Here is a 57,671-nt window from a genome sequence, read left to right on the forward strand (position 1 = left end):
GGTGGAAATAGAGAATTAGAAAGATATTGATGAGCAAAGCAAAAACCTCAATCTGAAAATTTCTTTCAGATTTAAAAATCATACATAACCCTCTGATTGCATTGGTTATACTTCGTAGAAGAGAAGGTTTTCGCATTTTTATATTTCTGTAAAGATACATTTTCTCTTATTTTCAAGAGTTTTTCTTTTTATATTTGAGGTATAATTACTCACCACATGACAAAATATCTATTTATTTTCTTCTCAATTTTTGGTTTAAATTTATTTTTAGCACAAGATTATAAACAGAAGTTTACCCAAGAGGTGTGCGATTGTGTTAAAAAAATTGACGTTACCAATAAAACTGATAACGAAAGACATACACAGTTTGGATTGTGCGCTTTTAAACATTATCAACCCTATAAAAAAGAGCTTAAAAAAGATTTTAATATTGATTTGGTTTCCGATATGGGAAACACGACAAAAATGAAAGAATTTGGTATTCAAGTCGGCTTGTTGATGATGGCAGAATGTCCGGAAGCTTTTAATGCCATTATGAAAGATGAAATCGAAAAAGCACAAGAAGCGGAAGAGGTAGAATCGTCTGAAATGCTGATAAATGGTAAGATTACTAAAATTGAAAAAGAAAATTTTGTGGTTTTCCATTTGGTAGGCGACAACAAAGTTTTAAACAAATTTTACTGGATTTCTAATGTAGAATCTGATATCGATTTACCTAAAGAATACCAATCTTTATTGAATAAAAAAGTAAACATTAGCTACTACAATACGCAGATTTTTGATACCAAAATTGGTGATTATAAGAATCTAAACGTAATTTCTAGTATTAAAACAGAATAATGATGTTTGTTAATAACTCTGAGAATTAAATTTTTCAATCTGTTTTCTATTTGTTATATTTGTAAAAACTTATTTTTAAATCTATGAAATTTATTATTTCAAGTGGCGAACTGCAGAAAGCTTTACAGACGGTAAGTGGCGTGATTTCAAGCTCTCAGTCGAGACCGATTTTAGAAAATTATCTTTTTGAATTAAACGAAAACAACGTTACCATTACCGCTTCAGACGGTGAAACTACTTTGGTAACTTCACTTGAAGTAAAATCTGATGATGCAGGGAAATTTGCTGTTCCGGCAAAGATTTTCCAGGATTTCATCAAAACTTATGGTGAGCAACCTCTTACTTTCGTAGTGAAAGATAATGCAGAAGGTACAGGAAGTCTGCTTGAAATTTTAGATGAGAAAGATAATTTTGCGGTAGCTTTAGACCACGCAGACGATTATCCTGAACTTCCAGAATTTGATGCGGCTCAAACCGTAACAATGCCTGCTGGAGTTTTATCTGAAGCTTTAACCAACACGCTTTTTGCAACAAGTAACGATTCTCTTCGCCCTGTAATGACGGGAGTTTTGTTCCAATTTGGAGAAAACGAAACCAATTTTGTTTCTACAGACTCTCATAGATTGGTGGTGTACAAAAGAACAGATTTGATGAATGCCGAACCAATGGAATTCATCATGCCTAAAAAACCTCTAAATATCTTCAAAAATATCTTAGCGAGTTCGAACGGAGACGTTACGATTGAGTTCAACGAGAACATGGCGAAGTTTACTTTTGATAAAAATATTTGGATTTGTAGATTAATCGACGGAAAATATCCAAACTATACTGCGGTAATTCCTAAAGAAAACCCGAACCTTTTAACCATCAACAGAAACCTTTTGTTGAGCGCAATTAAGAGAGCTTCGATTATGTCTAACAAATCTACCAACCAAGTAAGATTTAAGCTTTCTGGAAATATTCTTCACCTTCACGCAGAAGATACAGAATATGCAAACAAAGCAGATATGCAAATTCCTTGTGATTATAACGGTGAAGATATTAACATCGGTTTTAGCTCTAAATTTTTAACAGAAATGTTAACGATTTTAGGTTCAGACGATATTACTATGAAAATGTCTCAACCTAATAGACCTGGAATTATTGAACCTCTAGATGGTCTGGAAGAAAACGAAAATATTCTTATGCTTTCGATGCCTGTAATCGGGTTGTAAGATGTAAAATAATAACAAAAAAAGGTTTTGAGCTTCAAAACCTTTTTTTTGTGTTTTAACAAGAGTTAAAAATTTCGATAGTTCTTAAAAAAACACGATATTTGCAACTTAAAAAATTACTTTGAAATGCTGTGTTTCAAAGTATAAAATTTCAAATTCATCATTAATGAAAATATCAAATAACTGGCTTAAAGATTTTATCAAAACAGACATTAAAACCGAAAGAATCGGTGAATTTCTTACCGATATTGGTCTTGAAGTTGAAGGGATAGAAAAATTTGAGAGTGTAAAGGGTAGCTTGGAAGGTATTGTTGTAGGTAAAGTTCTTACTTGCGAGAAGCATCCGAATGCAGATAAACTAAAAAAGACAACAGTAGATGTCGGAAACGGTAAAATTTTAAATATCGTTTGTGGCGCTCCTAATGTAGCGGAAGGACAAACCGTTCCTGTTGCTGTTGTAGGTACTAAAATCTATGCTAAAGATGGAAGTTTCTTTGAAATTAAAGAAGCTAAAATTCGTGGAGAAGTTTCTCAGGGAATGATTTGTGCCGAAGACGAACTTGGTCTTAGCGAAGATCATGGCGGAATTATGGTTTTAGACGAAACTCAATATGAGGTTGGGAAAAATTTTGCAGATTATTTTGAACTTTCTAATGATGAAGTTTTCGAAATTGGTTTAACACCGAATCGTACCGATGCGATGTCTCATTACGGTGTTGCAAGAGACCTTTTTGCATACCTTTCTACAAACAAACAAAAATCTGAATTTACCAAAATTACTTCAGAAAGTGTAAATAAAGAAGGTGCACACAGCTTTAGTTTAGAAGTAGAAGACGCAGAACTTACACCAAGATATATAGGTGCTGTAATTGAAAACGTAAAAGTAGCAGAATCTCCTTCTTGGTTGAAAGATAGATTGAAAGCTATTGGATTAAGCCCAATTAACAACGTTGTAGATATTACGAATTATATTCTTCATGGGTTTGGTCAGCCTTTACATGCTTTTGACGCTGATAAAATTGCGGATAAAAAAGTGAAAGTGGGTACGGTTGCCCAAGGAACAAAATTCACAACTTTAGACGGTGTTGAAAGAACACTCAATGGTTCTGAGATTATCATTAAAGACGGTAAAGACGCTCCAATGTGCATTGCCGGAGTTTTTGGTGGTACAAATTCTGGAGTTTCTTTAGAAACTACAACGATTTTCCTGGAAAGTGCTTATTTTAACCCAATTGCAGTGAGAAAAGCAGCAAAAGCTCATGGTTTAAATACAGATGCTTCTTTCAGATTTGAAAGAGGAGTTGATCCTAATATTACAAGAACTGCGCTTACCCATGCGATAAAATTAATCAGCGAATTGGCAGGAGGAAAGCTTGTTGGTGAGATTTTAGAGGAATATCCAAAGAAAATAGAAGATAACTATGTTATTATCAGATTTTCCAGAATTGAGCAGATTTTAGGAACAAAAATTCACAGAGAAAAAGTAAAAGAAATTTTGAAAGCTCTTGAAATTCAGGTTCTTAATGAAATTCAAAATGGTTTTGAAGTTTCGGTTCCTGCATACAGAGCAGATGTAACGAGAGAAATCGATATTATTGAAGAGATTTTAAGAATTTACGGATATAATAAAATTGATGCTCCACAAAAAATTTCGTTCACGCCAGTAAAATTAAGCGCAAAAGACCAAGACGAGCTAGAAAATTCTTGGGCTAGAACGCTTCAAGGTTTAGGTTTCAACGAAGTAATGAATAATTCTCTTACGTCTGTGAAAGATGAAACAGATGCTGTAAAATTATTAAATCCGTTGAGTAATGATTTAGCATTTATGAGAAAGTCTTTATTGGAAGGGCTTTTACAGAACGCTATTTATAACATCAACAGAAAAAATCAAGACATCAAGTTTTTCGAATTTGGGAAAATTTATCACAAAAGAGAAAAATACGAAGAAAGAAAACAGTTGGCAATTTTAGTTACAGGAAGAGATGTTGCAGAAAACTGGCTTCAGCCAAAATCGGCTACAAGTTTCTATAATTTAAAAGCTTATGTGAAAGTTTTGCTTGAAAAATTAGCGATTGATTATAAGGAAGTTCCTTCTTCTGATGCAAGATTTTCTGATGCTTTGGAATATGTTTCTCATGATAAAACTTTGGTGAGAATTGGTAAAGTTGCTCCTCAAATGTTGAAAGATTTTGATATCGAGCAAGAATGTTTCTATGCAGAAATTGAGTTGGAATTGGCTCAAACTTTAAGAGCAGAAAACGAATTGAAGTTTAAAGACATTCCTAAATTCAACAAAATCAGAAGAGATTTAGCTTTATTGATCGACAAAAACGTACAATATCAAGATTTGTATCAAACGGCGAAGAAAAACAAATCTCCTTTCTTGAAAAACATCAACTTATTTGATGTTTACGAAGGAAAAAACCTTCCAGAAGGAAAGAAGTCTTACGCGATGAGCTTCGAACTTTTGAACGAAGAAAAAACGTTGGAAGAAAAAGAAATTGCTTCTGTGATGGATTCTCTCATTAAATCTTTCCAAAAAGAATTTAATGCAGAATTAAGATCGTAAATAGTAGATTTTAAAATACATGTAAGACTGTTCGCAAGAGCAGTCTTTTTTTTATAAAGTTTCATCAACGATTTTGCTATATAAAACACTTTCGCACTCTCAAAAGCGATGTTTTACATGAGATTTTTGCGGTTGCTGTATACGTCACTTTTTAGCTTTATGAAGAAAAAAATATATTCAAGAAAGTTTTAATTATATTTACGTTTTACAAAACGATATGCAGAAAAAAATCAAACTTTGGGACGCCATTATGCTCGTTATGGGCTCCATGATTGGGAGCGGAATATTCATCGTAAGCTCCGATATTATGCGGAATCTCGGTTCCGGTTGGTGGTTGGTTATCGTTTGGATTATTACGGGAGTTATGACGGTTGCTGCGGCGATTAGTTATGGCGAGTTATCTGCAATTTTTCCGAAAGCGGGTGGACAATACGTTTATTTAAAGGAAATCTTCGGAAAGAAGATTGGATTTCTTTACGGATGGGGATTATTTTCAGTTATTCAAACAGGGACAATTGCGGCAGTGGCGGTTGCTTTCGGGAAGTTTACGGCGTACCTTATTCCAGCTTTAAATAACGCTGAACCTATTTTTCAGCAAGGAGAATTTAAAATTACCTACATTCAGATTTTGGCGATTTTGGTCATCATGTTGCTCACTTTTATCAATACAAAAGGTGTTGAAAGTGGGAAGTTTTTACAGAATTTATTTACAGGTTCTAAAGTTTTAGCTTTACTTGGATTAATATTTGCCGGAATATTTTTTGTAAACACAAGCTATTTTTCTGAGAACTTCAGTTCTGGTTTGGAAGCTTTTAGCAATCTTAAAAAAGATGCTTTAGGGAACTTTACCAAATCGGGTTGGGAATCTATTTCTGGCTTTGCTTTGATGGGCGGAATTGCCTCAGCAATGGTAGGCTCAGTTTTTAGCTCTGTTGCATGGGAAAATGTTACGTTTGTCGCAGGCGAAATTGAAAATCCTAAGAAAAATGTTGTTCGTTCCATGATTTTTGGAACTTCTGCGGTAATGGTTTTGTATCTCGCGGTTAATTTAGTCTATATTACAACTTTATCGAGGGACGAAATTGCTTTTGCGGCAGACGATAGAGTAGCGGTTTCTTCCACATTGGCGATTTTTGGAAATACAGGTACTTTGATTATCGCTTTGCTTGTAATGATTTCAACTTTTGGCTGTAATAACGGCTTAATCCTTTCTGGAGCGCGAGTTTTTCAAACCATGTCTAAAGATGGGATGTTCTTCAAATCTGCTGCTGAAAACAACAAAAACCAAGTTCCGGAAAATGCTTTATGGATGCAAGGAATTTGGGCAAGTGTGCTTTGCTTGAGCGGTCAGTACGGGAATCTTTTAGATATGATTTCGTTTGTGATTGTTTTATTTTACATGATTACCGTTTTTGGGGTTATTTATTTAAGGATTAAAAAACCAGAAATAGAAAGACCTTACAAAACGTGGTTTTATCCTGTTACGCCTTTAATTTATCTCTTGATTGGTACTGCTTTTTGCATTTTACTTTTAATTTTTAAAACACAATATACTTGGCCTGGTTTGCTTTTGGTGTTACTTGGTCTTCCGATTTACTATTTTATTGATTCTCGAAAAAAGAATGTTTAACCTTAAACTATTCTTCTTTGGAATACATTTTGGAACAGTGTAGAAGTATGATTTAGTCTCGTAAATTCGGGCAAACCATTTATTTTAACTAAATTTGAGGATAATAAAATTTAAAAAATGAAAAACTATATTTTAAGCCTTTTGGGTGCAGCGGTAATGATTTCATGTGGAGCGACAGGAGGTTCTTCGTCTAAAGTTGGAAAAGAGCAGGCTTCAATTGCCAATACAAAATGGGTTTTGGCTGATAAAGTAAAAGGAACTGTACCAACTTTGAATATTGAAGGTAATAAAATTAACGGAAGCAGCGGTTGCAACAAATATTTCGGAACAATTGCAATGGATTCTCATTCAAGAACATTTACACCTTCTGGAGTAGGTTCTACAAGAATGGCTTGTGAAAATATGACGGTTGAAACCAATTATTTAGGCGCTTTGCAGAAAGTAAATAAATATGTTGTTACCGATTCTACTTTAGAATTATACCAAGACGGATTATTGCTTTTGAAATTCAATAAAGCGCAATAATTCATTTAATAAAATATACAAAAACCTGATCGAACGATCAGGTTTTTTTGTTATTCTGTGGCAAAAGTTTCACGTTCTCCTTCTTCTTTTTTGCCTTCTTCAATCATTTCTTCGGCTTCGGCTTTTTCTTCGGCATTTGCGGTATCAATTCTTTCTTTTTGATTGGTATTATGGAAGTCTATTGAAAATTTACAATACACCGGAAGATGATCTGAGCCAAAATTTTCAAGCGTTTTGAAATTATCAATAAAAATTTCTTCACTGTGAAACATCAAATCAATAGGAAATCTAAACAGTTTATATTTCGCATGAAAAGTAGAAACAAAAGCATGACCCACTCGAGGGTCAATCAACTCACTTGTTTTTCTGAAAAGAATGGAAGATTTAGACCAAGCAACATTATTAAAATCGCCTACAACAATAACAGGTTTTTGTAATTCTTGTACTCTTTTTGCCGTACTCAGAAGGTCGCCGTCTCTTTCTTTAGAAGTTTCTTCTTCAGTAGGACTTGGAGGTGGGGGATGAACTCCAAAAAATACAAACTCAAAACCGTCATTTGTTTTCAAATGTGCCTCAATACTGGGAATATCATCTGCTACAAAAAAATGTGTGGTAGATTTTGTGATTTCTAATTTTGAATAAAAATGCATTCCGTACGTATTTTCGAGCGTTACTTTATGCTGAAAAGGATATTCTTTTTCTAAAACTTTCAAAGCATTTTCCCAACCCGAATTGCTTTCCATGGTGAGAAAAATATCTGGTTTACCTTTGTGTACTAATTCTATAAACCGCTGATGATTTTTATTAAACTGGTACACATTTGCCGAAATAAATTCTAAAGAATCTGAAGCTTTATTTGAAGGTTGATGTTTTTTGATAGGATAAAGCGGAGTGTATTTTACAAGAACAGCTCCATGAAAAATAAGACATAAAGCAAGTAACGCTTGTGAAATTTCCCAAGTTAAATTTTTCTCAAGAAAAAATCCGAAAAGGAAAACAAGAAAAGCGATAACGAAAACCTGTATTTTACCAAAATCAGGAACCCTGAAAACCCAATGAGAACTAGGAATTTTCGGTAATACTGAAAATAATACAATTAAAACCGTTAAAACAAAGTAAATTTCCCACATAGCATTTCAATCAATGATTATTAATTAGACAGGGAAAAGAATGCCAAAAGCTAGAAAAAGCCAAAAAAAACCGCCCAAAAATGAGCGGTTTTTATATTTTACCAGATTTTTATTCTTTCTTCTGGTGTTTTGTATAATTTATCTCCTTTTTTCAAGTCGAATGCTTTGTAGAATGCATCAACATTGATAAGCGGACCAAAACTTCTGAAATAACCAGGAGAATGCGGGTCTGTTTTCACTTGGTTAATCATATATTTTTCGCTTGATAAAGTTCTCCAAACCGTTGCCCAGCTCATGAAGAATCTTTGGTCTTGTGTATAACCGCTGATTGTTCCTGGGTTTCCTTTATCTTTTAAATACATTTGTAAAGCATCGTAAGCGATATTTACACCACCCAAATCGGCGATATTTTCACCATTGGTGAATGTTCCGTTTACGAAAGTTCCTTTTACAGGTTCGTATTTATCGTATTGAGCAGCCAAAGATTTTGTTGCTTTTTCGAAGTTGGCTTTGTCTTCCGGAGTCCACCAATCTACTAAGTTTCCGTCTGCATCAAACTGCGCTCCAGAATCGTCGAAACCGTGGCTCATTTCGTGCCCGATTACCGCACCAATTCCACCAAAGTTTACAGCAGCATCTGCGTGAGGATTAAAGAAAGGCGGCTGAAGAATTGCAGCAGGGAAAACGATTTCGTTGTTTACAGGGTTGTAATATGCGTTTACTGTTTGCGGCGTCATTCCCCATTCAGTTTTGTCTACTGGTTTACCGATTTTTGCCAATTCTCTGCTGTATTGCCACTCCCCGATATTTTGAAGGTTTTTGTATAATGTTCCACCTTTAGCTTCAGAAGTAATTACCAGTTTTGAGTAGTCTTTCCATTTGTCTGGATAAGCTACTTTTACCGTGAATTTATTAAGTTTTTGAAGTGCTTTTTCTTTGGTTGTAGAAGACATCCAAGATAAACCGTTGATGTGTACAACGAAGCTTTTCTTTAGATAATCAATCAATTCTACCATTTGAGCTTTTGCTTCCGCCGGGAAATATTTTTCAACATATAATTTTCCGAAAGCTTCACCAAGAGAACCGTTAATCAGCTCATAACCTCTTTTGTTTAAAGCTCTTTGCTCTTGTTGGCCTCTTAGATATTTTCCATAAAAAGCAAACTTCATATCTCCTAATTTTTCGCTTAGGTAAGATGCGTTTCCGCTAATCATGTGGAATTTCAAATAATCTTTAATTACAGAAAGATTTTTTTCGTTCACCAATTGGTCGAAGTTTTTGTAATATCCTAGTTCACCGATAATTACTCTGTCTGTATTTACCCCAACTTTTTTAAGATAAGCAGGAATGTCTACATTTTTTACCAAAGTTTTCAGTTCAGCCATTGTTTTTGGATTGTACTGAAGTGTATTATCACGGCTTTGTTCGTTGGTTAATAACGTTTTAGCGATGCTTTTTTCATACTCTACGATACCTTTTGCTGCAGCATCTGCATTAGTATATCCTAATTCTTTCAACATCGAAGCTACGTATTTCTGATATTCAGCAATAGCTTCTGTATTTTTCGCATCTACTTTTTGATAATAATCTCTTCCTAAACCTAAAGAAGCGTCACCAAGGTAAACCGCATTCATGTTAGAGTCTTTTAGGTCTGAATAAACGCCCCATCCGTAGAAATTATTTTCTCCTTCTTTCGTTACAGAAACTAAATAATTCTGAAGGTCGGTAAGGTTTTTAATTTTATCGATTTTGCTGATGTTTTCTTGAATTGGCTTGATTCCATCGGCATTTCTCTTCGTCATATTCATGTACGTTGCGTACAAATCCTGAATTTTTTTACCCTCGCTTCCTTCAGCAAATTTATCTTTTAGAAGAGAGTTCAAAATCGTCATTGAATTGTTGTCGGTATCATCTGCCAATTTGTTGAAACTTCCCCAAGTTGGTTTATCTGAAGGTATTTTAGCAGTTTTCATCCAACTTCCGTTTACAAAGTTGTAGAAATCGTCTTGCGGACGAACGCTTTTATCCATATAGTTAATTTCCAGACCTTTTTCAGTTGCTGCTTTTTGTGCTTGTACAGCAAAAGTTCCGGCCAAAAGAACTAAAGATAGTGTTAGTTTTTTCATTTTTTATATAATTTGTACAATATGTCTGTTATGATTTTTATTTGTTACGTAAATACGTAATTATTGTTAAATATTATTCTGAAATTAATACTGATACCAAATCTTGAATGACTTTCTGAGCTGCAAAGTGCATAAAATCTACACGCTCCAAATGGGGCATAAAAAGTTTTGAATTAAAAGACTTTTCTCCAATTCTGATAGAATAGTGCACCAAACCGATGTCTTTGCCGTCTTCGCCTTTTCCGGGACCAGCAACTCCAGTGGTAGAAAGCGAAATATCTGTTTTGAATAAAGCTTGACAACCTTTTGCCATTTCTTCGGCAACTTCTTCGCTTACCACCGTAAATTCTTCCACAGTTTCTTTTTTAACCTTTAAAATATCGATTTTTTTCTGAGTTTCGTAAGGAACAATTCCGCCCAAAAAGTATTGCGAACTTCCGGGTGTAGAAGTAATCATCTTTGCCAATTCGCCTCCTGTACAGCTTTCTGCAGTAGAAATCGTAAGATTTCGGTCGATTAAAATTTCCGCTAAAATTTTCTCAATTTTATCTTCAGAAGTTGCAATTACATTGTCTTTTATTAAAGGTAAAAGGTTCTGAATTTCTTCTTCAAGCTGTTGTTGAAGCAGGTTTTCATCATTTCCACTTGCGGTAATTCTTAGTTTTACTCTAGTTCCGACAGGAAGGTAAGAAAGAGATAGGTTTTCAGGTAAAGCCAATTCCCAGTTTTCAATTATGTCTGCTAAAATACTTTCTGGAATTCCTACCACAGAAACAATTCTGGTGGAAAGATAATTTAGGTTAAATTTTTCCTGTAAAAAAGGAACAATTTGGTCTTTTATCAAAGGTTTTACTTCGTAAGGAACGCCGGGAAGACTAAAGAGTATTTTACCATTTTCTTCCATCATCATACAAGGCGCTGTTCCAAAATGGTTTTGAAAAACTCTAGATTTCGTTGGTACAAAAGCCTGTTCGCGGTTTCTTTCGAGAATTTCTATTCTGCCTCGTTTTTCCATATAGGCTTTCAAATGTTCGAAAGTAGCTTCATCTAAAGCAATTTCATCATTAAAAAATTCAGCAATAGCTTTCTTTGTTTTGTCGTCTCTTGTAGGACCTAAACCTCCCGTTGTAATAAGTAAATCACCAAGTTCTAAGGCAGATTTAATGGTGGTTTTAATGGTTTCAATTTCATCTGAAATGGTAAAAATCTGTACGACTTTTATCCCGATATTTTTAAGCTCTGTTGCTATAAAATTAGAATTGGTATCGACGGTATTTCCTGATAAAATTTCGTCTCCAATAGTGATAAGAACTGCGTTTTGCATACTGTAATTTCCAAAAAAATAGGTTATACAAATGAAGTGAAAATAGGTTGGAACCGCAAACTCCATCGATTTTTTCTATTTTTGGAGCGTAAAAACTAGAATTTATAAATAATATGACTTTATACGACAACGCAGCATGGCATTTAGGTGAAGATTTTCCTAAAGATGTGCCCGAAACCAACGCTGCAACACATTTTGGAATGTTCCTGAACTGGTGTATTGAAAATAATTTGCATTCAGACGATTTAAAAAATCAGTTTTCTCATGAAATTGAAGCTCTTTTGAAACGCGACATTACCGGCGCTGAATTTATCCTCAATTTTTTAGATGGAAAATTCAATAGTGAAGAGCTCAACGACCTTGGAAATGCGTTTGCCGCCGATTATTTTGTAGACGAAACCAAGTTTACCAATTTACACGATTCATTTGCGAATGATTATGTGAATATTTTTGATGCTAAAGCTGAAGAATCCGACTTTCAATACGATACTTTTTATCACATTGAAGACAATTTTGAAAACTACGGTTTGATGAAACAAGCGATTGATTTCCGTTTTCAGGAATGGAAGGAGTTTTTGAAAGAGTAGGTTGAGGTTGAGGTTGAGGTTGAGGTTGAGGTTGAGGTTGAGGTTGAGGTCGCGCAAAAAAACATTTGCTAAAAGCTATAAGCCAATAGCGGTTAAGAAAAAATTTTCAAAAATTGCTCTTTAAAACTGCCTGAAATTTCAATTTCGGTTTCATCGGAAAGTGTTGCAGTTCCGCTTTTGTGGTAAGATTTTACAAAATTTGAATTGATAATATGAGAACGATGAACGCGCACAAAAGGCTGTTCCAATAAGTCATCAAAATGCTTTAAAAACCGACAAACCATTTTTTTTGAACCGTCTGTAAGATAAACCTGCGTAAAGTTTCCATCGGCTTGAAGCCTCATAATATCTTCCGTTTTTACCACATCAAAACCTTGTAAAGTGGGAAGAATTAACTGTTGTTTTTCAGGTTTTAGTTTTAAATTTTCGAGAAGAATTTTATTTCGGTTCAGTTCTTCTTTTTTTTCTAAACTTTCCGCGGCTTTATTCACCGCCAAAATCAATTCCTGAATATCAATAGGTTTTAAAATATAATAACTTGCAGATTTATTCAACGCTTGCAAAGAATATTGTGAAAATGCTGTAATAAAAATGGTTTCGTAAGAGAAATCTTTAGTTGCTTCCAAGACATCAAAAGCGTTCCCGAAAGGCATTTCAACATCCAAAAAAACCAATTGTGGTTGCTTTTCAGCAATCAAAGGAACGGCTTCTTTGATATTTTCTGCTTCGCCCAAAACTTCAACTTGCGGACAATATTTTGTGAGATAACTTCTGAGAACTTCTCTTGCAATATGCTCGTCGTCTACGATTACAGCTTTTATTTTCATTCTGGAAGATTTAAGATTTAATTTTAAAGATGAAAAAAATTAATGAATCAATTTGTAAATTATTTCAACAAAAACACCTTGAGAATCGGGCTTATCAGTGATTTTACATTCGATATTTTGCTTGTATAAATCATTCAGTAGAGCAATTCTTTCTAAAGTATTTTTCATACCACGACCTTTTCGGGTTTTCTGATGTTCAGTTTTTTGTTTTTTGCTTTCCTCGATGCCGATTCCGTTGTCTTCGATGGTAATTTTCAGATTTTCTGATGATTTTTCGAATTTTAATTGTAAAAAACCTTTCGTTGTTCGGTATCTCAAGCCATGCCAAACTGCATTTTCGAGAAAAGGCTGAACCAACATTCCCGGAACTTTCAGACTTTGAGTGTTTAAACTTTCATCCACTTCAATTTCGTAATCAAATTTATCTGCAAAACGAGTTTTTTCTAATGCTAAATAATTTTGAAGCAAATCTAATTCTTGCTGAAACGGTATAAAATCGTCCGTAGAATTTTCCATCACGCCACGCATGAGTTTCGAAAATTTAGTTAAATATTGATTGGCTTCCAGTTCATTATTGGTTGCAATGAAATGATTTACAGAGTTTAAACTATTGAAAATAAAATGCGGATTCATCTCACGACGAAGCGATTGTAGCGCAATTTTCTTATTTTTAATCTGAACTTTTTTTAAGGTTCTAAAAATGAAGAAAATCAAACCTATTAAAATAATTAAAGCTCCAATTAAACTGTAATTAAATAGGTTTTTCTTGCGAATAAGCTCGTCTTTCAGCTTTTTTTCCTCTTCCAGTTGCTGGATTTTCTGTTCGGTGTCTTCTAGAATTTTTTCATCGACCAAACTTTTGTCTTTTGAAACCAAATCGGGCAATTTTCCAAGAAAATCACGGTATAAAACGATAGATTCGTCAATGTTTTTAGAAACCTGATACAAACTGTCGAGTCTTTTTACACTTTTCTGGGCTTCCAAAGTATGACCTTTTTCGAGAGCAATTCCGTAAGATTTTTTTAATAAATTGATGGCTTCTTTCGGGTCGTCTTTTTTAATGTAAATATCCGCCAACTCTTGAATTTGTTCAACTTCTTTTTTAGAATTTTCCTTTATGAAATCTTCTTTCAGTACATTCTTTTTTAACTCGATGGCTTTGTCGAAGTTTTTATTTTCAACATATAAATCTGCCAATTTTTGGTTGATGGCTAAAGCCTGTTGTGGAGCTTCTTGTTTAGATATTTTATAAGCATTGTTCAGGTTTTCTTCGGCTTTTGGAAGGTTTTTTTCTTCAATATTTATTTCTGCCATTTGGCTGTAACCTGCGGCTAAATCTTCTTTGTTTTGCGTTTTTTCGCTGATGTCGAGATTACTTCTAATCACTTCCGCCTTTTCATTTATGGAAGGCGAAGAAACTCTCATTGCATCGTTTGAATTTACAGCTCTACTGTTTTTTGAATACCCAATTTTAGACGCATTTTGATAATTGGAAGCGGCTGCTTTTAGTTTTTTTTGGCTTTCTTGGGATTGCGCGAGTTTTCGGGTAACTTTTTCGAGATTTTTTTTGTCGTTTAATTTTTCATAAATCGTTTTCGATTTCAAAAAATATTCTTCGCTTTTGGCAAAATTTCTGTTTTTGTAATAGGTTTCGCCAATGTTGTAGTACGAGTTGGCTTCTGCAGATTCATCTTCTAAATCGACCGCCTTTTTTAGTTTTTTAGATTCCGAAACAACTTCTTCCGCAACTTTACTGCTTTGAGAATACAGAAAATTCCCAAAAAATAAAATGAATGCGACTGAAAAAAGAGGTTTGAAATTCATAAAACAAAGATATACATATAATTGATGTGCCAAAAAAGTTTCACCAAGTGAAAGCTGGGATTCACCAAGTCTTAAAAAAATGGGTTTTAATTCTGGATAATTTTACTGTAGAACTTTAAATAATAAACAATGCGACACTTTATTTTAACCTTACTATTTTCTTTTTCTTGCTTGAATGCGCAAGAAATTAAAAAGGAAATTGAGGTGAAACAAGCAACCGTTTTTCTAAGAGGTGCAAAAGTTTTTGGAAGCACAAACGTAAATCTGCAAAAAGGTAAAAACACAGTGAAAATCATTAATCTTCCTAATGATTTGGATGAAAATACATATAAAATTAATTTAGAAAAAAACACCACACTTTTATCTATTACTCCGCAAAGTAATTTTTTGAAAAATGATGAGTTTTCTGTAAATGAGAAAAAATTGAATGACGAAAGAAAAAAACTTCAAAGAGAGGTAAATCTTTTGGATATTCAAATCAATAATTTGAACGGAGAAAAAAATATTATTAATGATAACTTAAAGGTTTCTACCAACGACAAAGCAACTCCTCAAGACCAACTTATAAAACTTACAGAGTTTTATAGAAAACGAATGCTGGAAATTGATAATCAGGTTTATATTTTAGATGAGAAAAAAGCAGATTGTGTAGAAAGTATTGCGAAGATTGATAAGCAATTTACAGAAGAACAAACGCAGAAAAATACCAACAGAAAAGAGCTGATTCTTGAGATTTTTGCTGAAAATGAAACAAACCTGAATCTTGGAGTGAGCTATATTGTTTCAAATGCAGGTTGGGTTCCGTCGTATGATTTGCGTGCAGTTTCTACGAAAAAACCTCTTGAAATTGTTTATAAGGGAAAAGTTTATCAAAAAACAGGTCAAGATTGGAACAATGTAAAACTTTTTGTTTCTACATACAGACCTTCTTACAACCAAAACCGCCCGATTTTATCGCCACTTTATGTTGCAGAATATGCTGCATTTAATAATGATGAAGCAAAAATGGGGTACATGAAAAAAGATAAAGCAGAGCTTTCTAATTCTTATCAAATGCGTGAAGAAGTTGCTTCGGTAAGCCAAATTCCTGTGGCGACAGTTTCAGATAATCAAATGAATATTTTGTATGAACTGAATTATAATCAAACGATTTTGAGCCAAGAAAAGGAGCAATATGTAATTTTAGATAAGAAAAGTGTAGAATCTACCTATAAATATCATGTCGTTCCAAAATTGAACAACCAAGTTTTTCTGATGGCTTTTGTGAAAAACTGGCAAAATCTAAATCTGATTTCTGGCGAAGCAAATATTTATTTTGAGGATAATTACATTGGGAAAACCAATATTACAAGCAATTATGTAAAAGATGAATTTCTAATTTCTTTAGGAGTTGACGAAAGAATTGTGGTGAAGAGAATTAAAATTGAAGATAAAACATCAGATAAATCTTTAAGTTCTAATCGATTGATTACTGAATCTTACGATATAAATATAAGAAACAACGCGAAAGAAAATATTGAACTTGAAATTTTAGACCAATTGCCAATCAGTCAAAATCAAAAAATTACGGTAAAAACGCTCAATATTGGAGATGGTGATTTTGATGAAAAAACAGGAAGTATTCTTTGGAACAGAAAAATTTCTAGCGGTGCATCTGAAAAAATCAATTTCTCTTATGAATTGAAATATCCAAAAGACATGCAAATTCAGTATTACAGTCGATAGATGCGGAAATCGGAGATTCGGAATCCGAGATTCAAGATTCAAAATTTAAGATTTAAGATTGATTTCGAACATTGGAATATTTTACCATAAACGTAAGCCGCAAATCCCGTAACTCGTAACCTGAACCTCGTAACAAAATGGAACAATCATCAAAAAAATATATTATGAATACGTTAAAATTAATGACAGTGAGCCTTAGTGTTTTTGCATTTTTAAGCGCAGAAAAAGCTCCCGGAAATCGTTGCAGCAAAAGTAACAACGAAAGACAAGTGGTAGAAAGCAATGTTTCTCTGAAACCTAATGAAGTTTCAAAAGAAAATAAAATTCAGGTGGCTTTGCTTTTAGATACTTCGAATAGTATGGATGGTTTAATAGACCAGGCAAAATCCAGACTTTGGAATATTGTAAACACATTATCGACCTTAAAATACAACGGAAAAACACCTCAAATTGAAATTGCTCTCTACGAATACGGAAACGATGGTTTGAAAGACGAAAATTTTATTCGACAAGTGACTCCACTTACGCAAGATTTAGATTTGGTTTCAGAAAAACTGTTTGCTTTGCGTACCAATGGCGGAAATGAATATTGTGGCGCCGTTATTCGTGATGCGTCTACGAATTTGAATTGGGATGGCAACGAAAGCAGTATGAAACTCATTTACATTGCCGGAAACGAACCTTTCGACCAAGGAAGAATTAACTATAAACAAACGGTTGCCGATGCGAAAAAGAAAAATATTTATACCAACACTATTTTTTGTGGTGGAAGAGAAGAGGGAATTCAAACTTTTTGGCAAAACGGAGCGGTTTTAGGCGATGGAAAATATTTCAATATTGATAGCAATCAGAAAGTAATTTATATTGAAACACCTTTCGATAAAAGAATTTATGAATGCAATGGTTTGCTGAACGACACCTATATAGGCTACGGAAGTAAAGGCTATGAGAAAAAAGCAATGCAATTACAACAGGATGCGAATGCAGAATCGGTTTCGGTGTCGAATAAAGTAGAAAGAGCGGTTTCGAAATCCAAAAAATCTGCTTACAATAATGCGACATGGGATTTGGTAGACCGTGCAGAAAAAGACAAAAATTATATTTCGACCATTAAAGATGAAGAACTTCCTTCAGAATTGAAAGGAAAAAGCAAAGAAGAAATCCAGAAAATTGTGACTAAAAAAACGGAAGACAGAGCAAAAATTCAAAATGAAATTGAAGTTTTGTCTAAAAATCGTCAAAATTATATTGATGCTGAAATGAAGAAAAAAGGCAATTCAGAAAGCGATGATTTAGGAAAAGCGATTGAAAAATCTATTGCAGAAATTGCAAAAAAGAATGGATATTCTTTCTAATTTTCTTAATATTTCTCGAAATGACGGTTTGTTAAAAAATAGGGTGAAGTTTTGTTTATAACACATTATATTTTAATTTCAGGATCGGCGGCGAAGCCGCCGATCCTGAAATTTTGATAAGAATTAAAAATTTTAAAATATGGTAAGAAAACAATTAATCGTGCTTAACCCAAATAAGTTGATCGGTTTGAAAACCAAGCTTTTGAGCTTTTTCTAAAAAACGAAGCTTTATACTTTCTGGTATTTCTGGGGTTCTCGAGAGAATCCACATATATTTTACACTATTTCCCACCACCAATGCGTGTTGGTAATTCTCATCAATATCAATCACGTTATAACCTGCCCAAATCGGTTTAAAGAAAGAAACTTTTAGTCTTGCTTCATTCTTTGAGTTCACAAATTTTGCTTCACCAATAGATTCTTTCCATTCTTTTTTTACGTAATCAAAACCACGATTTTGTACGCGTATATTTCCTTTTTCATTTAAAGAATAGGTTGCAGTAACGTGATCCATATTTTTTTCAAATTTATAATCGAATCTTGCAATTTCGTACCATTTTCCCAAATATTTATCGGAATTAAAATTTTTTACAGCAACTGCATTTTCAGGAATTCCAACTGAACATGATTTTAGAATAAGTAGGCTTAAAATACCTGCTGCAACAGGAAGTACAATTTTTTGGTAAGCTTTCATTTCGTGTGTAATATATGGTAGAAAAATATGCAAAAATGATGCCTTTGAAAAACTGTTTTTCGATTCTTTTCGAAATCTAATCTACTTTTATATTAATTTTTATCGATTCTACAATTTTTCAAGAATTTTGGTTAGTTTTAAAATAAATTAATGACATGAAAAAAATTATCCTCTTGTTTTTTGGTTTACTTTTAATTAATTGTAAAAAAGAAGTTATTAATGAAACTCTGAATGATGAAAAGGCTTCTCAAAAACCTCAAGGAATTTTTTATGGTAAAACTTTTTTTGAATTTGATGAAGTTGACTATTATAAGAGCGATATCGATGAAGGTGAGTATGGCGATCAATATGATAGTGCCCAAAATTCCAAAATAGATAAATTGAAATTTGATATTGTTTTTGGCGATGTTCCTGAAAGTATTAATGATACAACATTTATCAAATCAATGAAAAAAATTGGATATGAAAAAAAGAAAATTGATTCGAAAGATCTTGCCGAATTTAATAAAATATTTGCGGAAAAAACTGCAATTGAAGGGGTTACCGCCGCATGTATTCCCGTTTTTCGAGATGTTTTAGTTTTTAAAAACAAAGGCAAAGTGAGCGGTGTTGCTAAAATTTGTTTTTCATGCCATCAGTATGAAATTGTTGGAAACTTAGGAAGTATTGAGAGTTTCGGGTCAGATAATGATTACGAAAGTTTGGGTGTACTTTTGGATAAATACAACTAAAAAAGACTGCTTTTCGGCAGTCTTTTTCCTATATTTTGAATGGAATTAAGCGATTACTCGTACCATTGCTTTTACTTTTACCAGTTTTTCCATTAATTCTTCTCTGGAATCTGCCAAAACATTAATGTGTCCCATTTTTCTTCCGGGTTTGGTTTCTGTTTTTCCGTAAAGATGAACGTAGGTTTTTGGAAGTTTTAAAACGTCTTCCATTCCTTCGTAAATTACTTTCCCTGAAAAACCTTCTGCTCCCACCAAATTCAGCATTCCGCTGAAAGTAAAGGTGTCTGTATCGGCTAATGGAAGATTTTTTACCACACGATACATTTGCTCAAACTGAGAATTGGCGTTTCCTTCTTGGCTTTGATGTCCTGAATTGTGAAGTCTTGGCGCAGTTTCGTTTACCCAAATTTTACCTTCTTTATCTAAAAATAATTCAATGGCAAAAAGTCCTGGAGAATGTACCGCATTTAAAAATTTCTCGGTAATCGAATTGATTTGATTTTGAATGTCTTCACTCAAAAATACCGGACAAATATTAAAGTCTAAAAGATTTAATTTCGGGTCTGCAACCATTTCTGTTACCGGGAAAGTTTGTGTATCTCCGTTTTCGTTTTTGGCAACAATTACAGAAAGTTCTTTGTCTATATCAACCAATTTTTCTAAAACTGAATCGGCAACCCAAAGATTTTTCATGTCTTCTTCGGTACGAATTACCTGTACACCTTTTCCGTCGTAACCTCCTGTATTCATTTTTTGAACGAAAGGTAAAGGCATCGTAATTTCATCAGAACTTCCGTCCATCACCTCAAAATAAGGACTCGGAATGTCATTCGCCTGATAAAACTGTTTCTGAAGAATTTTCTGCTGAATCGTTTTAATAATTTTAGCATTAGGAACCACTTTTATCCCTTGGTTTTCTAGCTCTTGAAGCGCATCTGCGTTTACGTGCTCAATTTCAATGGTTACCACGTCTTTGTCTTTTCCGAAGTTTAAAACGGTTTCGTAATCATTAAAATTGCCCTGTGTAAAATAAGAGATATTGTGGCAAGGCGCATCCGAAGCTGGGTCTAAAGTATAAAACTCGTCGTCGTACTTTAGCGCTTCCTGAATAAGCATTCTTCCTAATTGTCCGCCTCCTAAAATTCCGATTTTCATTTTTATTATTTTATTTCGTATTTATTTTTAATTAGATAATTTGTTTGTGCTTTGCACTTTATTTTTTTAAATTTTATCGATTTTTAAATATCCGACTTTTGTGAAATTGGTTTGTAATTCTGTATCAGATTTCGTCAATAGAATCGAAAATTTTTCTTTCATTGATGATGGTAAAATATCATTTACGTTGAAGATGTCATCAATATCAACACCGTGTTTATCATCAATGTGACTCACAGCTCCTTCAAACCCCATCGTTTTATAAAATTCGGTTTGCTTTGCTTTTTTTACCACTTCTGCCAAAGATTTTCCTACCATGAGATGTTGCTCGTGAAATTCTTCAAAATGCCCTGTTTTGTATCCTCCTAGATTAATAAAATACAATTGATTTTCTGAGCTTTTCTCTGTTTTGTCAGCAATTTTCACCTCAAAACCATCTACAAATTTTACTTCCTGGTAACAATCGATATGAATTTTTCCTTCTGCTTCTTTCCAGAACTCTTTCATTGCAGGAACTAGCTCTTGAAGGTTCTCCGCAATACCAAAAAACACATCGTGCTGTTCAATATTTCTGCCTTTTGGAGTGGCTCCCAAAATAATATAGAATAATTTTAGATTGGTTTTCATAGCTGCAAAAATACGTCAAATTTATCTTTAAATAAACGTTTGGCAGACAAGCGCAATAGTTTTATATTTGTAGCATGTCAGAAATTATTATTCTCTTCCTTGGTGCAATATCGGCGGGGCTTCTTGGTTCCTTAACCGGTTTAGGAGGAGGTGTTATCATTATTCCTTTATTAACACTGGGTTTTGGCGTTCCCATGCATTACGCAATTGGAGCTTCTCTTATTTCTGTAATTGGTACTTCTTCGGGAGCGGCAGTTGCATTTGTGAAAGAAGGTTTTACCAACATGAGAATCGGAATGTTCCTTGAAATTGCAACTACAGCAGGCGCAATTGTAGGTGCTTTGGTTTCCGGAATGTTGAATCCGAACACCATTGGGATTATTTTTGCCAGTATTCTTTTGCTTACAGTAATTTTAAATTTAAAAGGTAAACCAGACCATCAAGAACCAAGAATTAAAGGTTCTTTGGAAGATAAACTAAAACTGTACGGAACTTTCCCAGATAAAGGGGTATTGAAAAGCTATTCAGCGAGAAATACAGTTCCTGGATTTTTTATGATGATGTTTGCAGGAGCAATGTCTGGTCTTTTGGGGATTGGTTCTGGAGCGTTAAAGGTTTTAGCGATGGATAATATGATGAGATTACCATTTAAAGTATCTACTACAACAAGTAATTTTATGATTGGTGTAACGGCTGTTGCGTCTTCATTAATTTATTTTCAGCGTGGGGAGATTATTCCGGTAATTGTAGCGCCGGTTTTAGTGGGTGTTGTTGTGGGAAGTTTTATTGGCTCTAAAACTTTAATGGTATCAAAAACAAAAAAACTGAAAACGTTTTTTGCGATAGTAATTACAGTTCTATCAATTTATATGATGTACAACGGTTTAAGCAGTAATTTCAAATGAGAAAGACTTTTACAGACGTCGATTTGAACCGTTCCGTAGGAAATCTTCTTCGTTTAGGCGTCGTTTTAGCGGTTACCACTTCTATTATTGGTTTTGTGAAGCTTTTCCTTGAAGGATTCAAAATGCCAAGAAAATACACCATGCTCAATATGGGGACTTCTTCTGAGAAGGTTTGGGGACATTTCTGGGAAACCCTTTGCAAAGGCGAAGGAATGGCAATTATCCAACTCGGAATTCTGATGCTTATTTTCACGCCTTTAATGAGAATTATCTTTGCATTAATCGGTTATTTGAAAGAAAAAGATTATACTTACGTAATTATTTCTTCAATTGTTTTAGCGATTATGGCCATCAGCTTTTTCACGGGTTATGCGCACTAAGGTTTGATATTTTAAATTTGATATTTGAGATTGAACGTCAATTCTTTTTTAAGTGAAACGGCTTTGCGAAACAAAAGTACCATCATTTAAAATAAACTTTGGGCACTCTGTATTCAAAAGCTACTCCTCATAAAACTCAATCGGCAAACCATCTGGGTCTTGTATAAAGAAAAACTCTTTTTCGGTGAATTCATCAATTCTGATGCCTTCGCAAACCAAGCCTTTTTCAATGAGTTCAATACGTTTATCTGTAACATTTCTTACGGAAAAAGCAAGATGTCGTAATCCGCAAGATTCTGGTTGTGATGGGCGTTTTGGTGGATTGGGAAACGAAAATAATTCAATCACATAATCGTCGCCAATTCCTAAATCGAGTTTATAAGATTCTCTTTCTTTTCGGTACACTTCACGAAGAATTTTTAAACCTAAAATTTCTGTGTAAAACCTTTTCGAAACTTCATAATCCGAGCAAATAATGGCAATGTGATGTATTTTCATGATTCAAAAGTATAATTTTTGACTGAATTTTGGCGTTTTTAAACAAAAGATTTTGTCGTGATTTCATTTTATGGTTTTCATCTACAATTCCTTATATTTGATACGTTTTTTTAAATCATAAATTAAAGTTTTAATGAAAAAGATAAATATCGCCGTTCTTGCTTTTTCAGGTCTTGTGTACTTGAATTCTTGCGGAACATCAAAAACCACCGCAACAAAACCTGCCGAAACTGTAGAAGTGAAGCCTGTTGTAAAAGAAGAAATAAAAGAAGAAGGTTTAAATTTGGCTTATATGGATAAGTCTGTAAGACCGCAAGACGATTTCTTTAGCTATGTAAACGGAAACTGGGTGAAAACCACTCAAATTCCTTCAGATAAAGCGAGTTGGGGTTCTTTTAATGCCTTGAGAGAAAATGTAGACGATGCTTCACTTGGGATTTTAAACGGAATTCTTAGCGAAAATTATCCTGAAGGTTCAGAAGGTCAGAAAATTCAGAATCTTTATGCAAGTTTTATGGACTTGGATAAGAGAAATAAAGATGGGTTGAAGCCTATTCAAGCAGATTTGGCTAAAATTAATGCAATTAAAAATGTTGACGACCTTCAAAAATATCTTTTAGAAGCTACGAAGTTGGGCGACAATTCTTTCTACGGATGGAGAGTGGGGGCAGACTTGAAGAATTCTAATATGAATGCGGTTTATCTTGGCGGTCCAGACCTTGGTTTAGGGAGAGATTATTATCAAAAAGTAAACGAAGCCAATACCAAAACATTAGAAGAGTATCAAAAATATATTTCAAAATTATTTACGGTTTTAGGCTATAAAAATGCTGAATCTGCGGCAAAAAATGTGGTTGAATTTGAAAAGAAAATGGCAAATCAACTCCTAACATTAGAACAGAATCGTGATGCTAATTTAAGATATAATCCTAAAAATGTTTCCGAACTTCCTGCGCTTGTTAAAAATGTAAATCTTCCAAAATATTTGAAAGATGCAGGTGTAAATACAGATCGTGTGATTATCGGTGAGATGAAGTATTACCAAAATATGGATCAATATCTTACCCAAAAAAATCTTCCTCTATTGAAGGATTATTTAAAGTATCATGTAATTAACGGAAATGCATCTTATCTGGATGAAAATTTGGAACAGATTCGTTTCGATTTTTATTCTAAATTTTTACAGGGGCAGAAAGAGCAACGTCCGATGGACAAAAGAGGTTTGGCTTTTGTGAATTCAGTCTTAGGAGAAGCTTTCGGTAAGGTATATGTTGAAAAATATTTTACTCCAGAATCGAAAGAGCAGATGGAAACATACATCGATTACATTATTAAAGCTTTTGCTCAGCACATCAAAGACAACGATTGGATGTCTCCTGAAACCAAAACAAAAGCACAGGAAAAGTTGTCTAAATTTGCCGTGAAAATTGCTTATCCGGATAAATGGAAAGATTATTCAAAACTGACAATTGAATCTCCAAAGCAAGGTGCATCTCTTTATTCAAACCTACAAAATGTTTCTGCTTGGCAATATTCAAAAAGCCTTGAGAAAGTTGGAAAACCAGTTGATAAAACAGAATGGGGAATGACTCCGCAAACGGTAAATGCTTATTATAGTGGCTCGAATAACGAAATTGTTTTCCCTGCAGCAATTCTTCAGCCGCCGTTTTATAATCCAAAAGCAGATGCTGCTGTAAATTTTGGTGGAATTGGAGCGGTTATTGGTCACGAAATTTCTCATGGTTTTGACGATAGTGGCTCTCGTTTCGACGGAGATGGAAACTTAAATAATTGGTGGTCTGCAGAAGATCGCAAGAATTTTGATGCGAAAGTAGCTCAATTGGCGGCTCAGTACAGTACTTACGAACCTGTAAAAGGAAGTTTTGTAAATGGTAAATTTACGAGCGGTGAAAATATTGGAGATTTGGGAGGTGTTTCTGTTGCGTATGATGCGTTGCAAATGTATTTGCAAGACAGAGGAAATCCAGGGTTAATAAGTGGCTTTACGCAAGATCAGAGATTTTTTATGAGCTGGGCTACAGTTTGGCGTACAAAATCTACCGAACAATATATGATTAATCAGGTGAAAACAGATCCGCATTCTCCTGGAATTTTCAGGGCTTTTGGACCTTTGGTAAATCAAGATTCATTTATAAAAGCATTCAATATTAAAGAAGGAGACAAAATGTATAAAGCTCCTGCTGAAAGAATTAAAATTTGGTAAAACAAAAGACCTGCAACGTAAAATTGCAGGTCTTTTTTTGACTTATTTAATAATATTTTTAAACAGTTTGTTCTGTCGTATATGCTGTAAAAGCTTCTTCCAGACTATCAAATTTTCCTTTAAAATCTTCAATAGCACAGTCTTGAAGAATATTTCCTTTGTGAATCAAAATTACTCTGCTGCATAGAGCTTCCACTTCCTGCATAATGTGAGTCGAAAGAATTACAGTTTTTTTGTTTCCAATTTCTTTAATTACGTTTCGGATTTCAAGAATTTGGTTCGGGTCTAATCCGTTAGTTGGTTCATCCAAAATCAGAAGTTCCGGTTGATGAATAATGGCTTGGGCAAGACCAACTCTTTGTTTGTATCCTTTAGAAAGCTGACCGATTTTCTTAGATTTTTCTGGTGTTAAACCTACGGTTTCAATCACTTCATCTACTCTTGAAGCCTCAATTTTATGAATATTTGCCACAAATTGAAGGTATTCTTTCACGTACATTTCCAAATACAAAGGGTTGTTTTCGGGTAAGAAACCTATGTTTTTTTTGCAATCAATTTCGTTGTCTACAATATTTTTATCATCAAGAAGAATCTCTCCTTGTTCTATTTTTAGAGCCCCTACAATAGATTTCATTAAGGTAGATTTTCCTGCTCCGTTGGGTCCTAAAAGACCAATGATTTCATTTTTTTCAGCACGAATGTTTACGTTATTCAGCGCAACCTGTGTTCCAAAAGTTTTGGTTAAATTATTTATGATTAATGACATCTCTTGATTTTGATTGTTTACAAAAATAAAACAAAAAAACTCATCCGTAAAGAATGAGTTTAAATATTGTTGAAAGTAATACTTTATTTTCTCTTTTTTGTAGAAGAAGTTTCTGTGGTTGTAACCGTTTGCTGTACAGGTGGAGTTGTAGGTGGCGTTGTAGCATGCACATTTGCGGGTGTTTTTGCTTTCGCAGGCTTGTTATAAAGCGCAGCTTTTGGCGTACCTATTCCGAAAACAGATTCAATCTGTTTTTTATTCAAAAACTGTGATTTTCCTACATATTTTTTGTTTTTATTGATGTATTGAATAAACTGAACAGTTGGCTGTCCGTAGTTTTTTTCAAAATGCAATTCAATAATATCATTAGGAAGTTCCAGACTGATGTTTCCTGTAGGTTCATCAATAAAGCCATCAGAAATCATTTTGTAAAGCTCCATCACGTCGCCATTCATATCAATAAAAGAGAATGATCTAAAAGTATTTAGGTTACTGTTATTGATGTCTTGATAGTTAAACGTGTATTTGTTGTCTTTTTTGTAGAGGCCTACTGAATTTGCTTTCCCGATTTCTATTAAAGTTTCATTTTTTAAAACTTTAATTTGAGAAAATGCTGTAAAACCAATGACAGTAGCGAAGAGTATAAATATTTTTTTCATGATCCTTTTCTTTTAATATTGTTGATTGGTAGTACTAAATTAGCGATTAAAACAAAACAATCAACATTTTTATGGGGCAAAAGTAATATTTTTTTTTTAACCCAATTTTATAGCTGCATTCATCTTTATTAAGGATTTGCATTACTTTTATAGGTTGATGTAATCTTCTAGTCTCATTTTTAGATATTTATAATAAAAATTGATTATGAATAGATAGATGTTAAATTTAGTTTAAATAGAAAGTTCGTTAAAATTTGTGATTTAAAATTATTTAAAGTTAATCAATATTTTTTAAAAGATAATGCAGAGCTTTTTTATCTAAATTGCTGATTGGTTGATGGTTGTTGAAATGTTTTATTTTTCCCTTTCTATATATATTACTCCCAAAAAAAGCTTGTGTAACAAAAGTAGCGGTGTTGTATATTTAAAATTCAGATTTTTGCCTTATAAAAATGAATCAATGATTTGAATTGTGTATTCTATCTTGGTTCATCATCTGGAAAAATTAAACATTAAAATCTTAGAAAAAATGAATTTCTTATCAATATTATTTGGAAAAAAAGATAACACGGCATTAGAAAACGCTCTAAGAAATAATCCCTATTTAGTAGATGTTAGAACGTCGGGAGAATTTGCTTCGGGAAGTATTGCAGGAGCTGTAAACATTCCGTTAAATGTTCTGAAAGATCATTTGCCAAAGTTTCAGAATAAAAAAAACATTGTGGTTTTTTGTAAAAGCGGAACGAGAAGTGCAATGGCAAAAGCAACGTTAGAAAGAAATGGAATAAATGGTGTGATCAATGGAGGAGGCTTTCAAAACGTTTTGAAAGTTAAAGAAAAATTATAAAAAAATGTACCCGAATTACATTCACTAATTTTTTATATAAAAAAAAATCAAAGAAAATTATGGATTCTATATTTAAAAATTGGAACTTTGTAAGAATATTGCGTTTTGCAATGGGTGTATTTTTGCTTTTTGAATCGGTAAAATCAGGAATCGGATTTTTGATTTTTGTTGGAGCAATTTTTACCATAATGCCACTTCTGAATGTTGGGTGTTGTTGTACTAGCAATTGTGATATTTCTAGAGGTAAAACCAATCAGAATAATACGGAGGTAGATTTTGAAGAAATTCAATAGAAAATAAAAAAATATGAATAAATTTAAGGAACTCATAAGCCAAGACAAGCCTGTTCTCGTAGATTTTTTTGCGGAATGGTGTGGTCCCTGCAAAATGCAGACTCCAATTCTTCAGGATTTAAAAAAGAAAATTGGTGATTCTGCAAGTATCATAAAAATTGATGTAGATAAAAACCAGGCGGTTGCAGCGCAATTCGGAATTCGCAGCGTTCCTACGTTGATGATTTTTAAAAATGGGGAAGTAAAATGGAAAGAGTCTGGAGTTTTTCAGGCGGATCAATTAGAGAAATTAATAAGGCAAAACATTTAATAATGTATAAAAATTTTATCGTAGCATTTTTTTTGATTGTGCTTACAGGATGCGGAAAAGCACAAAACGGCAATAGTAAAAACAGTTTGGCAGCAGTAGAGTTTTCAACAAAACTTAATCAAACGAAAGACGCACAGTTGGTAGATGTACGAACACCAGGAGAATTTCGGAACGGACATCTTAAAGACGCGCTGAATATTGATTGGAATGCAGATGATTTTACTGAAAAAGCCCAGACTTTAGATAAAGAAAAACCTGTGTTTGTTTACTGCATGAGTGGCCCTCGAAGTACGGCTGCTGCAGCAAAACTTCAGGAAATGGGTTTCAAAAATGTTTATGATTTGCAGGGTGGGATGATGAAGTGGAGAAATGCCAATCTTCCGGAAATAAAAGCTTCGATTTCTGCTGGAATGACTTTAAATCAGTATCAAGAATTATTGAAAAGTGATGTGCCTGTTTTGGTAGATTTTTATGCAGAATGGTGCGCTCCTTGTAAAAAAATGGAACCTTATCTAAGTAAAATTGCAGCAGAAAAACCGGTAAAAGTAAAAATTGTAAGAGTAAATGCAGACGAAAATACAGAGCTTTGTAAACTGCTAAATGTTTCAGCTTTGCCTGTTTTAAAATTATATAAAAACGATAAAGTAGTTTGGGATAATCTTGGTTTTGTTAACGAGCAGGAAGTGAGAAAACAAATTTCAAAATAATAAGCTTTAATTAGTATCAGTGATACTATTCTGCTTAAATTAAAAATCATGCAATAGATTTCTGTTGCGTGATTTTTATTTAAATGTCTCATTTAGTTCCTCGATATTGAAGTTTTTATATTGGGAGTAAATGGTGGCGTGGAAATCATTCAGTTTTTTCAAAAGTTCCAAAAGTTCTGATTTTTCTTTTTCTTGCAGCTTTCCTGAAAGTATTTTAGAGGTTATATTCACTTTTTCTACAGATCGGTGAAAGTAATCTTTTCCTTTTTCTGTAATATTTAGTCGTTTGCTTCTTTTATCTTCACTGTCGTTTTTTTCTTCAACTAATTCATATTCCAACAAACGCTTTATAATTTGAGTACCGGTTTGTTTCTCGTGCCCATTTCTTTCAATTAGCTGAATTTTAGTGAGGTTAGGTTCGTCTTTTAACCTGTAAAGATAGGTGAATTCTTCATTGGCAAGCTCAGGGAAATCGCCTAAACCTTTTCGTATGAGTTGCTTAGAATATCTTCCCAACAAAAGCACTTGTTTGCAGATTTCGTTTTCTGTAAAAGAAACTTCGTGCTCCTCATTTTTAAAAAGTTTGGTTGGGCTTTCTTCTCTGTACTTTTTATCGTTAAGCCACAATCTGAAATCCTCCACAGTAGAGTGGGGTTTGTAAGTGTCAGAATTTTCAAAATCTTTTACCTGGTGTAGTAAATCAATAAAAAAGTCAGTATTCATAAGACAAATTTAATCTAAAAATCTAATTTTTATTATTTCTAAAGTTTTATACTTCCCATTCCTCCGTCTATCCCTAAAATCTGACCAGTAATCCACGAAGATTTATCAGATAGTAAGAAAGCGGCCATTTCTGCCATTTCTGCAGCGTTTCCTACTCTTTGTAAAGGATGTCTTTTTGCTGAAGCTTCTCTTTTTTCTGGGGTTGATAAGAGTTGGGCAGCCAAGTTGGTATCTGTTAAAGAAGGCGCAATTGCGTTCACTCTAATATTGTATGAAGAAAACTCTGAAGCTAAACTTTTTGTAAGGCCTTCGATCGCACTTTTACTTGCTGAGATAGAAGCATGAAATGGCATTCCTAATTTTGCTGCAACCGAACTGAAAAGTACAACAGAAGCTGTTTCGGACCTTTTTAAATTGGGTAATAGTTTCTGGATACTTTTTACAGCTCCTAAAACATTAATTTCAAAGTCGTTTTTAAAATCATTCTCCGAAAGTCTGTTAAAGGGTTTTAGATTGATGCTACCCGGTGCGTAAACAAGCCCGTCTATCGTTTCAGGAAAAATAATTTCATCTAAATTTCCAGAGAGAATATCCATTTGGTGAAACCTTATATTGGGGTGTATTAAATCTACACTTTCTGTCTTTGAAATTCCTATAACAGTATTGTTTTCGCAAAGAATTTTGGTGGTTGCAAGTCCGATTCCTTTTCCACAACCAATGATAACGATGTTTTTCATAGTTAATATCTTTTAAAATGATCTTTTAGAAATTTTATTATTGCTTATCGTTCTTTGTCTGTTGCATTTAAAACGTGAGATTTCTTCGTTTCGCTTTTTTAAGTGTTTCTGGCTTATTCCAGAATTCACTCTTTTTCTCCACCTTTTAAAGCTAGATTCTCTAAGTTCTGATCGCATTAGTTCGATAACTTCAGATTCGTTCATTTCAAACTGAAACTTTATCGCTTCAAACGGAGTGCGGTCTTCCCACGCCATTTCTATAATTCGGTCTATGTCTTTTAAAGTAAGGTTTTTAATCATTTTAATTTTATTAGGAAGTGGTAATTTTTTTAGACAATAAAAACTACATTATAGAATTTATTTATATACAAAATTAGTAATTAATTTTATTTTTAATTAAAATAAAGTATAAATTTGTACTATATAAACCATTTAATTTTTTAATTATGTTTACGATACAAGCACAATCTAATATACCTACAGATTTTGGGATGTTTACTGTATACGCATTTTCGGACCATGAAGACGACTGGAATCCGCATTTGGTTTGGGTAAGCGAAAAAACAGACTTCAGTAAAACGGTAAACGTTCGTTTTCATTCAGAATGTATTACAGGCGAGGTTTTTCACTCGAAGAAATGTGAATGTGGCCAACAATTAGAAGCGGCCATGAAGTTTATGTCCGAAAAAGGGGGAGTTATTATTTATCTTCGTCAGGAAGGACGTAATATCGGGATTATTAATAAACTGAGAGCTTATGCACTTCAGGAAAAAGGTTTTGATACTGTAGAAGCTAATTTGAAGCTAGGTTTACCTGCGGATGGAAGAAATTTTGATGTTGCGGTAGAAATGTTAAAGATTTTACATGTAAAAGAAATTAATTTGCTTACCAATAACCCTGAAAAATTAAAGTCTTTGGAAAATAGTGGGATAAAACTGAGTAATAGAATTCCGTTAGAAATAGAATCTAATGAAGTAAACGAGGGGTATCTCGCTAAAAAGAAAGATTATTTTGGGCATCTTCTAGAAAAGGTATAGTTTTCTTATGAGTTAAGAAATGTTTTTTTTTTATCATCAAATCTAATGTTATGGAAAAAATTTTGCTTACCGGTGCAACCGGCTATATCGGGAAAAGGATGATTAACGTTATTGCTGCACAAGGTTATAAAGTAGTCTGCTGTTGCAGAGATAAAAACCGTTTTTCTAAAAGTGTTGATGTAGACGATGCGCAGATTGAAGTGGTTGAAGTAGATTTTCTGAAGCCGGAAACGTTAGAAAATTTACCTAAAGATATTTCTGGAGCATATTATCTAATGCATTCCATGAGCAATAGCCAAGATTATGATGAGGTTGAAAAACGGTGTGCAATCAATTTTTCAGATTATATAGAAACAACGTCTTGTAAGCACATTGTTTATCTTTCAGGTTTGGCAAACGAAGAAGAGCTTTCGAAACATTTGAGTTCAAGATTTCAGGTGGAAAAAATTTTGTTGAAATGCAAAATTCCGACAACCGTTTTAAGAGCTGGAATTATTATTGGTTCGGGAAGTGCTTCTTTCGAAATTATAAGAGATTTAGTAGAAAAATTGCCCGTAATGGTGGCTCCAAAATGGCTTCATACCAAATGTCAACCCATAGGAATTGCCAATGTTCTCGATTTTTTAATCTTTACTTTGTTTAAAGAAAAAGCATATCAGAAAAGTTTTGATATCGGCTGTGATAATGTGTTAACCTACAAAGAAATGCTCTTAGAATTTGCGAAAATAAGGGGGCTCAAAAGAAAAATTTTTACCTTACCTGTGATGACTCCTAAACTTTCTTCTTATTGGCTTTACTTTATAACCTCTACATCCTATAATTTAGCGACTGCATTGGTCGGAAGTATGAAAATTGAAGTAGTTTGCAGACCGGAAAGTCTTGTTGAAATAAAAAAAATTACAGGAGTAAAACCATTTTCTTATGATACTGCTTTAAGGAGAACTTTGGCTAAAATTCAAGATAACGAAATCATTTCAAGTTGGAAAGACAGTTTCATTAGCAGCAGAACAGATTCTAGTCTGAAAGATTATCTTGATGTTCCAAAATACGGGTGTTTTACGGACCTTAGAACGGAAGAATATGATAGTCGTGAAAACTGTCTTCATCGCATCTTCTCTTTAGGCGGTACAAATGGTTGGTACGGACAAAGACTCTGGGAAATGCGCGGATTTCTTGATGTTTTAGTGGGTGGACCTGGTTTAAGAAGAGGCAGAACCCATCCCGATAAATTGCATGAAGGTGATGCGTTAGATTTTTGGCGTGTTTTGTACGCCAATAAAGAAGAGGGCAAAATAATTCTTTTTGCAGAAATGAAGCTTCCCGGCGAAGCATGGTTGATGTTCAAATTATATAAAGGTAAACTTTGGCAGAAAGCAGTTTTTCGTCCGCATGGATTAACGGGAAGGCTGTATTGGTATTCTGTTTTGCCTTTTCATGGGATAATATTTAAAGGAATGATTAGAAAATTAGCAGGAAAATAATGACCTAAATGATTTATAAAGCGCAATTATAATTTATAAAAAAACGCTACTTTGTTTAAAAGTAGCGTTTTTAGTGAACTTGACAGGACTCTATTCAAATCATTTATTAGCAGATATTGACAATATTTTGAAGGTGTTAAATGACATATGAGTCATAATTTGATATATAGAAATGAATTAAAAAATCTTTAATTGTATTTGAAATTCTTCTAATAAAGTAAAGGCATGATATAATTAAGTTCATACACGGTTGCCTTATATCTATTGTAAAAAAGTTATTAAATTAAATGTACATGTTATATCGTTACCTAATTTTTTCTAACTAATAATCATTATATTCTGTTTATTTTTAATATGAAATGAACTATGCCCTTGCAGCAAGTGATAACAGTAAATAGGAAACAGCTCTTATTTCTGGAATATTGGTATTGCTTCCATATTCAACAATTTCTTTTATTAATTCAGGTTTTACTTTTTGTAATAATTCATATGTACTTTCTAACAGCTCACCTCCAGTGAAAAAATAATCTTTTTCTCCATATTTAGATCTTCTTAGAGCATTCTTTTCAAGAAAACACCCTTGTAGCCCAAGTAAAAAAGAGGCTTTAGACTCTTCGCTAACTTTTCCTTCAAATTTTAGTAAGGCTAATAGGATCCATTAGTTTTGTAATGAAGTTGGCAACAACCAACACCTCAAGTAATATTATTTGGAGTACATCTCCAACTTCTTTATCTGACGGCTCTACTCAAGTTGGAATGCAAAACGTCCGTATGCCTATCGTTATCAAAGGCAATGAAGTTCTTTTTGCCAAGGGAAGCATCAGAGAAGTTTGGGGAGCGTATTCTATGGTGCGTCCGCTAAACGACAGTACGGATCCTTTGCTTGTATTATTAAATAAAGATACCGGAGCCGTAAATGGGACTTATGAGGTACAGGGCGACTATGGTCAACATGATCATTTTACTGCCGTGGCTGTAGATAACGACAATAACATTATGTTGGGTGGATTTATCAATTCACAACTATTTACAGCAACTAATGATAACATTCCGACAATCAGCAATGCAGCCGGATCTCAAAAAACAGATTTTTTCTTTGCTAAGCTTGCCAATGTTGCGTGCTCTACAATGGCGGTAGAAGAAACTTCTGCAGAAGCTGGTTTACAGTTTTATCCTAATCCTGTTAAGGATTTCCTAACCATTAAAAGCAAAAATAAACTGGAAAGCTACGGAGTGTATTCTTCAGTTGGGCAAACAGTTTTAAGAGGAAACTTAGGGAGTATAAATGCTCAAATTAATATGAGTGCTTTGACAGCGGGTGTTTATTATGTGAAAGTGAAAACGGAGAAGGCTGTGGTTACCGAGAAGGTTATCAAAAAATAAATTCATAGGACTAAAATATCTAAACCGCAAAGATTCGTCTTTGCGGTTTTTTAATGGAAGTAGAATTTAAATTTAGCATGTCAAGGTAGTTATTTAGGATTTTTAAAACTACTCTAAAATGTACGGCTTTATCAAAAACCTATATTTAAATTGCACAATCTTGTAAGAAATACAGTGTTTTCTAATCAGGTATTTTTTACATCTGATCAAGATGCTATGTCTGAAGTACTAAGATTGTTTGTTTGACCTAGGTAAAAAGATTCATAAAGAAATCAAAAACCTTATCTTAATTTATACAGGTTTTTTAACAACCTGTATTTATTTTACACTGGATATTTTCCAAGTCTATAGTTATTTTATATTCTTTAGTTAAAGTGAAGTAAATGATTTTATAAAATGTATAATCTGATTTTCTTGTTTTAAAAGCGAAGATGAATTGATAAACTTATACTTTAATTTTTTGACTTTTTACGCAAAAAAAGCAAATTTTTGTATAGTTGCAAGTTGTGTTTTGAGCATCTCGGAATGATTTCCGATGCTCAAAACAACTTGCCCTTTGCAGGGGGCAGAAAACACCTTCCGAAGTCAGGGTTTTGTATGGATTTTAAAATGGATTAGTGATGAAGAACAACAGCAGATAAAACTGCACAGGCAATTAGGCGAGTTTGCCCATTGGCTTCAAAAACCAAAGACCGCCACCGAGATACGGAAGGACAAACGGAAATCTGTTCCCGTGTCAATGCTACCAATGCTTTTTTGAAATGTACATTCATGCCTAAACAGGAAGAAATGATGATTGAAGAAAATCATCAGGAAATAAGAAAAACGGAGAGGGATTTTTATAACGCCCTCTCTACTTTTTCCCAAAATTACAATCTTAAGCCGATGCAGACTAAGGATTTTGGTTTTCCGTACAATCTGGCTTTAGCAATTTGGGACATCGAAAGAAAAGTGATAGGCACCAACGAAGATTGGAATAGTTTTAAACTCATTAAAAACCATAAAAGCATCCATTTCGCAAAGGAGGAACAATGTGATACAGGTGCATCTCTATATTACATTCCCATCATACCACTTTTTAAAATGCTTCGTGATAAAAGCTGTAAAATGAACGGACAACTTTTATTATCCGTTTGCAGTTATCTGTATCAAATTGTTAATGTGCCTTATTACAGAAAGCAGGACAGTTATTTATATTGGAGATACGAAATGCACGAAGATCGGATAGAGCAGGGCGATGAAGATGAAGAAGACAGGGAAGAATTCAGACGACAGTTTAAAATTGCAAAAAGCATTGGCGACAAAATTCAGCAAAAGTTAGCAAGTCCGAAAAATCTGGAATTTTTTGAAAAGCGGTTGAATCGTTTTAAAAGCAAAACGGACTTTGACTTTAAGTGCTTTAAGTTGGCTTCAGAAGCTTTCAGTCTTTTTAACACATATCCCAAGACAACAATTTTCAGAAATCAGCCAGCTTCAAAAAATCCTTACGATGACGATTACAGCAATCAGTCAATAGGAATGGAAATGTATATTTCCTTTCTAGCTGATACGAAGGGAGGCTTGTATCAGAATATTGAAGAAAGCATTAATGCAGAGTTTAATGAGTACGGAAGTATTGAGGAACCGACTATTTATAGACCTATTGACGGTACAACGATGAACAAAGCTGATTTTGATTTTGAAAAACGATTATTCAGTCTGTTGGAAAATTTATACTGTTTATTAACCATTTAAATCAAAAAAATGAACGATATTATAGACATAGCAAAAGACTTCGGAACATTATACGAACCGAAGTCTGCTCTGGTTTTTTATGAATCCTTGGATAGTGATGCAACGATGTATGTAGAGCATTTTGATATGGACAGAAACGGAAATCCAATCAATGCGCATCCTTTGACTATAAATGAAGCTAAAGTGTTGGCAAAGGCTTTACACACCGATGCCGAAAAAGATAAAACTTTTCTAAAGCCAAAAGGGATTTTACCAATCCATATCCTGAATATTGACCCAAGCGAAAACGGTTCTGTCCTTTGGTACACCGAATCCCAAAAACGACAAATGTACTTTGTGAAAAATCTTGATATTCCCAACGGCACAGCAGAAGTTCCTGCGATGATTTGGAAAGCAGATAAAGAAACTCTTTCGATATTCGCCTTATTTGATAACTCCAGACCTACGGAGAAAACACCATTGTATTATGCCCCTTTTTTCAACATCTATGAAGATGGCAGAGTTTGTATGGGAACAGTTGATGTTGATATCAAAAAGTCGGCATCTGTAGAGGAATTTATAAAGGCGTGGGAAGATTATTTTTTCAACTCTTATTTCAGTCATTTATTGGACAACTATAATCCGATAAAAGGTAACTGCGTAAATTTTTGGAAGAAATTAATTGAAACAAAAGAAGCCCTTCCTTCTAAAGTTTTGAAAAGAAATAAGAAAACTCTTAAAAACTTATTACGATGAATACAGAAATGATAGACAATGAAATTGTCAGAAAAAAAGTTCACTTCATAGATAGTGAGTTCCTCAATCCTGCCAATCCGATTTTAGTAAATTTAATCGGAGCAGGAGGCACAGGTTCAAAGGTTTTGACAGCATTAATTGAAATGAATCACAGTATGATTGAATTAGGGCACGCAGGACTACAGGTTCGGCTTTGGGATGATGATATTATCACAAATACCAATTTAGGAAGACAGAGATTTGCAGAATCTGAAACAGGCTTGTATAAATCCGTTGCCTTAATTAATCGGGCAAATCGTTGGGCGGGAACGAATTGGAAAGCTGAAACGCAAAAATTTGAAAAAGACAGATTTGGGAGAATCCCACAAAATGCAAAAGCCACTATTACAATAACCTGCGTCGATACTGTAAAAGCACGATTTGGAGTAGCAGAAATTCTGAATGATCGAAACGAATACAGAAGCTTTATAAATGACCCGAAATATTGGATGGACTTTGGAAATAGTAAATACACAGGTCAAGTATTACTCTCTACAGTAGGAAGTGTGACCCAACCGAAATCAGAAAAGTACGATACAAGGAGCAATCTTCCTTATATAACCGAGGAATTTGGAGAACATTTAAGACAATCAGAAACTGAAGATGATACGCCAAGTTGCAGTTTGGCAGAAGCACTGGAAAAACAGAGTTTGTATATAAATTCCGCTTTGGCACAAATGGGATGCGCTCTTTTATTTGATTTATTCCGTGATGGACTGACAGAGAACAGAGGTTTTTTTCTGAATTTGAAAAATTTTAATTCCCAACCAATTAAAATTTAGTTTTTGCTGTCCGACGAAAATTGGGCGGCAAAAATGCAATTCCTCCCTGCGGTCGGAAACGCATTTTTGCTGAAAGCGGACTAACACAATTTCGAAAACATCTCACTACTTTGGCTCAATTATTTTTCGAAAATAGGTTAGATAATTATTTTATCTGAATAGACTTTTAGATCATATTCGTTAAATTTGAAACAAAAGAAGATTTTAAGTAATGATATATGCGATACCAACAAAAAAAGGGCTAGGAATTGAAATCTGGGGAACGCGCGATGACCTAGAGTATTTATACGAAATTATTTCAAAATTTTGGAACAATGAAGATTTCATTTATATTAAAGGTTATGAAGATAAAAATAAATTGATTAGTAGTTTCTCATATGAAATCCGAAAAGCGTCTTATGGAAGTAGATTAACAAGATCAAACAGTCATTATTCATATGAGGAAATACCTTATGTAGGTTGTCAAATATCTTGGGTTCATATTATATTTTCTATTGTCGTATTAAAATATAATATGCGAATGGTTGAAAATGATAAGGGAGACATTGCGATGTTTTTACATCTAGAATACTGGATTGAGCGAGCGATGGAAAAGTATGATTCAGTCGGAGCAAAAAGGCTTTTACCTTTTTTAGATGATGCTATCAATGCGGGAAATGAATATTTATATTTATATATGAGACACATTAATGCTACTTTTTTTGAAATGAAAGGTGGAAAAATAGCATTCAGGAAATTAGCTGACCTGATGAGAGTTTCTATTTATTCTTCTAATGAGTATAACGATTTCTTACATTTTCTTAGTTCAGAGGCTAAAAAACATAATTGCAAAATTGATGATTTGGAATTAAGTGATAACGATAAAATTTATGAAATAGAGTGGTAAGTTTTAAAGGAAACATAATAAAGAAAAAATGACAAACGAAGCTCTAAAATCTCTACTGGAAAAGTTAAATGCAAACAACAAATCATCTAGCTTGGTTTTCCTGAGACCATTAAGTCCCAATGTAGATTTTGCAAAAATTTGGATTGATAAACCAAAAATTACGGATAGTGTTACTAATTCAGATGGACCAGATAATTTTTATTTAATTAAAAACAATGATAAGAAATATGTTGCAATTGTTTTTGATATGCAAAGAGATTTACATTGGTTTGTTCTTCCAGATTACAGAGGGATGGGATATTTGACAATTGCAATGAAAGACATTATTATTCCTCATTTATTTTTGAGTAGAGATGAACAACGGATAACAATAAAGGAAAATGATATTGGGAAGGAAAATTTTACGGCTTCCGAAAAAGTTGCAATAAGTTTGGGATTTACAACCTCCGAAGATGGAGAATATTTCCTATCAACTACCACAAATATTATATTTGATGATAACGTAGGAATTGACACCCCGTTTTCTTTAGAAAGAATCAATGAGCTTAAAAAACAAATCAATTATTTGGGAAGGTCTCTTTGGGCAATACAGACCGAAATAGAAATGAATCTTGGAAATACAGATTATTCAGAAGAACTTAAAGATTTGGTTAATCAAATTAGAAATCACACTTGGAAATTAGAAGATTTTTATTGGTGTAAAAAATCATCAGGTATTTATGAATAATACCATATAATTACAAAAACGAAAAAGGCAAAAAAGCATTTCTTCCCTACAATCGGAAACTCCACTTCGCGAGAAATAAAATACAACCACATTAAAAATATACAATCACAATTCCTTAGCTTGCTTTTATAAAAAGCTTGTGAAATACTGTATTTTTTTTGTATTACCCACATTAGATTGGTATTATCTTTTAAATAGTAACTGAGTTATAAAATACAGACGTTTTATAAAAAGATAAACCCAGCTTTTTAATACCTACGTAAAATTTACTAATGTTTGAAAACAACCTAAGTAAGTTGAACGTGTGTTGCAATTGTACTTTTGTAAAAATTTATAACATCAAAGTTTCAGCTACATAAAAAATACTAGCTTCTTTTTAAAACTTATTATTTATTTTTTCTGTTAATAAACAATAAATGCATAACCGTTTAATGAACAGTTGTTAAAATATTTTTAATCTGAAAATTGAATTTATTTTTAGAGCAGGTTATGAAATAGCATATCTTGTGGATTAAAAGAACCAAAACCATCTTATACTCGGCTGTAATTCCGGACACCAAAAAAATCAGATTTCTTTTATACCTAAGTAAAATTTACTAATGCTTGCAAGCAACCTACGTAAATTTTACCTAGGTTTCTATCGTACTTTTGTAAAAATTTACAAATCCAAAGTAACACCTACATAAAAAATTTACAACTTCTTATTTAAAGTTAATTGTTTGTCTTTTTCTTAAAGATGCAATAAATATGTAACTAATTGATTTTAATAACTAAAATTGATTTTTTTATCTCTGAAAAATTAAATTGCTTTTCGGAGCAAGATGTGTCTTTGTACCCACAAATTTTAGCAAATTTCTGACTCCAAAGACGATCTTGCCTTTTCTGCAAAAAGGAGGAAAAACTGCGGAACTTGTTTTTCTATTTAAATGAAATTAGGTTTAAGAATCCAAAGTTGTCCAGATTGTTCTTTTATAATCTTTGAAGATTCCAGACTCATCCAAAGTATTCTTAATTAGCCCACGTCCAGTAAAAGCTATTGTTTGATAGGTTTTTATGCTCCAACTTTGCCATAGAAATTTTACCGAAAAATGAGAAAATTATTTAGCCTTTTAATACTTGTTTTTACAATTATCGTCAAAGCTCAAGTCGGAGTTAATACACAGACACCATCTGCAACTTTAGATATAGTTGGAAAACCAAATTTACTCAATCATTTTGATGGCTTAATTCCCCCACGAATTACAGGTGATCAACTTGCAAGTAAAAATTATTCGATACTTCAGAAAGGTGCGATTGTTTATGTGACCCAACCAGCGACCAATCTTTTGGGGCAGGTTATTCATATTGTTGAAGAAGGATATTACTATTTCAATGGACAGTTGTGGAATCAGATATTAAAGGAGCCTATTGTTTACGATGCACTTATTATTCTTGACGATACTCTTCCAGCAAATACTATTACGGAACAAAACGCTTGGAATACATATCTTCCTTTTCCTACAAATCCACGGCAGCACACATTATCAACCAAATCATATAGGTTGGGAACAGCAGGTCTCGGAATAACAGGTGAGATTGATGCAAGGCGAATAGGAACAATCGGATATCTTGATCTGAGCATTAGCAGCTCAACTCCAATAACTTCAAATTATGTGATGCTCAATCTTTCGAAGCCATTGCGTGATTTAGGTTTTATGTCAGATGGCAGTGTAGGTTCACTAAACAATATTTTGGTAAGCGGAAGTCCTAATGGAGGAGGTTTAGGTGTAGAACAAGGCATAGTTTCATTTACAAACGTCGATTTCCATTTGCTTTTGTGGAAGAATCAAATTGAAAAGTTTAGCGGAATTATAAAGGGTATGACCACATTTCCGATTAACTATCTGAATGTGGTTGAATGATAAATGTAAAGGATTCTGAAAAGAATGATTATGCTAAAATCAGAATTTCTGTCAGTCAAAAGGAAAGGTGGAAAAAATTATGCAAGGAAAAAAATATTTCTCTAACAAGTCTGATAATTAATTCTGTAGAAAACAGAATGATGGACGATGAAGAGAATCCAAATTCTCTCGAGACATACAAAGAAAAGTATAGTTCTGTCAATCATTCTGACAGTCGTGTAAAGTTAGAGCAAGAAAAACAATTAGATAAAAATCAAAAAAATACAAATCAAACAATTAATAACAATCAAAATCCAAAAATTATGGAAACACAAAAAGAATTTGACCAGGTAAAATACCTTAAGGACCAAATGAAATATCTTGGTTTTGGAGAAGATGAAAAACTTCACAAGGATTTAGAAAAAGGTATCAAAGGGAAAGCGCAGCAATTTGAAATTAAAACTTCTTCCGATAAAGCACTGCCCGAAAACAAGGTGGATTTTACTTTGAAGTTTAGTAAAAGTGATCAGGGAGGCGTTTTCCTCAATTCTTACAATGCAAAATTGACCAATAATAAAAAAGAGGAAATATCACAAAATTTTCCTGTTAGTCGGGAAAACTCTTTTACAGCAAAAGAAGCTGTAAACCTTTTGGAAGGACGCTGTGTAAAAATTGAGTTTCTCAATCCTAAGAGTAATCAAACAGAGCCTGCGTTTGTTCAATTTAATTTTAATGAGCCCAAAACGGATAAAGGCAATTATTATTTCCAAAATTTCTATAAAAATTACGGAGTGGATACAGCTAAAATTGTTGAAAAATCGAATCTGGTATTTGATAATCTGGAATGGAAAGAAAACAGCATTAAGGCTTTGGAAAAAGGAAATGTTGTTAAAGTTAAGATCAAAGAAAACGATCAGGTTGTAGAAGCAAAAGCTGTTCTGGATCCACAGAATAGAAATCTTAAACTGTATGACAACGAGATGAATCGAATAAATACCAATAAACCTTTAGAAGGCTTGGAACAAGATAATAGTCACGATAAAGCCAATGTTCGGGAGCAGAGCATTAAACGATAAACATCTTTCTTACCTATAATACTACAGGAAGCGGTATTTCATCGAAAGATTTACCGCTTTTTTTAAATCCAATTGATATGAAAATTCAACTAATACTTTCAATTTTTACACTTCTTTTCACATTAAATTCCTGTCACAAGGAAATTAATTCAGAGCAAGGAGGTATTGATCTAATCTCGAATGTCTATTTCGATGCTTCAAAGGGTTTGGATCAGATGCAGAGCTTTCATTTGTCAAAGATGAACTATTCGCAAAATCAGTTCATCGAATTAGTTCCTGATCATAACTATTCAGAGGTCAACAAACAGATATATTTCATCCGGGATTCAGTATGTTACCCAATTGGAGCATCGGGAAGTAATGTCATATTAAAAGATATTTCCGAAAGACAAATTTCTCAATCGGTTTGGGAAAAGAAGGAAGGGGCTGTCTTTTCAAAAGATTGGATCCCCAACTACAGAAACCGAAAAAACCTGTCTGATACAATTTTATTTAATAAAAAATATAAACGTTTTGAGATTAATTCTCCTTGGAATTACACCCGATTTTATATTTATCGAACAGATACTATTTTGCCCTATTCATTTTACAGACACGCTGAAAAAGATTATCACGGAAGACTTGAGCGAATTGATTCTTATAATAAAAAGACAGACATTTTGGTAATTGGTAATCCTCCCTACGGAGAACACCGAGGTTTATACAAAGGGCTGGGAGAGCAAACCAAAATAAGCAAATACGAAGATTATTTTGTTAAGCGCTCTTTAGATTCTTTAAAACCGAATGGAGTTTTGGCAATGGTGCTTCCTTCGGGTTGGCTTAATCGACAAAAAAAATTACAAAATGCAGAAATTTCCAATGCTTACCGTTTACCAATAGGTGCTTTTGCTGGAACACAAGTCGGAACGGATATCATCATTCTGAAAAAAACTTTACAAAAAATCACACAGGATGTTTCTAATTATTTCGAAAATAATCCTGAAAATATTCTGGGGGAAATTCGAGAGAAAAGCAATCGTTTTGGACGTATGGAAAATTATGTTCACGGTACTTTAGATGAAGCATCAGCCAGAATAGAACGTCTTAGGACCAAAAAGGAAACGGAGCGAATTGGTAATTTGTTTGAAGATTTATTCTTCGAGAATACACAAGCGGAAGTAAAAGAGGAAATTTCCGCTAAAATAGGCATTTCAGTTCAAACTCCAGCTGAACAGTATCTTTCCGTAGCTAAAGATAAAATAGATGACGTTCTTTCAATATTGCAAGAAATCAAATTTAAGTCTCCTGCTGTTGTAAAAGAAATTGAGAAATACAACGAGTTAAAAGAGCAAATCGATAAAGATGCAAAATCCTTTTCTGCAGAAAGGCTAAAGGAGATTTGCGATAGATCTGAAAAGCTCATCCAATCCCAGAAGAAAATTGAATCTGAGTACAGAATTCAGACAAAACCTGAGATAAAAAAAGGTGTTTTAAAATATCTTTTTTCAAAGTCAGACGAAATTGTCAACACTTCATTCCAAAACAGCTCAGATATTTCAGCAGAGCAAATCGCTGCTTTTCGTGATACATATTACGACGGGACGTTGAATAATAGAGGAGAGCACTACAAGTTTGCCAATTTTATTGATGGGAGATGGGTGCACGATTTTTATTATGCTGAAGGAAATATTTACTCCAAACTTGAACAGTTGGAAAAAGACTTTGCAGATAAATATGCCATCGGGGGAACTGAAAACCAATATGAGAAGCAAAAGGAATTACTATTAAGTGTTCTGCCAACTCCCAAGTCTTTGGATGAAATTTCTATCAGCCCTAATCACGAATTTGTCCACAAATTTGCATTGGGACAAGTAGAGAAAGAAAAATATAATCATTCTACAAAGCATGTTGAAACAGTTGTTGTTGATTATAATCTTGCAGAGAACTTCAAAGATTTTGTTGGCAATTTATCAAGCGAAGCTTTCGCCGGTTCATCAGCTTGGGAAGTTCGAAGTTATGTAGACAATGAAACGGTTACAGGGAGTGATAAAGAAAGAAATGCTTTAGTGCGTGAAAGAAGAAAGGCTGCAGCAAACGACCTTTTTGAAAAGTTCATTCGTGAAGAATTGTCAGATGAATTAAGAGAGAGGTTTATAAAAGAATTCAATAGAAATTATAATAATATCCACGTTCCGGACTATTCCAAATTTCCTCTATTTTCCAAGATTCATCTCAATTTTAAAGGGAAAGAACTTAGACTGACCGAAGTACAAAAAGCAGGAATCGGAAGGCTTACAACAAAAGGAGTTGGTCTGCTTGCACACGAAGTGGGTTTCGGAAAAACACTTTCTGGAATATTTTCTATGCACGAAGCGATGGAGCGTGGAAATTCTAAAAGGCCATTGATTGTTGTGCCCAATGACAGTATTTTAAAACAGTGGGTCGAAACAATATTTGAAACAATTCCGAATGCGAAAGTGAATGTCTTGGGAAATCTTGGAAAGGATTATGATCTTTCTCGATTTGATAACAGAGATGGAGAAATCACAATTGTTACTTATGAAGGTTTTAATAATATCGGTTTCTCCGAAAATATTACTCAAGATTTGGCTTCCAAGTTTTCTTACATTTCAGAGAGTGAATTGCGTAGTGTTAATTCCATCAGCGAAAGGGATTTTCAGAAAGAATTAGAAAAAGAAAAAGAGTTGCAGGGAAAAATGAAGCGCGGCAAAATCTATGATTGGGAAGATTTTGGTTTTGATCATTTGACTTTTGATGAAGTTCATAATGCCAATCACATTGTTGGAAAGGTCAGAATCGAGGATCGAAGATTTGCTTCCGATTTTAGAAGTCAAAATCAACAGACTTCCAGATTAGGAATTAATACATGGATGGCTTCCCAATATATTCAGGGCAAATATGATGGTAGAAATGTTACGCTTCTATCAGCAACACCTTTTACCAATAAACCTCTTGAGTATTATTCGGTGTTGTCTTTGATTGCGAATAAGCGTCTTGAAGAATCCGGATATTTTAATGTCAATACCTTTTTCGAAACTTTTATGGAGGCGGATAATGATATGGAAATTGATGCGAAAGGAGATGTAAAGTTCAAAGCTAATGTACGGAGGTTTAAAAATAATTCTTTGTTTCAACAGCTCCTATCTGAGTTTATTGATATTAAAGGAGAAGAAGATAATCCTGAATTAATCCGCCCAACGAAGATTAATAAAGAATATAAAATTGAGCAGAATGACTTAACTCAGGAACAATATGATTTACTCACGGAGAATTTCGACGATTCTCAAAAAGGAGCAATTCTTACTCATATCCTCAATGCTCGGCTTATCGCTATTTCTCCGTATCTGTCTCCCTACTATGACGGAGAAATTCCTTCTGTAAAAGAATTTATTGAGAATTCTCCAAAACTGATTGAGACGATGAAACTGATACAGCAGAATAAGAAAGATATGCCTGATTCCGGTCAGATCTTATATTCAGAATTAGCAGTCTCTGAATTTCCGAAAATAAAAGATTATCTTATTACGGAAATCAGTTACAAACCTAATGAAATTGGAGTCATTACTGGTGCAACGAGCAAGCCTAACAGACTAAAAATTCAAGATGATTTTAATTCCGGTAAAGTCAAAATCATTCTCGGCAGCGAAGCTATTCAGGAAGGAATGAATCTTCAGCAAAATACTAGTGACTTATATATGCTCTCTCTTCCCTACAATTTTACAACTTTACGACAGGTCGAAGGTCGTGCCTGGAGACAAGGAAACAAGCACGAGAATGTGAGAGTCAATTTTATGCTTACCAATGATAGCATCGATGTGTTTATGCTTCAGAAGCTTCAATCAAAACAAGCAAGATATTTGGAAGCAATGAAAAAGGGAGCGAATGTTTTGGATATTTCAGATATCAGTACGCAGGAACTCAAAACATCCATTATAACAAATCCGGAAACAAGAGCAAATATTGAAATTGAACTGTTGAAGAGAAGAATTGAAAGTGAGAAAAATCAACATCTAGCTGATAATGCATTTGTTTTGCGGAAATATGAGAATTTTTTAAAAGTGCAGGAAATGGTTACTAAAGCGCAGCATTCCTATAACAGAATTTTAGGTTATTCTAAGGATGAAACTGAAAATGCTGGATATTGGAAAAATCAACTTCCTTCTTATCAGAAAACAATTGATTTGGCTAAAGCTGAAGTTCAGAAAACTATCGAATACTTAGCTGAAAAAGGTGTGAATGTTACAGAAATAGAATTTCAGACTAAAAATATGGAAGAGAAAATTACTATGCTGGATAAAAAATTAGAAGAACTTCCTGAAATTGAAGTGAATTTGATTGGACTATATAATAAAGAAAGAGAGGAAAGGTTAAAGTTGAATCAAAATATTGATAATATAAAAAATAGATTAGAAGAGAATTCTAAATTATTTAATTTGAGAAATGGAGAGGAAATCCAAGAAAATAATAACAATAGAACTAACAGGGAGATTGTTGGTAAGGTAGAAAATGAGGAACAAAATAATAATATTGTATTGCGAAAGAGGTAATTATTTAATTTTTTATGCATTTTAAATTTACTATTAGAAATAGTTTGGAATGTTTTCCGAATAAATTTCTACAGTAAAATCCACTTATTTAACCAAAATCTCTGAAATCCTTTTCCATTCCATCCCATTTAAGCTAGAGTTTCTTGGGCTTAAATTATCCCAATCTGTATTTGTTAAATCACGAACCCTCTTCCTTAAAGTTGTGTAGGAATATTCATTTATACCTCTTTCGATTAAATCTTCAAAAGAAAATGCAAGTGCTCTTGGAACACCAATCATTCTAAACGCTAATGATTTTTCATTGTCAACTCCAAAGTAGACTAGAGACGGAATATGAGAATCTTGTATATCTGTATTTCCTTTTACTATTCCTTCTAATGCACTTAATCCCCAAGATGCCTTAAATCTGATATCATTCATTTTTTTTACAAATTCGGTGATACGATCCTCAGTCTCTTTCTCGTCTGTGTTTTGAATATTATATATTGGATGGATATTAGCAATATTTGATAATTTATCACCCTTTACCCAATCGATTATTATTTTGGCGTACAATTCCGGATTAAATTGACTTTGGGCATCTACTCCTAATTTTGTCTCTTTTAAAGCAGCAATTACTTTTATTTTCTCAGTTAAGTTTTGTGGGTTTCCACTATCAAAAAGCTGTTCTTTTGACCAGCTTGATAAATCACTGATTTCTGTATTTGTTCGAGCTTGTCTCATTACATTGATAACAGAAGGTACAGAGAAACCTGTTTTATCAGCAAAAGCCAGTACACCTTTGTCACTATATCTAGATTGTAAAGTCAAGTAGATCGATTTACAGATAGATATGAATTTTTGTCTCTTCTCTTGAGTGTCTAAAAGATAGTATTCTAAAGAGTCCTTGAAAAGATCTTCAATTTCAGTTACATAATATTCATTCCCTCCAACAGTTAGAAGATGTACAAAATATTGAATTAGTGGTGAAAGTGAATTAGAATAGTCCCTGAACAAGTCATAAAATCCAGTAGGTTCTTTAAGCTTTTGTTCAATATAATCTGCATTTTCAAATAGTTCTGCTAAAACACTTGTTAAAGTATTTGCACTATTACGAATTAGATCTTTAGCATTATCTACATTAGCCTTGCTGTTAAAAGGCATAATTATTTTACCGTAATTGTCAACAAGTGTCCTGCCTGCTCTTCCTGCTATGTTCCAAAAGTCATTTGAATCTAATTTGTTATACTGACCTCTTCTGTAATCATCAAAAAAAACTGATGAAACCGGAAAATTTACTCCCTCAGCTATTGTGGTAGTTGCACATACATATTGTATGTGCTTTTCTCTGATTAAATGCTCAACCAAAAGCTTTGTTTCATCGGACATACCACCATGATGTGTAACAATTCCTTTGTCGATGACTTTGGATAAGGTAGTTTGACGTCCAACTTCGTCTTCAATGAATTTTTTAACTAGTTTAACATCATCACTTGAGTTATATTTTTGAACCTTATCATAAATGAAATCAGCTCTACTATTTGCAGTTCCTTTTCCATAACAAAGAATTAACATTGTCTTTTCCTCCTCTGAAAAATGGTTTACTGAAAATTCAAGAATTCTGTCTTTTTTTCCGGAACTTTCTAACGTATATGGATTTTGAATGATAGTTTTTTCAATAGGTCTGACTGAATCATAAGGCGTTTTGAGAACTTCTAAATGAATTTCATTTTTGGTAATGGTTTTCTTTACATCAATACCTAAGATAAGTTTTTCGGAAGGTTTCCAGTCAACATATATCGAATTACCTCCACCAAGCCATTCAGTAATTACTGCATTTGCATTTTGAATAAATGGTGATAGCAGCATATATTTTGCATTAGGACGTTCTCTTCTTAAAATAGCTAACAGTAATTCTAATTTCGCTCCTCTTTCTCCATTCTGAATGGTATGAGCTTCATCAATGATAAACATAGAAACATCATCAACAGATGGATGTCTTCTTCTTATCAAAAGATCTAATTTTTCAGGTGTTGAAATTAAAACATCTATTTTTTCGTCACCACTCAAGAAAGAGTCTTCCGTTGGGTCTACTTCAATAGCAGAAGAAGTTTTCTCGATGGCAAATCCTAGTTCTTCAAGGTCTGATTTTAGATCATAATAGACTTGGTTTACAAGAGCTCTAGATGGAACGACGTAAACAATCTTTGCGTCTGCTCTTAAAGCTTTTGTAATAATAATATTAAATTCTGCTAACAGAGTTTTACCGGCACTTGTTGGCATCTGTAAAACAGTTACATTGGCGGCAACGTCTAAAAGGTTTTCAGTCATTGCCTTTCTTTGAGAAGGTAACAACTCAAGCATGCCTGTTTCAGCCTTGATTCTGCAAAGCTCTCTAATTTTATCGTTAAATTTAGTATTAGTCCAAATCGCATTTTTATGAATTGCATTTAGACCAAATTCAAATATTTGAAATATACCTAGCAAGCGCGGTTCATTAATAGCCGCTTTTTTAGCAATGTCTAAATGCTGTCTGATTACTGAATCTATACGTTCCCTATATTCATAGCCCTTCACTAAGTAAGTCGCAGTTTCGACTAATGCTTTTGTAAGATGATATAATGACAATAGAAGATACGCTTCATTTACTTCGTCTCTAGCTGTAAACTGTTGTAAGTATCCTTCTTCGTATGCTTGTTGTTGATTTCTTAAATTATCAATTATAGAAAGCGCCTCTTCAATATCCTTGAAACCGTTTTTCTTACGAACTAAAAGAAGATAGGCTTCCATTGTCTCATTAATCAATTTAAACTTCCAATCTTCGGTTTGGTAATTTGAAGTTTTAAATTCTTTAAGATCAATTCTTATATTGATGTTTTTTTCTGCTTTTAATGCAATATTAGATAAATAGAAATAATATAATATTGTTTTATCAATACCTTCAAATCCGAATGCATTTTGAAAATCATTGGCATCATTCTCCGATTCAATGTTTATTGATTTTAAAAGTTTATAAGCAATATTACTTTCTGAAATCAAATCTTCCTCTTCAGAAAAAATATTATTTGTAATGAAAAAGGTCAATCGGATGATTTCCGAATTATTTAAATTCGATTCTATAGGTAGTTTTAATTGATCAAAAATGTACAATTTCTCACTTTCACTTAAAAGTGAAAGTATAGATTCTTGCTGCATTATGGCATTGACAATATTCTTCATCAATTATGAAATCAATTGTTGTACTTTTTCATAAAACATTTTAACTGTTTCTTCAATGGTTTTATCTTTAAATGATAAAATTGAAAAATGAACTTTTCCAGGTTCAAAATTTACTTGTTCGGACTTCATTTTTCCAAAATCCGAATCTTCATTAACACATTCAAAATCGCGTATTAAGGTACAACCATATGTAATGTCAATTTTATCTTCGAATTTATGTTCAAGACAAATTATTGCAAAGCCAATTATTTCCGCATCCTTAATATTCAATCTCCTTGCATAGTCTGATAATCGCTGTATAACAACAGGGGTATCATTTTTATGATTTGTATGGGTATTAAATATTGAATCCGAAGAAGTATCAACAACCGATGGTGGTGTTTTTTTATCCTGTGAAACTTTAGCCTCTCCTAAAAGAATTTCTATTTTATTATCAGAAGTTTCCTTATAGCCGATTGCATCCAATCCTCTACCAGGCATATCATACCTTTCTCTGAAAGTTATATTTTTCAATGGTATAATAAATCTCTCACCTTCAGCAATTTTTTCTTCAAAATAATAGGTCATTAATAATTCCCCCAGATCACTGCGGTAAATATCTTGGAGAACAGCTGGCTTGAGCCCTTCCTCTCTCTTTTTATCAAGAGGAACGGAATTTTTTTTAATTATTTGTTGGAGTACATCTGTTCCAAATCCTAAATTCCCAAACAAAGTTTGTTCACCGATATCACTATAATTAAACAAAGTTGTACTTCTTTGCTCTAAATACTTTTGCGCAAATTTTTCAATAAAATTATCGGCAACTTTGATATCTAATTTTTTATGTATATGCATAATTTTAGGATTTGCAAATTTACTATTTATCCACCGATTTTTTCTTTAAAAATACGTTAAAAAAATGATGTGGATTCAGTGTTTATAACATAATGTTTTTAATTTTAATTAATTTCCGACTTAATTAAATGAACTAAAAGTGTCTTTGAGATATACAAATGATGTCAGACATGAGAAAAAATCTTTCGAATGTATTTTTCTTTTATGTTCTATCTGAATTTTTTTTGTCATCAAATCATGGTAGATCCCTAAGTATGAGACTGAAGATATCTGTTCAGCCTCAAATCCTTTAAACAACGTCTCAAAATGAGGTGTGCCAAAGGCTCGCTTATTTTCCTTTGAGCTATCAATAGCTTTCATAAGATTATGGATTATATACCCGATATTCGGATCATCTCCTGGATCAGTAAAATCTCCCACACTTAAAAAGTCCTTTTCCCAATAAGCATCCATTTTAAGACTACCTTCGTCAAGATCAGCTTCTGTAGGTTCATAGAATCTTAATTCATCCGTTTTAAAGTCTACATCATAATAGTTGGTATTTACGAACCCTCCCATTTTTATAACGTCATCGAATGGTAATTCTTTATATTGCTGCAGGGCCTCCTTCAACATCTTACGATGTAAATGACCTTTGTAAGGGTTATAAATACATAGAGTAAAACCATGTGGATAAGGAGCACCATGGTAGGCGTTGTGAAATATTACAAACCCGTTTATATTTTGGCGATTAAATATGGTTGTTATATAATTTATAAATCCATCTTTATTTTTGACTTCAGATATTGTAAAATATTCAAAAGTATCAAAACATTCATAAGAGAATAAGTTTCTATAATCTTCTTCTTTTACATCTTTAATTGGATTGATAATTTTTAATTTTAAATTTTGGATCTTTTCCTCTTTAACTGTAAAATCTAGGTGAAGTGGTAAAGCTTGAATATTATTCCATAACATTGAATATTCTATTGCTGATCGTGGTGTGACTCTCCATTCGGTTGAAATGGGAATCCATATAACTTGTAAATTAGATAATCCCTGAAATCTGTGTTGTAAACCAAGATTATATGCTGAAAGCTCTGTGACGGCTTCACGTTCAGTGCCTCGACTTGTTTTAAGCTCTATAAGTGCTAAGTTTAGACTCTCAGTGTTATAAGCTAAAATGTCAACCGATGGTTGTTTTCCGGTTTTTGAACCTGTTTTTAAAAGGGGAAATTCAGAGTCAATTAATTTGTAGTATTCTATATTTCTTGTGGAGTATGATACTTTATCAACTAAAATTAACTTAACAAGATCTGAAATCTTGATAGATGACATACAATCAAAAATTTCTTTCTTCTGCTTTTTTATCTCATTGTTATATTCCTCAATGTTAGATATTTTTTTATGGAAAGTATTAAAATTTTCACAGAGATAATCTTGCACTTTACTTTCTATCATGGTTTTATTTATTAATAAATATATACATTTAATTTTTGTTTTTTAGTAATTTATGAGTAATTTTTACGCTTATTTATTTTGTATTTATGATAAAGTTTTTTGAAGATTTTGAATGTGACGATGACGAACTGGTCACAGGTTATGACTGGATAAGGGGCTTTTTGTCTACAAAAGACTGGATGACGAAAAAAGACAACATTGAAAATTGTTTACTCGAAAAACTAAGGCCTGTTGATCCTTCGAAAAATATTGCCGAAAGTAAGCGTCTTTTAATTGAGGATGATAAAATTGGCTGGTATTTGTACTTAGCTTATACATATATTTATGAGAGACATAAGTATAATTATTTCTCAGGTGCTCGTGTTTTACCGATTTTTAAACAGATTGGAAAATATATAAATGTTGTTAAAAATATTCCAGGGATTGACAAAAAGATTAGAGATATGCTTAGGAAAAGGCCTAATGAGGCTGATGCAATCTTATTTGAAATCCTAACAGCTTTATTATGGAGCAGAAATGGTTATTCGGTTGAGATAATAAATGAAAATCAAGGGGCTCTCGGTAAGAATCCAGATTTTCTTGCAATAAAAGGAGATGAAAGTTGGGAAGTGGAATGCAAGAGATTAGGTCCTTCAGAATATACAGGCAGGGAGACAGTGAAGAAGCTTAAAATGATCAATGAAGTGAAGGATCTACTAACAAAAAATAATATTTTGTTATACGTTGATATTCATACGGAAGTATTTAACCTTTCCGACTCGTTCCTTAAAGATCAATTAGAAGACCTGATTCTGACAATTGAATACGAAGAAAAACATTTGGCTTTACCTGAAGCTGATTTAAGAATTTCTAAGATTGATGTTGGAAAAATAAACAATCATTTAAAGACGCATTTTGTTAAAAATCACTCACCCCAGCTCTTAGAGTTAATAGCAGGAAAACCTGTAGATCATCAAGGGTTTACTTGTGGTTTAGATGCAAAGTTCCAATATGTGGAAGGCAATTTACTTAGTCAATATTTGGATAAGGTTAGAAATGTTTTTGGACTCTATTTTAATTGTGATGCGCAAGAGTCAATTGCTGCAAAGGCAAAGGATGCTGGAAGACTAATAAAAAAAGCTATTAAGCAGTTTCACGGTGTGACTGGTGGTGTAATTCACGTAGGTATAGAAACTATGGACGGTCCGCTAGTTGAAAAGATGAGGACAGAGAAGGTTTTGAAAACCTGGGAACATTTAGATACAAATGAAACTGCACTTAGTTGGATTTTTTATCATTATTTTCAGTCCTATTCACGTTCTTATAGCGAATGGTCTTTTGATGAAACAGTAAATTCTGCTACTAACTTAGTATATCCCGAAAATCCAATTCCTATCCATTTCTTAGTTGTTCCTGAAGAGGAAGTAACAATTGTAGATGGTTCACATTGGGAAAGAGAAGCGCCTTAAGATATCTTAAACATAAAACTAAATAACGACTTGGAAAAAGTATTTTAAGTTATGAGAATTATTCATCTGTCTGATATACACTTGTCTAAAGAAAATATTGAAAATTTTAGGCTTTACTACAGAGGAGCTTTAATTAATGAGCTAAGGCATAAAAATTCTGAAATTGATATTGATTTAATCATTATATCGGGTGACCTTGTAGATAAAGGTGGTGCATCTTTGAAAATGGTAACACCCTATGAAGATTTTGAAAATCCTTTTGATATTTTCGAAATCGAATTTATTGAGCCTTTATGTAACGAAATTGGAATAAAAAAAGAAAAAGTACTTTTTATTCCTGGAAATCATGATATTGAACAAAACAAAATCGATGAAGTTAAAGAAGCTGGAATTAAAGCACTTTTGAAATCCCCGCAAGATGTGGATAGGCTATGTGGAAAGTATCTGAAAAATTTTCAAGGTTTAAATTTTGAAAGGCTGGACGCCTTTTTAGAATTTGAGCAGAGATTCCATAATAAAGATGAGGATCAGCATTATGAATTTTCAACGCTTGAATCAAAAGTGATCTACGATTATAATTCAAGAAAAGTAGGAATTGCTCTGATAAATGATTCTTGGCGCTGTGCATCTGGGAGAGTAGAGAATCATTTTGTGGGATCACATCAATTTCATAGATCAATCCAATTTTTTGAGAAGTATGGAACCGAACTAAATATTGCTGTTATGCATCATCCATTGGAATGTTATAATCCCGAGGAAAAAAATGAAATTGAAAACCTCCTACATTTTAAAAAATTCGAAATGTTGCTCTTGGGTCATGAACATAATAAACATTTCAGAGGTAGTGATTTTGGAAATGACCAAAAGATTCTGTTTTCAAGAGGACGGTCTGCATTTGATAAGCCGCACGAAAAAGAATCAAAATACATATCTGGTTATGCTATAATAGATATTGATTTTTCGAATAAAAACATAAAATGTAATTATAAAATCTATGATGAGGGTTCTTCAAAATTTTATGATGATGTTCTTGGTGGGGATGCTGTCAGGACATATAAGTATGGAATTGCAGAGGAAGTTAAAGAAAAGTTTAATATGAAAGAAAAAGACTTCTTTATGGGAATCGATAAAAGTCAATTTAAAAATAACCCGGGCAATGAATAATATATATTACGAACAAAGGTTTATTAAGAACTCTAAAGACGCTACAGAAATTCAGACTATTGAAAGTAAGAATAAAACAAAGCTTGCTGATGTCTTATTGAAAGATGGAAGGATCGTGTTACTGGGGAATCCAGGAATAGGGAAATCAACTGAACTCAATATGCTATTCGAAAATCTTTGGGAAAATAGGGAAGATAGTATGAATTTCCCATTAATTATAAATTTAAAAAGTTTCCGCCCTGTTTCAAGATTTGAGGACTTAATTCCATTGAAGGAATGGAAGGAGCTTCCAAAAATGACTTTTATTTTAGATGGGCTAGATGAAATTGCGGATATTCAAGATTTTGTTTCTGAATTAGAGAATTTTTTGAATAAAAATGATGACAAGATAATTAATGTTGTTTTAAGCTGCAGAACCAATATATATGAGAAGTATTTAATAAATATTTCAGGATTCAAATATTATTTTTTAGATGGATTGACTGATAAACAAATAAATAACATTCTTGAAAAGCGAATATTTACAAAGTTAGGAATTGAAGAACTTGATAAATTCAGAGTCTATCTGGAAACTCCTTTTAATCTTGAGCCTTTTTGTGAATACTATGAAAGTAAAAAGGCATTTCCTGAAACCCAGGAAGAATGTTGGAATCTTTTCATTGAAAATGAATTAAGGAAATTGAGCAAAGACAAGCTTAAGAAAAGAGAAAATGTGGATATTGCCCATGTAAAAAAATGTCTGGAAAAAGTTGCTTTAGTGAGTGAATCAATGCATCAGAATTATATTTCAGATGATCATGTTTACAGTCTTTTAGGAAAGGATGATAAATCAATATTTGAACAGATTTCTTTAGTTGAAAAATTACCTAAAACTGATAATTTTGTTTTTAGGCATAGAAACTATCAAGAATTTTTTTCTGCCAAACTATTGTCAGAATTTACGCCAGATGAAATTATTTCTTTAATAAGAATTCATCCGGAAGAAAATATAACTAAGCCTTCGTTTTTTAACACAATTACTTTTTTACTTAATATAATTGAACCTAAAAAATTTATAGAGCTTGAGAAATGGTTTTTAGCTAATGAGCCCGAAATACTTTTTTTAGCGGAAAAAGATAAATTACCTGTATCAACCCAAAAGGAAATTTTCAAGAAATATTTCCAAGAAATTTCTGTTGAAAAGACATTTTGGTTTGGAAAAGATAGAAGGTTTTCAATTGATAAAATTGCCGAATTTGCAGATATAGATTTTTTGTTAGGAATTGTTAGAGAAAATAATCACTTCAGAAGTGTTATTTCAGCGTTGGACGTTCTATCTTTTACTAAAAATACTGGTAAGGAACTTGAGATTAAACAGATTTTTACAGATTATATTTTTGCAGGTGATAGATACATGGAGGTGGCTCTGAGATCTTTTAGGGGTAAAGGTTTTCACAAGTTTGATAAAGAACTTTTTTTAAGTATTTCTGAGCATTTTAAAAACGATTTTTCTCCTGAAATAAACCACCAGCTTATAGCAATGATTGCTGATTTTGAATTTGTAGATGAATATTTTTCTGTTTTAAAAAATTGTGTTGATAAACTTTACGAAGTTAGACCGGAACAAATTAAGGATAATACTATTCGTGGTACGAAATGGTTGTTGGAGAAAATTTTCTTAAAGATTGAAAATGCTGAGAATTTTCTATCGGTACTAGATGTAATATTTAATGAAAAGTTTGATATTAAAATTTCTGATTTTTATGATAAAAAATTTAGAGATAAGTTGATTGAAAGAATTTTATATTTTTCAGAAAAGGAAACTGACTTTCTCTTAAGATGTATCGATGCATTTTTAAGACATGAGGATAGTTTTATATATAGAAGAGATAGTATTATAGTTGATGTGATAAATAGGTCGTCAAAAGATTTTAGAGCATTTAAATACATCATAAATAAATATGGATTGTCGGACAAAAATTATATGTTTTTAAGTTTTTTTGACAATAAGCAATGCATTGATTATTTGGTTGAAAAATATGAAAACAAAGAAATATTTATAGAAAAGGAAACTGATTTAGATTTTTTAAGATACAAGTACTTTTATACCAATTACGAATTAGGCTATTATTATGAAAAACTCTTTAAAGATGCGGGGTATAAATTTCCGGAAGACTTGCCTACCGAAAAGGAGATCATGCTTGAAAATAAAAGAAAGAAAGAATTTGTTCAAAGCAATTTTGATATTCTTTTTGATAGGGAAGAATTAGCTGCTGAAGTCTCTAAAGTTTTTGATAATAACTCTATAATTGATATGACTTGGAAAAATATTCATGAGATTGAATGGGAGTGGTATAAAAATAAAAATGAGCACGGAGTTCAACATTCTGTTTTCAGGGCGATTTCTGCTTCAGTGAAAAATAGCGAGAAAAAAACGAAAGAAGATGTTATTGCACATATAAGTAATGATTATTTCATTATTTTTCAAATAAAAAATAAAATTAAAGACAGAGAAAATGAAGGTTTTACAGTTAAAGAGGATCAGATTTCTTACATAAAACAATTGTGTAAAAAATTTGCAGACGAATTTAATTTTAATCGTGTAATTAATGTAAAGAGTGATGGAAACTTAGGTATTTACAATGGATATAGTATTTTAAAATTACTTTTTTACTTTGACAAGAAGTATGATATCCAGTATTCAACAGATTTTTATCTTCGATCATTGAAATATTGTAATATTTTCGGTAGCGCTGAAGGTAATACAGATTTCATAAAATCAAGAATTAGTAATCCAGATCTTTTTAAAAATCAACTTATTGAGAATTTAAAAAAAGAAGTATTAGATTCAGGATCTTTAAAAGATCATATTGACCAGGCAATTGAACTAAAATTGGAGGAGACTTATCCAATATTGGAGGATAATTTTCTAAATGATAATTATATCTACTCTCAAAGAGATTTTCTCTCGCGATACACTGAACTATTAAATAAGGATCAAGAAATTACATTTTTAGAAAAGTGCTGCAATAATATTGATTCTTATTTATGCTGGAAGGCAGTTGAAGTATTTATTGAAAAAAAATTGCATAGTACCTTTATTCTGGAAATTGCCAGAAAACATTTGGAAAAAGAGAATCCTAAGTTTGTTTCAGATGCACTTAACGTACTATTTTATTGTAATGATGAAAGTGCGTTACCTCTATATCTAAAATTTCTTATCGATTTTAAAAATACTGAACGAGTAGACTACAGGGATGATTACCGAATAAAAGATTTTGCAAATTATAAGAGATTAGATTCTATATTAGTTCTGAAGGATATTTTTAAAATTGTTTATGACGAAAATGTAAAGGATACCTTTGATTT

Annotated in this window: 48 protein-coding genes (2 of these 48 running past the window's edge); 30 read left to right on the top strand and 18 right to left on the bottom strand. The window is 32.9% G+C overall.

What is annotated here, in order from left to right; all coding sequences use genetic code 11:
* Positions 1-136: the 5' portion of a diacylglycerol kinase gene (locus tag AC2A1D_RS04740; protein WP_484042515.1), read on the bottom strand. The gene continues 218 nt to the left of window position 1, outside the view; 136 of the gene's 354 nt are visible here — the first part of the coding sequence; its start codon is at positions 134-136; the stop codon falls past the left edge of the window.
* Between the two features lie 80 nt (positions 137-216).
* Between AC2A1D_RS04740 and AC2A1D_RS04745 the strand changes: the two genes are divergently transcribed.
* From AC2A1D_RS04745 to AC2A1D_RS04765, 5 genes are all read left to right on the top strand, one after another.
* Positions 217-840, top strand: a complete 624-nt coding sequence (locus AC2A1D_RS04745) for a hypothetical protein (protein WP_484042516.1) — start codon at positions 217-219, stop codon at positions 838-840.
* Between the two features lie 83 nt (positions 841-923).
* Complete coding sequence (gene dnaN, locus AC2A1D_RS04750; protein ID WP_484042517.1) at positions 924-2,054, top strand: DNA polymerase III subunit beta; 1,131 nt, start codon at positions 924-926, stop codon at positions 2,052-2,054.
* A gap of 166 nt (positions 2,055-2,220) precedes the next feature.
* Positions 2,221-4,623, top strand: coding sequence for a phenylalanine--tRNA ligase subunit beta (pheT, locus tag AC2A1D_RS04755; protein ID WP_484042518.1), 2,403 nt, complete (start codon positions 2,221-2,223; stop codon positions 4,621-4,623).
* A gap of 217 nt (positions 4,624-4,840) precedes the next feature.
* Positions 4,841-6,253: an APC family permease gene (locus AC2A1D_RS04760; protein WP_484042519.1), complete on the top strand. Its 1,413-nt coding sequence runs from the start codon at positions 4,841-4,843 to the stop codon at positions 6,251-6,253.
* 117 nt (positions 6,254-6,370) lie between these two features.
* Positions 6,371-6,778, top strand: a complete 408-nt coding sequence (locus AC2A1D_RS04765) for an META domain-containing protein (RefSeq protein ID WP_484042520.1) — start codon at positions 6,371-6,373, stop codon at positions 6,776-6,778.
* A gap of 50 nt (positions 6,779-6,828) precedes the next feature.
* On the opposite strand, the gene AC2A1D_RS04770 is transcribed toward AC2A1D_RS04765, so the two are convergent.
* The 3 genes from AC2A1D_RS04770 to AC2A1D_RS04780 all read right to left on the bottom strand — a co-directional run bounded on the left by AC2A1D_RS04770 (position 6,829) and on the right by AC2A1D_RS04780 (position 11,358).
* Positions 6,829-7,908 (bottom strand): endonuclease/exonuclease/phosphatase family protein, encoded by a 1,080-nt coding sequence (locus tag AC2A1D_RS04770; RefSeq protein WP_484042521.1) that lies wholly within the window; start codon positions 7,906-7,908, stop codon positions 6,829-6,831.
* A 98-nt stretch (positions 7,909-8,006) separates the two neighbouring features.
* On the bottom strand, positions 8,007-10,034 hold the full coding sequence (locus tag AC2A1D_RS04775) for a M13 family metallopeptidase (protein WP_484042522.1): 2,028 nt from the start codon (positions 10,032-10,034) through the stop codon (positions 8,007-8,009).
* A 73-nt stretch (positions 10,035-10,107) separates the two neighbouring features.
* Positions 10,108-11,358, bottom strand: a complete 1,251-nt coding sequence (locus tag AC2A1D_RS04780) for a CinA family nicotinamide mononucleotide deamidase-related protein (protein WP_484042523.1) — start codon at positions 11,356-11,358, stop codon at positions 10,108-10,110.
* Between the two features lie 113 nt (positions 11,359-11,471).
* On the opposite strand from AC2A1D_RS04780, the gene AC2A1D_RS04785 reads away from it, so the two are divergent.
* Positions 11,472-11,945: a DUF7832 domain-containing protein gene (locus tag AC2A1D_RS04785; RefSeq protein WP_484042524.1), complete on the top strand. Its 474-nt coding sequence runs from the start codon at positions 11,472-11,474 to the stop codon at positions 11,943-11,945.
* Between the two features lie 92 nt (positions 11,946-12,037).
* Here AC2A1D_RS04785 and AC2A1D_RS04790 read toward each other — a convergent pair whose 3' ends face one another.
* Positions 12,038-12,772: a LytR/AlgR family response regulator transcription factor gene (locus AC2A1D_RS04790; RefSeq protein WP_484042525.1), complete on the bottom strand. Its 735-nt coding sequence runs from the start codon at positions 12,770-12,772 to the stop codon at positions 12,038-12,040.
* Positions 12,773-12,811: 39 nt separating this feature from the next.
* On the bottom strand, positions 12,812-14,596 hold the full coding sequence (locus tag AC2A1D_RS04795) for a tetratricopeptide repeat-containing sensor histidine kinase (RefSeq protein WP_484042526.1): 1,785 nt from the start codon (positions 14,594-14,596) through the stop codon (positions 12,812-12,814).
* A gap of 129 nt (positions 14,597-14,725) precedes the next feature.
* On the opposite strand from AC2A1D_RS04795, the gene AC2A1D_RS04800 reads away from it, so the two are divergent.
* A complete protein-coding gene (locus AC2A1D_RS04800) occupies positions 14,726-16,321 on the top strand; it encodes a DUF4139 domain-containing protein (protein WP_484042527.1) in 1,596 nt (531 codons plus the stop codon).
* A 164-nt stretch (positions 16,322-16,485) separates the two neighbouring features.
* Positions 16,486-17,676, top strand: a complete 1,191-nt coding sequence (locus AC2A1D_RS04805) for a VWA domain-containing protein (protein ID WP_484042528.1) — start codon at positions 16,486-16,488, stop codon at positions 17,674-17,676.
* 154 nt (positions 17,677-17,830) lie between these two features.
* Here AC2A1D_RS04805 and AC2A1D_RS04810 read toward each other — a convergent pair whose 3' ends face one another.
* Positions 17,831-18,370: a lipocalin family protein gene (locus AC2A1D_RS04810; protein WP_484042529.1), complete on the bottom strand. Its 540-nt coding sequence runs from the start codon at positions 18,368-18,370 to the stop codon at positions 17,831-17,833.
* Positions 18,371-18,525: 155 nt separating this feature from the next.
* On the opposite strand from AC2A1D_RS04810, the gene AC2A1D_RS04815 reads away from it, so the two are divergent.
* The gene (locus AC2A1D_RS04815; protein WP_484042530.1) at positions 18,526-19,101 is read left to right on the top strand and encodes a hypothetical protein; all 576 of its coding nucleotides are present in this window, start codon (positions 18,526-18,528) and stop codon (positions 19,099-19,101) included.
* Between the two features lie 45 nt (positions 19,102-19,146).
* Here the strand turns inward: AC2A1D_RS04815 and AC2A1D_RS04820 are convergent, their stop codons facing one another.
* Together AC2A1D_RS04820 and AC2A1D_RS04825 are read right to left on the bottom strand one after the other, a co-directional pair.
* A complete protein-coding gene (locus AC2A1D_RS04820; RefSeq protein WP_484042531.1) occupies positions 19,147-20,256 on the bottom strand; it encodes a 5-(carboxyamino)imidazole ribonucleotide synthase in 1,110 nt (369 codons plus the stop codon).
* A 66-nt stretch (positions 20,257-20,322) separates the two neighbouring features.
* On the bottom strand, positions 20,323-20,883 hold the full coding sequence (locus AC2A1D_RS04825; RefSeq protein WP_484042532.1) for a DUF1543 domain-containing protein: 561 nt from the start codon (positions 20,881-20,883) through the stop codon (positions 20,323-20,325).
* Positions 20,884-20,957: 74 nt separating this feature from the next.
* On the opposite strand from AC2A1D_RS04825, the gene AC2A1D_RS04830 reads away from it, so the two are divergent.
* Positions 20,958-21,788, top strand: a complete 831-nt coding sequence (locus AC2A1D_RS04830; RefSeq protein ID WP_484042533.1) for a sulfite exporter TauE/SafE family protein — start codon at positions 20,958-20,960, stop codon at positions 21,786-21,788.
* Positions 21,785-22,168 (top strand): DUF1634 domain-containing protein, encoded by a 384-nt coding sequence (locus tag AC2A1D_RS04835; protein ID WP_484042534.1) that lies wholly within the window; start codon positions 21,785-21,787, stop codon positions 22,166-22,168. Before AC2A1D_RS04830 ends, AC2A1D_RS04835 begins: the two co-directional genes overlap by 4 nt.
* A gap of 120 nt (positions 22,169-22,288) precedes the next feature.
* On the opposite strand, the gene gloA2 is transcribed toward AC2A1D_RS04835, so the two are convergent.
* Complete coding sequence (gene gloA2 / locus AC2A1D_RS04840; RefSeq protein WP_484042535.1) at positions 22,289-22,666, bottom strand: SMU1112c/YaeR family gloxylase I-like metalloprotein; 378 nt, start codon at positions 22,664-22,666, stop codon at positions 22,289-22,291.
* A gap of 133 nt (positions 22,667-22,799) precedes the next feature.
* Here gloA2 and AC2A1D_RS04845 point away from each other — a divergent pair, with 133 nt between their 5' ends.
* Positions 22,800-24,890 (top strand): M13 family metallopeptidase, encoded by a 2,091-nt coding sequence (locus AC2A1D_RS04845; RefSeq protein ID WP_484042536.1) that lies wholly within the window; start codon positions 22,800-22,802, stop codon positions 24,888-24,890.
* 58 nt (positions 24,891-24,948) lie between these two features.
* Here the strand turns inward: AC2A1D_RS04845 and AC2A1D_RS04850 are convergent, their stop codons facing one another.
* Together AC2A1D_RS04850 and AC2A1D_RS04855 are read right to left on the bottom strand one after the other, a co-directional pair.
* Positions 24,949-25,656 (bottom strand): ATP-binding cassette domain-containing protein, encoded by a 708-nt coding sequence (locus AC2A1D_RS04850; protein WP_484042537.1) that lies wholly within the window; start codon positions 25,654-25,656, stop codon positions 24,949-24,951.
* A gap of 83 nt (positions 25,657-25,739) precedes the next feature.
* Positions 25,740-26,315 (bottom strand): hypothetical protein, encoded by a 576-nt coding sequence (locus AC2A1D_RS04855; RefSeq protein ID WP_484042538.1) that lies wholly within the window; start codon positions 26,313-26,315, stop codon positions 25,740-25,742.
* A 529-nt stretch (positions 26,316-26,844) separates the two neighbouring features.
* Between AC2A1D_RS04855 and AC2A1D_RS04860 the strand changes: the two genes are divergently transcribed.
* From AC2A1D_RS04860 to AC2A1D_RS04875, 4 genes are read left to right on the top strand one after another with little or no spacing between them, the layout of a single operon-like run.
* Positions 26,845-27,162: a rhodanese-like domain-containing protein gene (locus AC2A1D_RS04860; protein WP_484042539.1), complete on the top strand. Its 318-nt coding sequence runs from the start codon at positions 26,845-26,847 to the stop codon at positions 27,160-27,162.
* A gap of 59 nt (positions 27,163-27,221) precedes the next feature.
* Positions 27,222-27,455, top strand: a complete 234-nt coding sequence (locus tag AC2A1D_RS04865) for a hypothetical protein (protein ID WP_484042540.1) — start codon at positions 27,222-27,224, stop codon at positions 27,453-27,455.
* Between the two features lie 13 nt (positions 27,456-27,468).
* Positions 27,469-27,765 (top strand): thioredoxin, encoded by a 297-nt coding sequence (gene trxA / locus AC2A1D_RS04870; protein ID WP_484042541.1) that lies wholly within the window; start codon positions 27,469-27,471, stop codon positions 27,763-27,765.
* Between the two features lie 2 nt (positions 27,766-27,767).
* Positions 27,768-28,472 carry a thioredoxin domain-containing protein gene (locus AC2A1D_RS04875; protein WP_484042542.1) on the top strand — a complete coding sequence of 235 codons (705 nt, stop codon included), beginning with the start codon at positions 27,768-27,770 and terminating at the stop codon, positions 28,470-28,472.
* A 75-nt stretch (positions 28,473-28,547) separates the two neighbouring features.
* On the opposite strand, the gene AC2A1D_RS04880 is transcribed toward AC2A1D_RS04875, so the two are convergent.
* The 3 genes from AC2A1D_RS04880 to AC2A1D_RS04890 are packed head-to-tail and all read right to left on the bottom strand — an operon-like array spanning position 28,548 to position 30,232.
* The gene (locus tag AC2A1D_RS04880; protein ID WP_484042543.1) at positions 28,548-29,195 is read right to left on the bottom strand and encodes a MarR family winged helix-turn-helix transcriptional regulator; all 648 of its coding nucleotides are present in this window, start codon (positions 29,193-29,195) and stop codon (positions 28,548-28,550) included.
* A 38-nt stretch (positions 29,196-29,233) separates the two neighbouring features.
* Positions 29,234-29,932, bottom strand: coding sequence for an SDR family NAD(P)-dependent oxidoreductase (locus AC2A1D_RS04885; RefSeq protein ID WP_484042544.1), 699 nt, complete (start codon positions 29,930-29,932; stop codon positions 29,234-29,236).
* 12 nt (positions 29,933-29,944) lie between these two features.
* Positions 29,945-30,232: a TIGR03643 family protein gene (locus AC2A1D_RS04890; RefSeq protein WP_484042545.1), complete on the bottom strand. Its 288-nt coding sequence runs from the start codon at positions 30,230-30,232 to the stop codon at positions 29,945-29,947.
* 146 nt (positions 30,233-30,378) lie between these two features.
* On the opposite strand from AC2A1D_RS04890, the gene ribA reads away from it, so the two are divergent.
* The 11 genes from ribA to AC2A1D_RS04945 all read left to right on the top strand — a co-directional run bounded on the left by ribA (position 30,379) and on the right by AC2A1D_RS04945 (position 46,239).
* Positions 30,379-30,969: a GTP cyclohydrolase II gene (gene ribA / locus AC2A1D_RS04895; protein WP_484042546.1), complete on the top strand. Its 591-nt coding sequence runs from the start codon at positions 30,379-30,381 to the stop codon at positions 30,967-30,969.
* A gap of 50 nt (positions 30,970-31,019) precedes the next feature.
* A complete protein-coding gene (locus AC2A1D_RS04900; RefSeq protein ID WP_484042547.1) occupies positions 31,020-32,450 on the top strand; it encodes an SDR family oxidoreductase in 1,431 nt (476 codons plus the stop codon).
* Positions 32,451-33,119: 669 nt separating this feature from the next.
* Positions 33,120-33,833, top strand: a complete 714-nt coding sequence (locus AC2A1D_RS04905) for a T9SS type A sorting domain-containing protein (RefSeq protein WP_484042548.1) — start codon at positions 33,120-33,122, stop codon at positions 33,831-33,833.
* 771 nt (positions 33,834-34,604) lie between these two features.
* Positions 34,605-35,567 carry a hypothetical protein gene (locus tag AC2A1D_RS04910; protein WP_484042549.1) on the top strand — a complete coding sequence of 321 codons (963 nt, stop codon included), beginning with the start codon at positions 34,605-34,607 and terminating at the stop codon, positions 35,565-35,567.
* Positions 35,568-35,576: 9 nt separating this feature from the next.
* Positions 35,577-36,302 carry a PRTRC system protein B gene (locus tag AC2A1D_RS04915; protein ID WP_484042550.1) on the top strand — a complete coding sequence of 242 codons (726 nt, stop codon included), beginning with the start codon at positions 35,577-35,579 and terminating at the stop codon, positions 36,300-36,302.
* A complete protein-coding gene (locus AC2A1D_RS04920) occupies positions 36,299-37,123 on the top strand; it encodes a PRTRC system ThiF family protein (protein ID WP_484042551.1) in 825 nt (274 codons plus the stop codon). Before AC2A1D_RS04915 ends, AC2A1D_RS04920 begins: the two co-directional genes overlap by 4 nt.
* Before the next feature lie 211 nt (positions 37,124-37,334).
* Positions 37,335-38,009 (top strand): DUF6904 family protein, encoded by a 675-nt coding sequence (locus AC2A1D_RS04925; RefSeq protein ID WP_484042552.1) that lies wholly within the window; start codon positions 37,335-37,337, stop codon positions 38,007-38,009.
* Between the two features lie 28 nt (positions 38,010-38,037).
* On the top strand, positions 38,038-38,736 hold the full coding sequence (locus AC2A1D_RS04930) for a GNAT family N-acetyltransferase (RefSeq protein WP_276161657.1): 699 nt from the start codon (positions 38,038-38,040) through the stop codon (positions 38,734-38,736).
* Positions 38,737-39,824: 1,088 nt separating this feature from the next.
* Complete coding sequence (locus AC2A1D_RS04935) at positions 39,825-40,637, top strand: hypothetical protein (protein WP_484042553.1); 813 nt, start codon at positions 39,825-39,827, stop codon at positions 40,635-40,637.
* A gap of 137 nt (positions 40,638-40,774) precedes the next feature.
* Positions 40,775-41,692, top strand: coding sequence for a hypothetical protein (locus tag AC2A1D_RS04940; protein ID WP_484042554.1), 918 nt, complete (start codon positions 40,775-40,777; stop codon positions 41,690-41,692).
* A gap of 473 nt (positions 41,693-42,165) precedes the next feature.
* Positions 42,166-46,239, top strand: coding sequence for an SNF2-related protein (locus AC2A1D_RS04945; protein ID WP_484042855.1), 4,074 nt, complete (start codon positions 42,166-42,168; stop codon positions 46,237-46,239).
* Positions 46,240-46,323: 84 nt separating this feature from the next.
* Here the strand turns inward: AC2A1D_RS04945 and AC2A1D_RS04950 are convergent, their stop codons facing one another.
* The 3 genes from AC2A1D_RS04950 to AC2A1D_RS04960 form a co-directional block, all read right to left on the bottom strand.
* On the bottom strand, positions 46,324-49,437 hold the full coding sequence (locus AC2A1D_RS04950) for a DEAD/DEAH box helicase (RefSeq protein WP_185216919.1): 3,114 nt from the start codon (positions 49,435-49,437) through the stop codon (positions 46,324-46,326).
* A gap of 3 nt (positions 49,438-49,440) precedes the next feature.
* Positions 49,441-50,271 carry a Hachiman antiphage defense system protein HamA gene (locus AC2A1D_RS04955; protein ID WP_185216920.1) on the bottom strand — a complete coding sequence of 277 codons (831 nt, stop codon included), beginning with the start codon at positions 50,269-50,271 and terminating at the stop codon, positions 49,441-49,443.
* A gap of 120 nt (positions 50,272-50,391) precedes the next feature.
* On the bottom strand, positions 50,392-51,711 hold the full coding sequence (locus AC2A1D_RS04960; protein WP_185216921.1) for a hypothetical protein: 1,320 nt from the start codon (positions 51,709-51,711) through the stop codon (positions 50,392-50,394).
* Positions 51,712-51,797: 86 nt separating this feature from the next.
* Here AC2A1D_RS04960 and AC2A1D_RS04965 point away from each other — a divergent pair, with 86 nt between their 5' ends.
* The 3 genes in view from AC2A1D_RS04965 to AC2A1D_RS04975 are tightly spaced (at most 51 nt apart) and all read left to right on the top strand, a layout consistent with a single transcriptional unit that may run on beyond the window.
* Complete coding sequence (locus AC2A1D_RS04965) at positions 51,798-53,159, top strand: hypothetical protein (protein ID WP_185216923.1); 1,362 nt, start codon at positions 51,798-51,800, stop codon at positions 53,157-53,159.
* Positions 53,160-53,210: 51 nt separating this feature from the next.
* A complete protein-coding gene (locus tag AC2A1D_RS04970; protein ID WP_059137840.1) occupies positions 53,211-54,323 on the top strand; it encodes a metallophosphoesterase family protein in 1,113 nt (370 codons plus the stop codon).
* Positions 54,316-57,671, top strand: the 5' portion of a protein-coding gene (locus AC2A1D_RS04975; RefSeq protein ID WP_343662844.1) for an NACHT domain-containing protein. The gene runs 241 nt beyond the window's last position; 3,356 of the gene's 3,597 nt are visible here — the first part of the coding sequence; the start codon lies at positions 54,316-54,318; the stop codon falls past the right edge of the window. Before AC2A1D_RS04970 ends, AC2A1D_RS04975 begins: the two co-directional genes overlap by 8 nt.

Source organism: Chryseobacterium sp. HNCC26DJ239 (assembly GCF_057180445.1).

Bases quoted from the DNA above. Each gene is read 5' to 3' on its own strand.
- AC2A1D_RS04940 (WP_484042554.1), top strand. From the start codon at position 40,775: ATGATGGACGATGAAGAGAATCCAAATTCTCTCGAGACATACAAAGAA.
- AC2A1D_RS04760 (WP_484042519.1), top strand. From the start codon at position 4,841: ATGCAGAAAAAAATCAAACTTTGGGACGCCATTATGCTCGTTATGGGC.
- AC2A1D_RS04815 (WP_484042530.1), top strand. From the start codon at position 18,526: ATGAAAAAAATTATCCTCTTGTTTTTTGGTTTACTTTTAATTAATTGT.
- AC2A1D_RS04935 (WP_484042553.1), top strand. From the start codon at position 39,825: ATGAGAAAATTATTTAGCCTTTTAATACTTGTTTTTACAATTATCGTC.
- AC2A1D_RS04860 (WP_484042539.1), top strand. From the start codon at position 26,845: ATGAATTTCTTATCAATATTATTTGGAAAAAAAGATAACACGGCATTA.
- AC2A1D_RS04910 (WP_484042549.1), top strand. From the start codon at position 34,605: ATGCCTAAACAGGAAGAAATGATGATTGAAGAAAATCATCAGGAAATA.
- AC2A1D_RS04875 (WP_484042542.1), top strand. From the start codon at position 27,768: ATGTATAAAAATTTTATCGTAGCATTTTTTTTGATTGTGCTTACAGGA.
- AC2A1D_RS04920 (WP_484042551.1), top strand. From the start codon at position 36,299: ATGAATACAGAAATGATAGACAATGAAATTGTCAGAAAAAAAGTTCAC.
- AC2A1D_RS04845 (WP_484042536.1), top strand. From the start codon at position 22,800: ATGAAAAAGATAAATATCGCCGTTCTTGCTTTTTCAGGTCTTGTGTAC.
- AC2A1D_RS04950 (WP_185216919.1), bottom strand. From the start codon at position 49,437: ATGAAGAATATTGTCAATGCCATAATGCAGCAAGAATCTATACTTTCA.
- AC2A1D_RS04880 (WP_484042543.1), bottom strand. From the start codon at position 29,195: ATGAATACTGACTTTTTTATTGATTTACTACACCAGGTAAAAGATTTT.
- AC2A1D_RS04955 (WP_185216920.1), bottom strand. From the start codon at position 50,271: ATGCATATACATAAAAAATTAGATATCAAAGTTGCCGATAATTTTATT.
- AC2A1D_RS04825 (WP_484042532.1), bottom strand. From the start codon at position 20,883: ATGAAAACCAATCTAAAATTATTCTATATTATTTTGGGAGCCACTCCA.
- AC2A1D_RS04960 (WP_185216921.1), bottom strand. From the start codon at position 51,711: ATGATAGAAAGTAAAGTGCAAGATTATCTCTGTGAAAATTTTAATACT.
- AC2A1D_RS04830 (WP_484042533.1), top strand. From the start codon at position 20,958: ATGTCAGAAATTATTATTCTCTTCCTTGGTGCAATATCGGCGGGGCTT.
- gloA2 (WP_484042535.1), bottom strand. From the start codon at position 22,666: ATGAAAATACATCACATTGCCATTATTTGCTCGGATTATGAAGTTTCG.
- AC2A1D_RS04835 (WP_484042534.1), top strand. From the start codon at position 21,785: ATGAGAAAGACTTTTACAGACGTCGATTTGAACCGTTCCGTAGGAAAT.
- AC2A1D_RS04820 (WP_484042531.1), bottom strand. From the start codon at position 20,256: ATGAAAATCGGAATTTTAGGAGGCGGACAATTAGGAAGAATGCTTATT.
- AC2A1D_RS04800 (WP_484042527.1), top strand. From the start codon at position 14,726: ATGCGACACTTTATTTTAACCTTACTATTTTCTTTTTCTTGCTTGAAT.
- trxA (WP_484042541.1), top strand. From the start codon at position 27,469: ATGAATAAATTTAAGGAACTCATAAGCCAAGACAAGCCTGTTCTCGTA.
- AC2A1D_RS04775 (WP_484042522.1), bottom strand. From the start codon at position 10,034: ATGAAAAAACTAACACTATCTTTAGTTCTTTTGGCCGGAACTTTTGCT.
- AC2A1D_RS04795 (WP_484042526.1), bottom strand. From the start codon at position 14,596: ATGAATTTCAAACCTCTTTTTTCAGTCGCATTCATTTTATTTTTTGGG.
- AC2A1D_RS04915 (WP_484042550.1), top strand. From the start codon at position 35,577: ATGAACGATATTATAGACATAGCAAAAGACTTCGGAACATTATACGAA.
- ribA (WP_484042546.1), top strand. From the start codon at position 30,379: ATGTTTACGATACAAGCACAATCTAATATACCTACAGATTTTGGGATG.
- AC2A1D_RS04890 (WP_484042545.1), bottom strand. From the start codon at position 30,232: ATGATTAAAAACCTTACTTTAAAAGACATAGACCGAATTATAGAAATG.
- AC2A1D_RS04770 (WP_484042521.1), bottom strand. From the start codon at position 7,908: ATGTGGGAAATTTACTTTGTTTTAACGGTTTTAATTGTATTATTTTCA.
- AC2A1D_RS04930 (WP_276161657.1), top strand. From the start codon at position 38,038: ATGACAAACGAAGCTCTAAAATCTCTACTGGAAAAGTTAAATGCAAAC.
- AC2A1D_RS04905 (WP_484042548.1), top strand. From the start codon at position 33,120: ATGAAGTTGGCAACAACCAACACCTCAAGTAATATTATTTGGAGTACA.
- AC2A1D_RS04970 (WP_059137840.1), top strand. From the start codon at position 53,211: ATGAGAATTATTCATCTGTCTGATATACACTTGTCTAAAGAAAATATT.
- AC2A1D_RS04925 (WP_484042552.1), top strand. From the start codon at position 37,335: ATGATATATGCGATACCAACAAAAAAAGGGCTAGGAATTGAAATCTGG.
- AC2A1D_RS04850 (WP_484042537.1), bottom strand. From the start codon at position 25,656: ATGTCATTAATCATAAATAATTTAACCAAAACTTTTGGAACACAGGTT.
- AC2A1D_RS04745 (WP_484042516.1), top strand. From the start codon at position 217: ATGACAAAATATCTATTTATTTTCTTCTCAATTTTTGGTTTAAATTTA.
- AC2A1D_RS04810 (WP_484042529.1), bottom strand. From the start codon at position 18,370: ATGAAAGCTTACCAAAAAATTGTACTTCCTGTTGCAGCAGGTATTTTA.
- AC2A1D_RS04780 (WP_484042523.1), bottom strand. From the start codon at position 11,358: ATGCAAAACGCAGTTCTTATCACTATTGGAGACGAAATTTTATCAGGA.
- AC2A1D_RS04765 (WP_484042520.1), top strand. From the start codon at position 6,371: ATGAAAAACTATATTTTAAGCCTTTTGGGTGCAGCGGTAATGATTTCA.
- dnaN (WP_484042517.1), top strand. From the start codon at position 924: ATGAAATTTATTATTTCAAGTGGCGAACTGCAGAAAGCTTTACAGACG.
- pheT (WP_484042518.1), top strand. From the start codon at position 2,221: ATGAAAATATCAAATAACTGGCTTAAAGATTTTATCAAAACAGACATT.
- AC2A1D_RS04865 (WP_484042540.1), top strand. From the start codon at position 27,222: ATGGATTCTATATTTAAAAATTGGAACTTTGTAAGAATATTGCGTTTT.
- AC2A1D_RS04885 (WP_484042544.1), bottom strand. From the start codon at position 29,932: ATGAAAAACATCGTTATCATTGGTTGTGGAAAAGGAATCGGACTTGCA.
- AC2A1D_RS04855 (WP_484042538.1), bottom strand. From the start codon at position 26,315: ATGAAAAAAATATTTATACTCTTCGCTACTGTCATTGGTTTTACAGCA.
- AC2A1D_RS04900 (WP_484042547.1), top strand. From the start codon at position 31,020: ATGGAAAAAATTTTGCTTACCGGTGCAACCGGCTATATCGGGAAAAGG.
- AC2A1D_RS04965 (WP_185216923.1), top strand. From the start codon at position 51,798: ATGATAAAGTTTTTTGAAGATTTTGAATGTGACGATGACGAACTGGTC.
- AC2A1D_RS04790 (WP_484042525.1), bottom strand. From the start codon at position 12,772: ATGAAAATAAAAGCTGTAATCGTAGACGACGAGCATATTGCAAGAGAA.
- AC2A1D_RS04805 (WP_484042528.1), top strand. From the start codon at position 16,486: ATGAATACGTTAAAATTAATGACAGTGAGCCTTAGTGTTTTTGCATTT.
- AC2A1D_RS04785 (WP_484042524.1), top strand. From the start codon at position 11,472: ATGACTTTATACGACAACGCAGCATGGCATTTAGGTGAAGATTTTCCT.